Annotated in this window: 52 protein-coding genes and 2 tRNA genes (1 of these 54 running past the window's edge); 27 read left to right on the top strand and 27 right to left on the bottom strand. The window is 69.4% G+C overall.

Translation table 11 applies throughout. The annotated features are described in order from the left end of the window. The first annotated feature begins 98 nt into the window (after positions 1-98). The 3 genes from VT85_RS13430 (at position 99) to VT85_RS13420 (ending at position 2811) form a co-directional block, all read left to right on the top strand. Positions 99-917, top strand: a complete 819-nt coding sequence (locus VT85_RS13430) for an HAD-IIA family hydrolase (RefSeq protein WP_068415927.1) — start codon at positions 99-101, stop codon at positions 915-917. Between the two features lie 97 nt (positions 918-1014). Next, on the top strand, positions 1015-1605 hold the full coding sequence (locus tag VT85_RS13425) for a YceI family protein (protein ID WP_068415923.1): 591 nt from the start codon (positions 1015-1017) through the stop codon (positions 1603-1605). 420 nt (positions 1606-2025) lie between these two features. Then, positions 2026-2811, top strand: coding sequence for a hypothetical protein (locus tag VT85_RS13420; RefSeq protein WP_156512858.1), 786 nt, complete (start codon positions 2026-2028; stop codon positions 2809-2811). Here the strand turns inward: VT85_RS13420 and VT85_RS13415 are convergent. Continuing rightward, on the bottom strand, positions 2808-3875 hold the full coding sequence (locus tag VT85_RS13415; RefSeq protein WP_068415917.1) for a hypothetical protein: 1068 nt from the start codon (positions 3873-3875) through the stop codon (positions 2808-2810). The genes VT85_RS13420 and VT85_RS13415 overlap by 4 nt on opposite strands. 169 nt (positions 3876-4044) lie before the next feature. Continuing rightward, complete coding sequence (locus VT85_RS13410; protein WP_082858585.1) at positions 4045-5931, bottom strand: pyrroloquinoline quinone-dependent dehydrogenase; 1887 nt, start codon at positions 5929-5931, stop codon at positions 4045-4047. Between the two features lie 244 nt (positions 5932-6175). On the opposite strand from VT85_RS13410, the gene rsmD reads away from it, so the two are divergent. The 3 genes from rsmD (at position 6176) to VT85_RS13395 (ending at position 10049) form a co-directional block, all read left to right on the top strand. Beyond that, positions 6176-6829, top strand: a complete 654-nt coding sequence (gene rsmD, locus VT85_RS13405) for a 16S rRNA (guanine(966)-N(2))-methyltransferase RsmD (RefSeq protein WP_068415915.1) — start codon at positions 6176-6178, stop codon at positions 6827-6829. Beyond that, positions 6822-8201, top strand: a complete 1380-nt coding sequence (locus VT85_RS13400) for a CCA tRNA nucleotidyltransferase (protein ID WP_082858584.1) — start codon at positions 6822-6824, stop codon at positions 8199-8201. The genes rsmD and VT85_RS13400 overlap by 8 nt, the downstream gene beginning before the upstream one ends. A gap of 159 nt (positions 8202-8360) precedes the next feature. Continuing rightward, entirely contained in the window at positions 8361-10049 is a 1689-nt protein-coding gene (locus VT85_RS13395; RefSeq protein WP_068415912.1) for a potassium channel family protein, read from the top strand. A gap of 30 nt (positions 10050-10079) precedes the next feature. On the opposite strand, the gene VT85_RS13390 is transcribed toward VT85_RS13395, so the two are convergent. From VT85_RS13390 to VT85_RS13380, 3 genes are all read right to left on the bottom strand, one after another. Then, on the bottom strand, positions 10080-11186 hold the full coding sequence (locus tag VT85_RS13390; protein ID WP_197490671.1) for a type III polyketide synthase: 1107 nt from the start codon (positions 11184-11186) through the stop codon (positions 10080-10082). A gap of 62 nt (positions 11187-11248) precedes the next feature. Next, the gene (locus VT85_RS13385) at positions 11249-12430 is read right to left on the bottom strand and encodes an NAD(P)/FAD-dependent oxidoreductase (RefSeq protein WP_068415906.1); all 1182 of its coding nucleotides are present in this window, start codon (positions 12428-12430) and stop codon (positions 11249-11251) included. Further along, on the bottom strand, positions 12427-13152 hold the full coding sequence (locus tag VT85_RS13380) for a methyltransferase domain-containing protein (protein WP_068415902.1): 726 nt from the start codon (positions 13150-13152) through the stop codon (positions 12427-12429). The genes VT85_RS13385 and VT85_RS13380 overlap by 4 nt, the downstream gene beginning before the upstream one ends. 247 nt (positions 13153-13399) lie before the next feature. Here VT85_RS13380 and VT85_RS13370 point away from each other — a divergent pair, with 247 nt between their 5' ends. Continuing rightward, positions 13400-14077: a 7-cyano-7-deazaguanine synthase gene (locus VT85_RS13370; protein WP_068415897.1), complete on the top strand. Its 678-nt coding sequence runs from the start codon at positions 13400-13402 to the stop codon at positions 14075-14077. 30 nt (positions 14078-14107) lie between these two features. After that, the gene (locus VT85_RS13365) at positions 14108-14515 is read left to right on the top strand and encodes a 6-pyruvoyl trahydropterin synthase family protein (protein WP_068415894.1); all 408 of its coding nucleotides are present in this window, start codon (positions 14108-14110) and stop codon (positions 14513-14515) included. Between the two features lie 43 nt (positions 14516-14558). Here VT85_RS13365 and VT85_RS13360 read toward each other — a convergent pair whose 3' ends face one another. The 3 genes from VT85_RS13360 to VT85_RS13350 form a co-directional block, all read right to left on the bottom strand. After that, entirely contained in the window at positions 14559-15425 is an 867-nt protein-coding gene (locus VT85_RS13360) for a hypothetical protein (protein WP_068415890.1), read from the bottom strand. Positions 15426-15566: 141 nt separating this feature from the next. Next, positions 15567-16091 carry a hypothetical protein gene (locus tag VT85_RS13355; protein WP_068415887.1) on the bottom strand — a complete coding sequence of 175 codons (525 nt, stop codon included), beginning with the start codon at positions 16089-16091 and terminating at the stop codon, positions 15567-15569. A 181-nt stretch (positions 16092-16272) separates the two neighbouring features. Continuing rightward, complete coding sequence (locus VT85_RS13350; RefSeq protein ID WP_068415884.1) at positions 16273-17760, bottom strand: efflux RND transporter periplasmic adaptor subunit; 1488 nt, start codon at positions 17758-17760, stop codon at positions 16273-16275. A 437-nt stretch (positions 17761-18197) separates the two neighbouring features. Between VT85_RS13350 and VT85_RS13345 the strand changes: the two genes are divergently transcribed. Together VT85_RS13345 and cobA are read left to right on the top strand one after the other, a co-directional pair. After that, the gene (locus tag VT85_RS13345; protein ID WP_231871374.1) at positions 18198-20747 is read left to right on the top strand and encodes a DUF3656 domain-containing protein; all 2550 of its coding nucleotides are present in this window, start codon (positions 18198-18200) and stop codon (positions 20745-20747) included. A 29-nt stretch (positions 20748-20776) separates the two neighbouring features. Beyond that, the gene (gene cobA, locus VT85_RS13340; protein WP_068415881.1) at positions 20777-22345 is read left to right on the top strand and encodes a uroporphyrinogen-III C-methyltransferase; all 1569 of its coding nucleotides are present in this window, start codon (positions 20777-20779) and stop codon (positions 22343-22345) included. 31 nt (positions 22346-22376) lie between these two features. Here cobA and VT85_RS13335 read toward each other — a convergent pair whose 3' ends face one another. The 8 genes from VT85_RS13335 to VT85_RS13300 all read right to left on the bottom strand — a co-directional run bounded on the left by VT85_RS13335 (position 22377) and on the right by VT85_RS13300 (position 27768). Continuing rightward, positions 22377-22559, bottom strand: a complete 183-nt coding sequence (locus VT85_RS13335) for a hypothetical protein (protein WP_068415877.1) — start codon at positions 22557-22559, stop codon at positions 22377-22379. Positions 22560-22699: 140 nt separating this feature from the next. After that, positions 22700-23158, bottom strand: a complete 459-nt coding sequence (locus tag VT85_RS13330) for an Hsp20/alpha crystallin family protein (protein WP_068415874.1) — start codon at positions 23156-23158, stop codon at positions 22700-22702. Between the two features lie 31 nt (positions 23159-23189). Further along, a complete protein-coding gene (locus VT85_RS13325) occupies positions 23190-23627 on the bottom strand; it encodes an Hsp20/alpha crystallin family protein (protein ID WP_068415871.1) in 438 nt (145 codons plus the stop codon). Then, complete coding sequence (locus VT85_RS13320; RefSeq protein ID WP_068415867.1) at positions 23624-24112, bottom strand: Hsp20/alpha crystallin family protein; 489 nt, start codon at positions 24110-24112, stop codon at positions 23624-23626. Before VT85_RS13320 ends, VT85_RS13325 begins: the two co-directional genes overlap by 4 nt. 267 nt (positions 24113-24379) lie before the next feature. Beyond that, entirely contained in the window at positions 24380-25915 is a 1536-nt protein-coding gene (locus VT85_RS13315; RefSeq protein ID WP_197490670.1) for a M56 family metallopeptidase, read from the bottom strand. Positions 25916-26132: 217 nt separating this feature from the next. Then, complete coding sequence (locus VT85_RS13310; RefSeq protein WP_197490669.1) at positions 26133-26567, bottom strand: BlaI/MecI/CopY family transcriptional regulator; 435 nt, start codon at positions 26565-26567, stop codon at positions 26133-26135. 152 nt (positions 26568-26719) lie between these two features. Next, complete coding sequence (locus VT85_RS13305; RefSeq protein ID WP_068415861.1) at positions 26720-27391, bottom strand: uracil-DNA glycosylase family protein; 672 nt, start codon at positions 27389-27391, stop codon at positions 26720-26722. Positions 27392-27417: 26 nt separating this feature from the next. After that, positions 27418-27768, bottom strand: a complete 351-nt coding sequence (locus VT85_RS13300; RefSeq protein WP_068415857.1) for a hypothetical protein — start codon at positions 27766-27768, stop codon at positions 27418-27420. A gap of 294 nt (positions 27769-28062) precedes the next feature. Here VT85_RS13300 and VT85_RS13295 point away from each other — a divergent pair, with 294 nt between their 5' ends. Next, positions 28063-29166 carry a hypothetical protein gene (locus tag VT85_RS13295; protein WP_156512857.1) on the top strand — a complete coding sequence of 368 codons (1104 nt, stop codon included), beginning with the start codon at positions 28063-28065 and terminating at the stop codon, positions 29164-29166. Positions 29167-29252: 86 nt separating this feature from the next. Here VT85_RS13295 and VT85_RS13290 read toward each other — a convergent pair whose 3' ends face one another. Continuing rightward, on the bottom strand, positions 29253-30197 hold the full coding sequence (locus VT85_RS13290) for a 2-hydroxyacid dehydrogenase (protein WP_082858582.1): 945 nt from the start codon (positions 30195-30197) through the stop codon (positions 29253-29255). Next, positions 30194-31228, bottom strand: a complete 1035-nt coding sequence (locus tag VT85_RS13285) for a LacI family DNA-binding transcriptional regulator (RefSeq protein ID WP_068415848.1) — start codon at positions 31226-31228, stop codon at positions 30194-30196. Before VT85_RS13285 ends, VT85_RS13290 begins: the two co-directional genes overlap by 4 nt. A gap of 108 nt (positions 31229-31336) precedes the next feature. Here VT85_RS13285 and VT85_RS13280 point away from each other — a divergent pair, with 108 nt between their 5' ends. The 9 genes from VT85_RS13280 (at position 31337) to VT85_RS13240 (ending at position 41598) form a co-directional block, all read left to right on the top strand. Next, a complete protein-coding gene (locus tag VT85_RS13280; protein WP_068421963.1) occupies positions 31337-32101 on the top strand; it encodes an SDR family oxidoreductase in 765 nt (254 codons plus the stop codon). A 309-nt stretch (positions 32102-32410) separates the two neighbouring features. After that, on the top strand, positions 32411-35176 hold the full coding sequence (locus tag VT85_RS13275) for an ATP-binding protein (RefSeq protein ID WP_068415845.1): 2766 nt from the start codon (positions 32411-32413) through the stop codon (positions 35174-35176). Positions 35177-35388: 212 nt separating this feature from the next. Beyond that, a complete protein-coding gene (cimA, locus tag VT85_RS13270; protein WP_068415842.1) occupies positions 35389-36990 on the top strand; it encodes a citramalate synthase in 1602 nt (533 codons plus the stop codon). A gap of 14 nt (positions 36991-37004) precedes the next feature. Continuing rightward, positions 37005-37643: a Uma2 family endonuclease gene (locus VT85_RS13265; RefSeq protein ID WP_068415840.1), complete on the top strand. Its 639-nt coding sequence runs from the start codon at positions 37005-37007 to the stop codon at positions 37641-37643. An 11-nt stretch (positions 37644-37654) separates the two neighbouring features. After that, positions 37655-40465, top strand: a complete 2811-nt coding sequence (locus VT85_RS13260) for a valine--tRNA ligase (RefSeq protein WP_068415837.1) — start codon at positions 37655-37657, stop codon at positions 40463-40465. 133 nt (positions 40466-40598) lie between these two features. Continuing rightward, positions 40599-40994: a bifunctional nuclease family protein gene (locus VT85_RS13255; RefSeq protein WP_197491278.1), complete on the top strand. Its 396-nt coding sequence runs from the start codon at positions 40599-40601 to the stop codon at positions 40992-40994. Between the two features lie 25 nt (positions 40995-41019). Next, a tRNA-Ser gene (locus tag VT85_RS13250) sits at positions 41020-41106 on the top strand. A gap of 28 nt (positions 41107-41134) precedes the next feature. Continuing rightward, positions 41135-41219 (top strand) — tRNA-Leu (locus tag VT85_RS13245). A 97-nt stretch (positions 41220-41316) separates the two neighbouring features. Then, complete coding sequence (locus VT85_RS13240) at positions 41317-41598, top strand: hypothetical protein (RefSeq protein ID WP_068415833.1); 282 nt, start codon at positions 41317-41319, stop codon at positions 41596-41598. 27 nt (positions 41599-41625) lie between these two features. Here VT85_RS13240 and VT85_RS27645 read toward each other — a convergent pair whose 3' ends face one another. Both VT85_RS27645 and VT85_RS13235 read right to left on the bottom strand, forming a co-directional pair. Next, positions 41626-41979: a hypothetical protein gene (locus tag VT85_RS27645; RefSeq protein WP_156512856.1), complete on the bottom strand. Its 354-nt coding sequence runs from the start codon at positions 41977-41979 to the stop codon at positions 41626-41628. A gap of 179 nt (positions 41980-42158) precedes the next feature. Then, positions 42159-42569: a helix-turn-helix domain-containing protein gene (locus tag VT85_RS13235; RefSeq protein WP_082858581.1), complete on the bottom strand. Its 411-nt coding sequence runs from the start codon at positions 42567-42569 to the stop codon at positions 42159-42161. 164 nt (positions 42570-42733) lie between these two features. Here VT85_RS13235 and VT85_RS13230 point away from each other — a divergent pair, with 164 nt between their 5' ends. From VT85_RS13230 to VT85_RS29865, 3 genes are all read left to right on the top strand, one after another. Further along, positions 42734-43240, top strand: a complete 507-nt coding sequence (locus VT85_RS13230) for a hypothetical protein (protein ID WP_068415827.1) — start codon at positions 42734-42736, stop codon at positions 43238-43240. 463 nt (positions 43241-43703) lie between these two features. Beyond that, the gene (locus VT85_RS13225) at positions 43704-44093 is read left to right on the top strand and encodes a hypothetical protein (protein WP_068415824.1); all 390 of its coding nucleotides are present in this window, start codon (positions 43704-43706) and stop codon (positions 44091-44093) included. A gap of 652 nt (positions 44094-44745) precedes the next feature. Continuing rightward, complete coding sequence (locus VT85_RS29865; RefSeq protein ID WP_156512855.1) at positions 44746-44886, top strand: hypothetical protein; 141 nt, start codon at positions 44746-44748, stop codon at positions 44884-44886. Positions 44887-44898: 12 nt separating this feature from the next. Here VT85_RS29865 and VT85_RS13220 read toward each other — a convergent pair whose 3' ends face one another. The 4 genes from VT85_RS13220 to VT85_RS13205 all read right to left on the bottom strand — a co-directional run bounded on the left by VT85_RS13220 (position 44899) and on the right by VT85_RS13205 (position 52482). Next, the gene (locus tag VT85_RS13220; RefSeq protein WP_068415821.1) at positions 44899-45615 is read right to left on the bottom strand and encodes a hypothetical protein; all 717 of its coding nucleotides are present in this window, start codon (positions 45613-45615) and stop codon (positions 44899-44901) included. Between the two features lie 308 nt (positions 45616-45923). After that, a complete protein-coding gene (locus VT85_RS13215) occupies positions 45924-47153 on the bottom strand; it encodes a response regulator (RefSeq protein ID WP_068415818.1) in 1230 nt (409 codons plus the stop codon). Between the two features lie 85 nt (positions 47154-47238). After that, on the bottom strand, positions 47239-48267 hold the full coding sequence (locus tag VT85_RS13210) for a magnesium transporter CorA family protein (RefSeq protein ID WP_082858580.1): 1029 nt from the start codon (positions 48265-48267) through the stop codon (positions 47239-47241). A gap of 57 nt (positions 48268-48324) precedes the next feature. Next, positions 48325-52482, bottom strand: a complete 4158-nt coding sequence (locus VT85_RS13205) for a response regulator (protein ID WP_068415813.1) — start codon at positions 52480-52482, stop codon at positions 48325-48327. Between the two features lie 676 nt (positions 52483-53158). Here VT85_RS13205 and VT85_RS13200 point away from each other — a divergent pair. After that, on the top strand, positions 53159-53488 hold the full coding sequence (locus tag VT85_RS13200) for a hypothetical protein (protein WP_156512854.1): 330 nt from the start codon (positions 53159-53161) through the stop codon (positions 53486-53488). Positions 53489-53554: 66 nt separating this feature from the next. Here the strand turns inward: VT85_RS13200 and VT85_RS13195 are convergent, their stop codons facing one another. Continuing rightward, a complete protein-coding gene (locus VT85_RS13195) occupies positions 53555-54112 on the bottom strand; it encodes an NUDIX hydrolase (protein ID WP_068415805.1) in 558 nt (185 codons plus the stop codon). Between the two features lie 17 nt (positions 54113-54129). Beyond that, positions 54130-54552, bottom strand: a complete 423-nt coding sequence (locus VT85_RS13190) for a hypothetical protein (RefSeq protein ID WP_068415802.1) — start codon at positions 54550-54552, stop codon at positions 54130-54132. A gap of 232 nt (positions 54553-54784) precedes the next feature. Here VT85_RS13190 and VT85_RS13185 point away from each other — a divergent pair, with 232 nt between their 5' ends. Continuing rightward, entirely contained in the window at positions 54785-55354 is a 570-nt protein-coding gene (locus VT85_RS13185; RefSeq protein WP_068415799.1) for a DUF1572 family protein, read from the top strand. 29 nt (positions 55355-55383) lie between these two features. Here the strand turns inward: VT85_RS13185 and VT85_RS13180 are convergent, their stop codons facing one another. Beyond that, on the bottom strand, positions 55384-55719 hold the full coding sequence (locus VT85_RS13180; RefSeq protein ID WP_197490667.1) for a hypothetical protein: 336 nt from the start codon (positions 55717-55719) through the stop codon (positions 55384-55386). 150 nt (positions 55720-55869) lie between these two features. Between VT85_RS13180 and VT85_RS29665 the strand changes: the two genes are divergently transcribed. Next, on the top strand, positions 55870-55992 hold the full coding sequence (locus VT85_RS29665) for a hypothetical protein (protein WP_255376934.1): 123 nt from the start codon (positions 55870-55872) through the stop codon (positions 55990-55992). An 81-nt stretch (positions 55993-56073) separates the two neighbouring features. Beyond that, a protein-coding gene (locus VT85_RS27635; RefSeq protein ID WP_197490665.1) for a hypothetical protein crosses the window boundary here: on the top strand, positions 56074-56201 show its start. The gene runs 172 nt beyond the window's last position; only the first 128 of its 300 coding nucleotides appear in the window; its start codon is at positions 56074-56076; the stop codon falls past the right edge of the window.

The raw sequence follows: 56201 nt of genomic DNA, 5'->3' as shown, positions 1-56201 counted from the left end.
TCCGAGGCGTCGGCCGGTTGGGGGCCGCGTCCCGGCCGTGGTAGACTCGGAGGCTCGGGGACGAGGGACCGACCGGGGACGACGAAAGGAACCGAGCGTTGACGAGCCTGCGCACGATCCGAGGATACGCGTTCGATCTCGACGGCACGATCTGGGCGGGGCCGCGGCTGCTCCCCGGGGCGGCGGAGCTGGTCGCGGACCTCCGCCACGCGGGGCTCGGGGTGGTCTTCGCGTCGAACTCGTCGCGATACGGCTCGGAAGCCCTTGCCCGCGAGCTGACCCGCCTGGGGATCCGGGCCGAGGGCCGCGAGGTGGTCGCCGCGTTCGACCTGACGGCCGCCGAGGTGCTGGAGCGGGTGGGGCCGTCCCCCTTGCTGGCGATCGGCACCGACGACCTGGCGGGCTCGCTGGCGAGGGCCGGGCACGAGCCCCTCCCCCTGGACCGCTGGAGCGAGGCCCGCGCCGTGGTGGTCGGGAACGACCCGCGGTTCGACTTCGACCGGCTCCGCGCCGCGTCCCGCGCCGTGGCCGCCGGCGCGGCCTTCTTCGCGGTGAACCTCGACGCCCGCTATCCCGTGGCCGACGGCTTCGACCCCGGATGCGGCGCGCTGGCCGAGGCGGTCGCGACCGCGTCGCGGACCCGACCGATCGTCGTCGGCAAGCCCCACCCCCGGCTGTTCGAATCGGCCGTGAGCCGCCTGGGCCTCGCGGCCTCGGAGGTCGCGATGATCGGCGACAGCCAGGCGTCGGACATCGTCGGCGGCAAGGCCGTCGGCATGTTCACGGTCTGGGTCGCCCCCCACGACGACATCCCGGCCGTCACCCGGCCCGACCTCGCCGTCGCCGGCCTGCCCGAGCTCCACCGCCTCTGGCTCCGGGCCGGCGGCCGGCCCGAGACGCCCGGCCTTTCCGCCTGACCCGAGCCTCGCGGGGGCTTCCACGGCCCGGTAGAATCCTCCGGGACGGCGTCGCGTCGACGCCCTCCGACCCTCGAAGCCAACCCGGAGCCGAACGATGCGAGCCACTGCGACGAACGCGCGACTGCTGGCGACCGCCCTGACCCTGACCCTGGCCCTCGGGGCGGGCCTCCCCGCGCGGGCGGCCGACGACTACACCGTCGACCCGGCGCACACCACGGTTATCTTCAAGATCGACCACGGCGGCTTCGCCTCGATCTACGGCCGGTTCAACGACGTCTCCGGGTCGTTCACCGTCGACCCGGCCGCCTCCTCGTCGTCGCGGTTCGTAATCGCGATCAAGGCCGACAGCGTCGACACCGGCAACGACAAGCGCGACGGGCACCTCAAGAGCCCCGACTTCTTCAACGTCAAGCAGTTCCCCTCCATCGCCTTCAAGAGCACGGCGGTCGCGAAGGACCCGCAGGGCCTGAAGGTGACCGGCGACCTGACCCTCCACGGCGTCACCAAGCCCGTCTCCTTCGTCCTCACCGGCGGCAAGGTCGGCGAGTTCCCCAAGGGCGTCCAGCGCACTGGCTATTCCGCCGAGATCTCGATCAAGCGCTCCGACTTCGGCATGGACAAGATGATCCCCGCCGCCGGCGACGAGGTCGTCCTCCTCATCGGCTTCGAGGGGACGAAGTCCTGACCTCCCGCCCTGCCCTTCCCCCCTCGCGGGGGGATGCAGCGGTGACGAGCGCGGAAGCTCTCGGAATCCAAGTCGGGACCATCAGGCCCTTCCCCCCTCGCGGGGGAAGGTGGCCCGCAGGGCCGGATGAGGGGGGAGACGAGCACAACGGCCGTCGCTCCCCTGGTTCGCCCGCGATGGCGGCCACCTCATTCAGGCATGAAGGCATAACCGCGCCAGCAGGTCTTCCCTAACAAGGGGAGAGCGGCCGGGCGCGAGACGTCGTGAAAGTTGGGCTTCCCGGAGCTTTCCTCGAGGTCACCCGGAGACCGTCGCCATGCCTGAACCGGTCTTGATGCTCGAAGCGATGGCGGCGGCCTTCATCGCGGCGGCCCTGGCGGCGGCGGTCGGGGGCTGGATCGGGAGGGGTCGGGGCCGGGAGTGGTGCAGGCGGCGGCGGTCGCGATCGGGGCGGCCGTCGGGCTGGCGGTGCTGGGCGTGCGTCCGCGATGGCCTTTGCGCGAGGATCAGGACCGATTCCTGGGCCTCGTCCTGCCGGGCGTCCTGGTGCTGGAGGCCGTTGTCGGCGCGGTCGGGCTCCCGCGATGGGGGGCGGTCGGCCTGCGGCTGGCCGCGTCGATGGCGGTCGCGCCCGCGCTCCTGTACGGGTCGATCTACCTGGCGGACCTGGCCGGTCCCGGTTCGGCCCTGTGGCCGCCGGGCCGACGTTATCCGATCCTCGTCGGCCTGGGCGCGGCGTTGTTCGGCGTCTGGTGGGTCCTGGGATGGGCCGCGAGGAGGTCGGGCTCCGCGGTCCGGGTCCCGCTGGCGCTGGCGACGGCGATCGGCGGGGCGGGCGCGGCGGTGATGCTCTCGGGGTACGCCTCGGGCGGGATGAACGGGCTGCCGCTGGCCGGCGCGGTCGCCGGCGGGGCGGTCGCCGCGACCCTGTTCCGGGGCGACGCCCGCCACGCCCTCCCCGGCTTCGGCGCGGTCGTCCTGTTCGGGCTGCTGGTCGTCGGCTCGTGCTTCGGGGAGTTGCGGCGGGACGTCGCCGCCGTCCTGTTCCTCGCGCCGCTGCTCGCGGCCGTCCCGGAGCACCCCGCCCTGCTCCGGCTCTCTCCCCGGGTGCGGACGGCCCTGGCTCTCGTGCTCGTCGGGACGGCGACGGCCCTGGCGGTGGGCCTGACGTTCCAACGCTTCCAGGCCGGGGCGGTTCGCGATTAGAAGTTCTTGATGAACTGGAAGATCGTCTGCGTCTGGAACGCCAGGGGGCCGACGAGCGGGACTTCCAGCCCTCCCAGGGCGTACCAATCCTTGCCCAGGCCGAACCGGTAGCCCGGGGTGAGTGAGAAGTAGGTGTTGTTCCCTCCGCTCAATTCGGTATGGAGGTTGGCCGCGAGATAGGGCACGAAGTTATTGAAGAGGTGGTCGCCTCCCGGCGTGAGGTATCGCCCGATCGCGAGGCGGGCGTCGAACGACGTGAAGCCTCCCGGGGAGGCGTTGAAGCCCATCCAGGGGTTCGCCGCCAGCAACCGCGAGGAGGTGGGCGTGCTGTTCGTGGGGACGGTCACGCCGAGGCCGCCGCGGACCACCCAGCGTTCCACGGGGTTCGCCCAGAACTCCACGTCGGGCGAGAGGCTCGCGACGCCGTTGCCGTTGCGGGCGTTCCCCGTCGGAAGCCTGACGAACAGGTTCGACGTCACCGTGTAGCGTCGATCTTCCGCCAGGAGGACGCGGGGCGCGATGGTGAGATCGCCGAAATCGGTCCAGTTGGCCCTCCCGGAAGGTTTGAGGGCGTCCGGGGCCGACATCACGAAGGGGACGAACCACCCCAGCTCGAAACGTCGGCTCAGGGGCGTGAACAGGAAGAAGCTGCCGTTGTAGGCGTTGCCTCCCGCGGGGGGCGCGCCCCGAGCGAAGCCGAAGGAGGCCACGTAGAGGCGATAAAAGGCGCCGTCGGCGTTGTTGATCCACGTCTGCCGGGGGGCGTCGCCCGGCGCCGGCGCGTACGGCTCGTCCCAGCCCTCGGAGAAAAGGGTGGAGAGGCCGAGGGGTCGCCATCGTTCAGGGCGCAGGGGGCCGAAGAGCGACTCGCGGATCACCTCGTCCGGGGGGAGCAGGATGCGCGGCGACGCCTCCTCGCCGAGATTCGCCGCCTCCGCGAAGTCGAACGCCGGCGCGGTCGGCGGGTCCTGGCCCCGGACGAGTGGGACGATCCCCGACAGCAGCAACAGCGTCAGGATCGTTCGACCCCGAGCGATCCCGCAACGGTGGTCCGTGCGTCTCATGGGGCCCTCGCGAAGCGATAGAACCTCGGCCTCCGCCGGGGGCCGCCCCCCGTCCTCTCAGGCGGAAACGCCTCCTCGTGGAATAATCGTCATTTCCACGGGTCCTCATCGAGCGTTTCCTCGCTTGAGCCTCGCGGTGCCGGGGTTCGTCGACGGTTGCGATCGAGGATCACTCGGGCAGGCTGAAGGCCACGAAGGCGTCGCCGGCCCTGGTGCGGAGCTTGCCCGCGCCGCCGGCGGCGATCACGACGAACTGCCGCCCCCCGGCGCGATAGGTGGAGGGGGTCGCGTAGCCGCCGGCGGGGAGCTGATGTTCCCAGAGCAGCTTGCCGTCGTCCTTGTCGAAGGCGTGGAACCGCTCGTCCTTGGTCCCGGCGATGAACACCAGGCCGCCGGCGGTCACGATCGACCCGCCGAAGGTCTCGGTGCCGGTCCTGGGAACGCCCCGGGCGGTCAGCTCGGGATGCTCGCCGAGCGGCGTCCGCCAGGCGAAATCGCCCGCGTTCAGGTCGATGGCGTTCAGCACGCCCCAGGGGGGCTTGATGGCGGGGTAGCCCTCGGGGTCGAGGAACTGGTGGTAGCCGGTGAAGCTGTAGGGTCCGTGCTTGAGCACGTCCTCGGCCTTGGATTCGGTCATCGTGAGGATGTTCGGCACGTTGTTCGAGTTGACGAACAGCCGGCCGGTCGCGGGATCGAACGACGCGCCCGACCAGGTCGCCCCGCCGTGATAGCCGGGGATGACGACCGTCCCCTCTCGGCTCGGCGGGAGGAACGGGACGCCGGTCTTGAGCTTGCGAAGCCGCTCCAGCACGACCGCGCGGTTGGCCTCGCCGATGTCGGTGACGTTCGACTCGTCGAGCGTCTGCACGGCGAACGGCGGCGGCTTGACCGGGACGGGCTGCGTCGCCGAGGCCCGCTCGCCGGCGACCTCGGAGGCGGGGACGGGCCGGTCCTCCACGTCGAACAGGGGCTTGCCCGTCTCCCGGTCGAACAGGAAGACGTAGCCGGTCTTCGTCACCTGGGCCACGGCGTCGACCTTCGCGCCGTCGCGCTCGACCGTGACGAGGTTGGGGTAGGTCGGCAGGTCGTGGTCCCAGAGGTCGTGGCGCAGGGTCTGGAAGTGCCAGGCCCGGCGTCCGGTGGCGGCGTCGAGGGCGATCGTGCAGTTGGCGAACAGGTTGTCGCCGTGGCGGTCGCCGCCGTAGAAGTCGAACGCGGCCGATCCGAGCCCGGCGAAGATCAGGCCGCGAGCCACGTCGACGCTCAGGCCGCCCCAGGCGTTCGCTCCGCCTCGGTCCTTCCACGACTCGCCTTCCCAGGTCTCGGCGCCGAACTCGCCGGGCGCCGGCACGGTGCGGAACCGCCAGAGCTGGGCGCCGCTGCGGACGTCGAAGGCCCGGACGTCGCCGGGCGCGGCGATCCCCGGCCCTTCCCCGCACGAGAAGCCCAGGACGACCACGTCCTTCCAGACGACGGGCGCGGAGGTCGGCCCGTAGGCGAGGCTCGCGACCTTCGGGTCCAGCTCCTTGCGGAGGTCGCGCACGCCGCCGTCGCCGAAGCTCGGGTCCAGCTCGCCGGTCGCGGCGTCGAGCGAGAAAAGCCGGCCGTCGGCCGTCCCGTGGAGGATCCGCCGAGCCCCTCCGGGCTTGCCGTCGGACCAGTACGCGCAGCCCCGATTCACCCCGCCCGAGGCCAGCGGGTGCGAGGTCGGATGGTCCTTGAGGGGGTCGAACTTCCAGCGTTCCGCGCCGGTGGCGGCGTCGAGCGCCACGACCTTCAAGTGGGCCGTCGTGACGTACATCACGCCGTCGATCACGATCGGCGTGCACTCGATCGTCTTCCCGACCCCGTCCTTCAGCTCGCCCGTGTGGTACGTCCAGGCCGGCTTGAGCCGCGCGACGTTCGACCGGTCGATCTGGTCGAGCGTCGAGTACCGCATGCAGCCGGGATCGTTGCCCACGCCCGGCCAGTCGTCGGACGGTTCGGGCTGGGCGCCGGCGCGGCCGACGAAGGCGAGGACGAGGAGGCACGCGAGACCGATCGAGCCACGTCGCATCGAAATTCCCCCTGGTACAAACGGCGGGACCGCGCCCGCGAATCTCCGGGAAGTGGCCATCATAAAGGAGGGTGCGGCCTGGCTGTCGAGAATTCCGGCGGGTCGCGGGCCGCCGCCAACTTCCGTCGCCCGGATTGCCCGGACGGCCGGGCGGAACCTATGATGAAGGCTCGGCCCTCGGCCCGGCGTCGTCGCGTGCGGACGACGGGGACGATCGAGGTCGGGCCACGGGAAGCGAGCGGACATGCGGATCATCGCGGGACAGAGGCGCGGCCACAAGATCGAAGGGCCCCGCGCCACGGCGGCCATGAGGCCGACCAGCGACCTCGTGCGCGAGTCGCTGTTCAACATCGTCGGCGCGATGATGCCGGGACGGACGGCGGTCGACCTGTTCGCGGGGACCGGCGCGATCGGCCTGGAGGCGCTCAGCCGGGGGGCCGAATCGGCGATCTTCGTCGAGAAGGACCGCGAGGCCGTCGCCCTGATCCACGCCAACGTCGCCAAGCTCCGCTACCAGGACCGCGCGCAGATCCGCCTGGCCGACGCCTATCGCTGGGTCCGCACCCACGCGGCGGAACTCGTCGGGCCGACGGCCGTCTTCCTCGACCCCCCCTATCGCGAATACGAGATCGGCGTCAAGCGGATCCGGGCCGTGCTCGACCAGCTCGTCGAGCAGCTGCCCGCCGGGTCTCTGATCGTGCTCGAAGCCGGCCGCATCCTCGACGACCAGATCCTCCCGGACTTCGACGCCTGGGACGTACGCCGCTACGGCGACACCCAGGTCGCCGTCTGGCTGCGCGACGAGCCGGACGCGAACGAGGCGGCGGGCGACGAGCCCCGCTCCGAGCCCGAGGCCGAAGGCGGGGAGGAGCCGGGCGAGGAGGTGGGCGATGGCTGAAGCCAGGGCCCGAAGGGAATTCGCCGAGGAGGTCGTCGTCCGGCTTCGCCAGGCCGGCTACCAGGCGCTCTGGGCGGGGGGCTGCGTGCGCGACATCCTGCTGGGCCTCAGCCCGGCGGACTACGACGTCGCCACCGACGCCACCCCCGACCAGGTGATGCTGAGCCTCCCCTACCGCTCGCTGACGATGGGGGCGTCGTTCGGCGTGGTCCGGGTGCGGCACCCCCGGCAGAAGGGGAACGAGGTCGAGATCGCCACGTTCCGCAGCGACCTGGCGTACGTCGACGGCCGGAGGCCCGTGGGGGTCGTCTACAGCTCTCCCCGCGAGGACGCCGAGCGCCGGGACTTCACGATCAACGGCATGTTCATGGACCCGATCGGCGGCGAGGTGGTCGACTACGTCGGCGGCCGGGCCGACCTCGACGCGAGGGTCCTGCGCGCCATCGGCGACCCCGCCTCGCGGTTCGAGGAGGACAAGCTCCGGCTCCTCCGCGCCGTGCGGTTCGCCTGCCGGTTCGACCTCCGGGTCGAGCCCCGGACGGACGAGGCGATCCGGGCGATGGCGAGCGAGGTGACGGTGGTCTCGCCCGAGCGGATCGCCCAGGAGTTGCGGCGGATGCTCGCGCCCAGGAGCCGGGCGCGGGCCATGGACGCCCTGATGCGGCTCGGCCTGATCGCGGCCGTGCTCCCCCCCCTGGTCGAGACCGTTGGGCTTTTCCAGGGCAAGCCGATGCAGCCCGAAGGGGATCTGTGGGACCACCTGCTGCTGACCTTGGAGCTGCTCCCGGGCTCGCCCAGCTTCCCGCTGGCGTTCGCGGCCCTGTTGCACGACGTGGGCAAGCCGGCCACCCGTCGCGCCCATTGCGGCCGGGTCGGCTACCACAACCACGAAGCCGTCGGAGCCCGGACGGCCGACCACCTCTGCCGGCGGCTGAAGCTCTCCAACGTCGAGCGCGAGCGGATCGTCTGGCTGGTGGCCAACCACCAGTATCTCGGCGAGGCCGAGAAGCTCCGCGAGGCCAAGCTCAAGCGGATGCTCGCCCAGCCGGGGATCGACGAGCTGCTGGCCCTGCACCGGGCCGACGCGATGGCGACCCGCGGCCACGCCGGCCACGTCGACTACTGCGAGTCCTACCTGGAACACCAGCCGACCGGCCCGATCAACCCGCCGCCGCTGCTGACCGGCCACGACCTCGTCCGCCACGGCCTGAAGCCGGGCGCGAGCTTCGCCGCGATCCTCGACCGGGTCCGCGAGGCCCAGCTCGAGCGCCGGATCCACAGCAAGCGGGAGGCCCTGGACCTCGTCGACCGCGATCTGACCGGAGGAGACGAGCCCCGGCCCGCCGAGACGAGCCCCGCGACGGCCGACTGACCCGTCGCGGGGGCCGGGAAATCCCGCGCCGCCTGGCGACGCGACTCGTCCGGCGATAGCCTGGACGTCGGCCCCGGTCAGGATCGCGCGCCGCGTCCGGCCGCGACGCGGGGCCGGTCCCATCCTGGAGCAGGCGCGACGACGCCCGGTGCCGCCTTGATGAAATCGATGACCGCCGTGGTGACGCAGCTCTCGAACCGGAAGGGGCGGCGGAACATCCAGGTCCTGCTCCGGCTGACCGGGGTCTTCGTCCTCCTGGTCCTGGCCTTCAGCATCCTCTTCCATTACATCATGGCGCTGGAGGGCCGGTATTACAGCTGGATCACCGGCCTGTACTGGACGATGGTGGTGATGTCGACGCTGGGCTTCGGCGACATCACGTTCATGGGGGACCTGGGGCGGTTCTTCTCGGTGATCGTGCTCCTCTCGGGCACCATCTTCATGCTGATCCTGCTGCCGTTCACGTTCATCCAGTTCTTCTTCCTCCCCTGGATGGACGCCCAGGCGGCGGCGCGGGCGCCGCGCTCGCTGCCGCCCACGGCCCGGGGCCACGTGGTGCTGACGGGCCTGGGGCCGATCGAGACGTCGCTGATCCGCAAGCTGAAGCAGTCGAACGTGCCGTACGTGGTGGTCGTCCCGGAGCTTCCCGACGCGCTGCAGCTCCACGACCAGGGTTACCGCGTGATGCTCGGCCAGCTCGACGACCCGGAGACGTATCGTCAGGTGCGAGTGGACCAGGCCGCGCTGGTGGCGACCACGCTCAGCGACACGGCCAACACGAACGTCGCGTTCACGGTGCGGGAGATCTCCGAGACGGTCCCGATCGTGGCCACCGCGTCGCGGACGCCCTCGGTCGACATCCTGGAGCTGGCCGGCTGCAACCGGGTGATCCAGCTCGCGGAGATGCTCGGGGGGCTGCTGGCCCGCCGGGTCCTGGGCCGCGACGCCAAGAGCCACGTCGTCGGCGAGTTCGACGACCTCCTGATCGCCGAGGCCGTGGCCGCCGGGACCCCGATGGTCGGCCGCACCCTCCGCGAGATCCGGCTCCGCGAGCACGCCAACGCCAGCGTCATCGGCGTCTGGAACCGGGGACGATTCGAGAACGCCGGCCCGGAGACGAAGATCCAGGCCACCACGGTCCTGCTCCTGGCCGGCTCCCGCGCCCAGCTCGACGACTACGACTCGCTCTTCTGCATCTACCGGCAGACCGAGAAGCCGGTGGTCGTCATCGGCGGCGGTCGGGTCGGTCGGTCGGTGGCCCGGGCGCTCAAGGAGCAAGGGATCGATTCCCGGATCGTCGAGCGGAACCCGCAAGAGGTGCGGGACTCGGCGACCTACGTCGTGGGCGACGCGGCCGAGTACGCCGTGCTCCAGCGGGCCGGCCTGGAGGAATCGTCGTCGGTCGTCGTGACCACCAGCGACGACGACATGAACGTCTACCTGACCATCTACTGCCGCCGGCTGCGGCCCGACATCCAGATCCTCGGCCGCGCCACCCAGGAACGGAACATCTCGACGCTCCACCGCGCGGGGGCCGACTTCGTCCTGTCGTACGCGTCGACGGGGGCCAACGTCATCTTCAACCTGCTCCAGCGGATGGACACGCTGATGCTGGCCGAGGGCCTCAACGTCTTCCGGCTCCCCCTGCCTCCCGCGATGGCCGGCCGCTCCCTGGTCGAGCTGGCCATCCGCCAGGAGACCGGCTGCAACGTCATCGCGGTCTCGCGGGACGGCGCGCTGGAGATCAACCCCGACGCGACGCGGCCCCTGCCCGCCGACGGCGACATCTACGTCGTCGGCGACGCCGAATCCGAGGCCCGGTTCCTGCAAGGATACCCCGCCCTCTGACCCGACGCCCCGCCGCCGTCCCGGCCCGACTCAGACGAACAGCGCCCCTTCGGCCGCCAGGCCGGGGCCGAATCCCAGGGCGACGCAGGGGCGGGGGGCGTCGCGGCGGATCAACTCGTCGAGGATGAACAGGACGGTCGCCGACGACATGTTGCCGTGGCTCGCGAGGATCGACCGCGAGACCGAGACGGCGTCGGGGCCCAGGCCGAGCGTCTCCTGCACGCAGCCCAGGACCCGGGGACCGCCGGGATGCACGGCCCACGACGCCACGTCGGCCACGGCCAGGCCGCGACGCCCCAGCCACGCCTCCAGCCAGGGCCCGACGTGCCGCTGGATCAGCCCCGGCACGCGCGGCGAGAGGACCATCTCGAAGCCGTGGTCGCGGACGAACCAGGACATCGCTTCCTCGGAGTCGGGGAACAGCCGGGCGCCGTTGCCGGCCAGCCGCCAGACGTCCCGTTCGGTCGGGACGCCCGCCGCCCCCCGAGGGGGCCCCAGCACCACGGCCGCGGAGCCGTCCGCGAACAGCGCGTTCCCCACCATCCGCTTGGGGTCCCAGCCGTAGGCGAGATGGAGGCTGCACAGCTCGACCGAGCAGAGCAGGACGTGGGCGTCGGGCTCTGCGGAAATCAGGCCTCTCGCCACCCGAAGGCCGTTGAGCGAGCCGTGGCAGCCCATGAAGCCGACGTGAGTCCGCTCCACGTCCGTGGAGAGACCCAGTTGCTTCATGAGCCCCAGGTCGACCCCCGGCGCGGCGAGCCCGGTGCAGGAGACGGTGACCAGGTGGGTGATCGACTTCGGGTCCACCCCCGACCGTTCCAGGGCCATCCCGCTCGACTCCGCGGCCAGCGGCAGGGCCTCGGCCTCGAACCGCTCCATCCGCTCGGCCGTCGAGGGCCCTCGATCGCCGATCCCCTTGGAGACGAACGGGGTGTCGTAGTCCCCCTCGCCGTAGACGATCCGCCGGAACTCGTCCTGCTGGAAGACGACCCGGCGGGTCTCGACCCCCGACTGCCGGTACAGGCCCGCGAGCAGCCCGGCGTGGCCGTCGTCCTCGGCGCAGATCGCGCGGGCGGCGTCGACCGACTGCGCGCGGGTGATGCTGTGCGGGGGCGCCGCCGTTCCGATTCCGAGCACTTCGACTTGCATTATGGCGGCCTCAGGTTTGTCGACGGACGCGAGGGGGGAGAGGGGATGGATCAGGTGGCTTTGTGCATGATCGCTAGAAAAGGCCGTGCCAACGACGGCCCAAGGCCCAGGGCGCGGACCAGTCCCCGCGTCATCCAGGGCGAGCGCAGGACCCGAGAGACGGCGCGGCAGGTGAGCTGCCGACGCGCGATCCGACGTCGGTAGGCGAGGTCCCATCGCCGATCGGGCCGGGTCTCCAGGCCCGCGACCGCGTCCGCGAGGATCGCGGCGAGGGCCTCCCCGCCGGCGACGGCCCAGGCCATGCCCTCGCCCGTGAACGGCTCGACGTAGCCGGCGGAGTCTCCCACCCGGAACACGCCCCGCTCGACCAGCCGGGCCGGCCTTCTCGTCAGGAGCGGGGTCCCCTTCCAGGAGAGTCCGGCTACGCCCGGGACCGGGGGCAGGGACGCCGTCGCGAGGATCGATGCGGCGAGCCGGCCGATCCCGCCGGCGTCGCGCACGGCGTCGGGATCGAGCGCGGCGGCGAGGTCGAGGCGGCCGTCCTCCAGCACGACCAGGCCGACGTAGCCGCCGTCCCCGCACGCCATGTAGATACGTCCGGGCTCATAGCCCGACGGCGCGACGGGCGCGATCGCCCCGGCGCCCAGCTTCGCCCCCGTCGCGGGGGTCGCCCGGTTCTCGACGGGCAGGAGGCCGTCGGTCAGGCCCGTCGCCGAGACGACGAAGCGGCCCCTCACGTCCCACGCCCGATCGCCCCGCTGCAAGCGAACGACGCGAGGCGTGTCGGGGAGTCCGGGACGGAGCGAGGCCGTCGTCCCCGGCAGAAATTCGACCCCCACCGACGCCGCGGCTTCGATCAGGGCGGCGTCGAGGGCGTCTCGGGAGAGAGCGACCCCGAGGGGCCGCTCGATCGAGGCCCGTCGCCCCGCCGTCGCCAGCTCCATCGCGGTCAGGTCCACGGCCCCCAGCCGGGACGCGAGCCCTCCCAGGCCGGTGCGTTCCAGCGTCGCCAGGGCGCGGGGGTTGAGGCAGCAGCCGCAGACCTTCGGCCGGGGGAATTCGGCCCGGTCCACGAGAAGGACCCGGACTCCCCGACGCGCCAGCTCGCCGGCGGTCATCGAGCCTGCCGGTCCCGCGCCGACGACGACGACGTCGTAGGGCTCGCCCTGGCTCTCGCTCCGACCTGCACCGTCGATTCCACCCTCGGGCTCGGCGGTCGCGGCCGAGGTCATCGGTCTTCCCCCACCAGCAGGAAGCGGCAGGGCCAGCGAGGGATCACCTGGGTACGGGTCCAACCGGCTTTCGAGGCCAGCTCGCGCGCCTCGTCGCGGGTGTAGGCGCCTTCCACGGACAGCGGGCCGTCGACGTGGGCCACCGACGACCGCGAGAGGAGCCGGATGCCCGCGTAGGCCAGGACCCAGCCGGCGCGGCTGCGTTCGAGGTCGTCGATCAGGACCAGGTCCCCCGCGGTTCGCATCGCGGCGAGCAGGCCGATCGCCTCGGGCTCGTCGAGGTGGTGGAGGAAAAGCGAGCTGGTCAGGATGTCGAAGCCTTCGGGGAGGGGCTGGGTCAGGACGTCGCGGGCGAAGAAGTTCACTTCGACTCCCGAGCGTCGGGCGTACTGCGTGGCGTGCTCGACGGCGAACTCGCTCATGTCGCAGCCGGAGATTTCCAGGTTCAGCCCTTCGCGGCGGGCCAGCCGCGCGAGCCGGACGGGAAAGTCGCCGCCGCCGGTCGCGACGTCCAGCAGTCGGATCGGCCGCGAGGGGTCGTCGCGCCGATGCTCCCGGTGATACGACCGGATGCGGGGCCAGACGGCCCGAGTCCCGACGCTGAACCAGTTCACGCGGCGGAGGGCGTCCAGCGCGCGGCGGTGTTCGGCCGGATCGAGGCCCGGTTGGTCCATCAGTTCGGGGCTGCGGCGACGTTCCCGGAGGTCTGGCAGGAGTCTCATATGATCGATGCGTTCCCGATGCTCGCCCCATGTGGCCCGAAGATCGCCGAAGCCGCGACCACGCCCCCGGACGCCGATCCCACCATTCTACACGAACGCCTGCGGAATGAGCGAATCGGGTCCGATCGCCGGCCGAATCCCGCGAAGCCGTCCGCGGCCCGCGACGGCCTCCTGGCCTTGGGACGTCGCGTCCCCTAAGATGGACGTGCGGGCTCATCGACCCCTTACTCGGACCCTCGGGCGCGGCATGCGAGAGGACGACACGCGGACGGCCGCCGTCCTGATCAGCGGCGGCATCGAAAGCGCGGTGCTCTGCGCGACGATGCTCGACGAGCATCCCCGGGTGCAGCCGATCTACATCCGCTGCGGCCTGCGCTGGGAGGAAGTCGAACTGGCCTCCGCCCGAGCGTTCCTGGCGGCGGTCGCGCGGCCCGGCCTGGCCCGCCTGGTGGTCCTCGACGAGCCGATCCGGGACGTTTACGGCCCGCACTGGAGCACCGACGGTCCCGAGGTCCCCGGCGCCGAGACCCCCGATGAGGCGGTGTATCTGCCGGGGCGGAACCTGCTCCTGACGGTCAAGTCGGCCCTCTGGTGCCGGCTCCGCGGCGTGGCGACCTTGACCCTGGGTTCCCTGGGGTCGAACCCGTTCCCGGACAGCACCGACGAATTCTTCCGGGATCTGGAATCGGTCGTCGGCCGGGCCCTTTCCGGCTCGCCGAGGCTCATCCGGCCGTTCGCCCGGCTCCACAAGGCCGACGTGATCCGACGCGGGGCGGGCCTGCCGCTCCACCTGACCTTCTCTTGCATCCGGCCGGTCGCCGGCCTGCACTGCGGCCTCTGCAACAAGTGCGCGGAACGCCGCGACGGGTTCCGCGACGCCGAGGTCCCCGACCGGACCCGCTACGCCGAACCTGATCGAGCGTGAACGCCGCCGTTTTTTCGGGAACTTCAAGCCATGTACCGAGTCACGCGCCAGATCGAGTTCTGCTACGGCCACCGGCTCCTGGACTATGACGGCAAGTGCCGCCACCTGCACGGGCATAACGGCCTGGCCGTGGTGACCCTGGAAGGGCCCGACCTCGACGGCCGGGGCATGCTCGTGGACTTCAGCGACATCAAGCGGAAGCTCCAGCGCTGGATCGACGACGAGCTGGACCACAACATGATCCTGCGCCGCGACGACCCGCTGCTCGCCACGCTCCAGGAGCGCGGCGAACGCGTGTTCGTGATGGACGTGAACCCGACTGCGGAGAATATCGCCCGGCTGATCTACGAGCAGGGGAAGACGGCCGGGCTGCCGGTCGTCGAGGTCGTCCTCTGGGAGACGCCGAATTGCTTCGCGACGTACACCGGCGGGCGCTGAGGCCCGCCGGAGACGTCGATGCGAAGGGCGGAGGCGGCCCGCCTCAGTGGGCGTGGCCGTGGCCGTCGTCGACCGCCTTGACGGTCTCGGGCAGGGCGGCGGTCTTCGGGATGTAGGGATACTGGACGTCGTCGACCCACCACTCGTAGGCGCTCTTCCCCTCGGGGACGGTCCCCTTGATGACGGCCATGGCGTGGCCGCTCCGCGGCCCGGTGGGCTCGTCGTGGTCGTGGTCGGCCTCCCCTTCCTTGTGCTCGTGGGGGGGGGCGACGGCCTGGACGTCGAACAGGGCGATGGCGACGACGACGAGATCCTCCCGGCCGAGGTTCTCGATGGCGTTGAACGTGATCGAGCCCTGGGGCGAGCCATGGACGTCCTGGGTGAGCTTGCGGAGGCCGGCGTACTTCATGTCGGTCATGGCCGCCTCCTGCTTCTGCTCCTGCATCTGCTTGAGGTGCTCCTCAGGCGTGACCTGGGTGCGGTTGAGCGGGGGGAGGCCGATCCAGTAGAGATCGGCGAGCGAGCCCCCCTTGACCATCTTGGCGTACTCGCGGGCGAACGCGCCGGCCTCGCGGCGGGCCAGGAACTCCTGGACGCTCGTGATGGTGAAGATGGACAGGCCGAAGACCATTCCCAGGGCGACTCCCGCACGGGCCAGGCCCTGCCCCGTGAGGACGTCCGGGTAGCGCTGGATGGCGCGATCGGCCGACAGGCCCAGGACCACCGCCGCGGCGGCGAACAGGTAGAACGCCGGGTGGGCGAAGCTGAGGGCGGCCATGAAGCCGCAGAGCACCGCGAAGATGGCCCGGGTGCTGACGGCCCGATAGGTCGGGATCTCGTTCTCGATAGCCGACCTGCGGAGCATCTTCAGGTCGGCTTCGCCGGGGTTGGACTCTTGCTCGATGGCCACGAAGAAACTCCTCAAGACGCCCGACCCGGACGGGGGATGAGCCGATGCGACAAGTGCAAATCAACTAAGGGGCGATGAGCCCGGGGCTCGGGCGCGCGTCGTGCCATTGAAGCTAATCGCTGATGCGCCGAGCGTCAAGGATCACCGCAGGGCCAGCCCCGAAGCCAGGCCGGAACCGGGGGCGAGGAACCAGGTCGCGAAGGCCAGGCCGACCCAGAACAGCCCCAGCGCCCAGCCGGTGACGTTCGTCCACGACCAGTCGCGGCCCGCCAGGCCGGAGCGGAGCCCGGCCACCAGCACGGCCAGGATGATCAGGCCCATCGCCCGCGGCCCCAGGGGGGTGGCCCAGTCGATCGAGCGGAGGTCGCCGCTGGCCACGCCGACGAGGTTGAAGATCCAGATCAGGAGCCCTCCGGTCATCCAGACGAGCTCGCCCAGGCTGCCCCCCCCCTTCCCCGACCGGGACAGGATGATCGGGCCGACCAGGGCCAGACAGCCGGCGATGGTCGCCAGGCAGGAGAGGAGCCGGACGGGGGGCCAGGCCATCATCCCCTTGTGGACGAGCAGGCCGATCGCCCAGCCCAGCGCGCCGAGCAGGAGCAAGGTCGTGACGACGGGGTGGGGCGTCGAGCCCGAGGGGGCGGATTGGGTGCGTTTGGGAGCCATGGTGTCGTCGCGTGGGGCTCTCGGGTGAGGAGCGATCGAGGGTCGGGCTCGCGACGGCTGGCGAGCCGGGGGCGACGGGCCTCGATTCGATCCTTCCTTCGACCGGCGACGACGGCCGACGTGAGCCTCGGAGGCCCGCCGGCGGGCCGTTTCGGGGCGTCCGCCGGCGCGGCCGTCGCGATCAGCGCAACGCGGCGATCGGGCCGGTGGGCGCGTCGGCCGGAACCGCGGCCGGGGCGGGCGCGTCGTCGACGTCGTCGGCCATCTCGTCGAGCCGGGGATTGAGGACCACCTGCTCCCCTTCCTCCAGCCCCTCGGCGACCTCCAGCATGTCGTGGGTGGCCTCGCCCAGCGCGATCCGACGCTTCTCCAGGCCGTCCCCCTCTCCCCGGAAGACGTAGCAGTAGTCCTCCCCTTCCTCGTTCGTCACCGCCTCGACCGGCACGGCCAGGACGTTGCTCTTGGGGGGCGTGCTCAGGTCGACCCGGGCCGTCATGCCGGGCATCAGGTCGCGGCGGGTCGCCTCCTCGATCTTCACGATCCCCTCGAAATAGCGGACGTCCGAGCGATGGTCGAAGATCGGCAGCGGCGCGATCGATTGAACCCGTCCGGTCATCATCACGTCGGGCGCGCCTTCCAGGGCGATCCGGGCCTTCATCCCCCGGGTCACGCGGTCGACGATCGACTCGTGGATCAGCGCCACGACCTCCATCCGCTCGAGGTCGGGGAGGTAGAAGAGGTCCTGCTTCTGGCGGACCTCGATCCCGGCCTCGATCACGACGTTGCGGCGAGGGTCGTTGGCGTAGATGATGTAGCCGTCGTGGGGGGCGCGGATGGTGCAGAGCTCGACCTGCTTTTCCAGCTTCGCCAGGCGGTCGAGGTTCCGCTGGAGTCGGATGTCCTGGTACGTGAGCGTCGCCTGGCGTGAGAGCATGACCCCCTCGAGCTGGCGGATCATCTTGGGGGAGGAGTAGCGCTCGAACAGGTCCCGGGCCCCCTGGGCGCGTTCCAGGGCGATCTGGGCCTTGCTGTAGGTCTGCGTCTCGGTCTTCAGGACGCTGGTGGAGACGTAACCCTTGACGTTCATCCGGGTCGCCCAGTCCAGCCGGCCGCGGCTCCGCGTCAGCTCGGATTCGGCCAGGGCGATCAGCCGCTGATGGTCCTTGAGCGTCTCGGCCACGGTGCCGTCCTGGTACTCGGAGATGGCCATCTTGGCCACCTCCAGGTCCAGTTCCGACTGGTGGCGGTCGGCTCGCGACCGCTCGACGGTCATCCGCTGCTGTCGCAGCAGCTCCTCGTACCCCGACGAATCGAGCGTGGCCAGGACGTCGCCGGCCTTCACCCGCGAGCCGTCGGGGACGACGCTCAGGAGCCTCGACGCCCCCCCGGCCGACATCGACCGGCCCATGATCCCGATCGAGATGTTCTCCAGCTCGCACTCGATCACCGTCCGCTTGGAGCTTTCCAGTCGCCCCTGGGTGGTGAGCGAGCCCTCCAGCACGGTCCGGCTCACCGGCGCGAAGTGGTACTTCTCCGCGAGATTCCGACGGCCCCCCCGACCAGGCGAGAGACCCCAGGCGCCCGCGGCGTAGGCCCAGACCGAGGCTCCGGCCGCGATCGCGATCGCGATCATCATCAGCGACGATCGGATTTTCTTGGGAGCGGGCATTGAAGGACTCCTCATCTTCTGGAGAACGGTCCGCGCGCCTTCGGTGGGGAACCGGGGCGGACTCCGTCGGGCGGGTGGGGGACGACGCGTCGGCCAGGTCGGACGGCCCAGGCTCCTCGCACCGCGAGGCCGGACGGGACCGTAGGGGCCGCCGCCATCCCGTGGGAAGGCGGATTGCTTGCAGGCAGACTATCGATTTTATCGGATCGGGAGGCGGATACCAAGAGTCCAATTTCCCGGCCGCCGTCCCCCGTCACGCTACGTCGCCCGAATTGTAGAACATTAATTCGACACAAACAACCCCAGCCTCCCTCCCCCCTCGCAAGCACAAGGGCCGGCGCCGGCCCTTGTGAGATCGGCCGCCGCCGCGATAATAGAGGAAAGCGCGAGGCGTCGAGTCTTGGGCGGAACGGTCGAGGCCCTTGGGAACCCAGGACGTGAGTGGAGCGGCGATCGGCATCGAGACGGGCGTGGACGCGGGCGATGGCGCCGGCGAGGACCGACCGACCGGGGTGAAGCCCGAGCTGCTGGCGCCGGCCGGCGATCGTGACTGCGTCCGCGCGGCCGTCGCCAACGGGGCGGACGCGGTCTACTTCGGCCTCAAGCGGCACAATGCGCGGATCCGCGCGGCCAATTTCGACGGCCTGGACCTGGCCGAGACGATGGCCTTCCTCCATCGTTACGGGGTCAAGGGCTACGTCACGCTCAACACCCTGGTCTTCCCGTCCGAGCTGGAGGACGTCGAGGCGACGATCCGCCAGTTGAGCGACGCCGGGACCGACGCCTTGATCGTCCAGGATCTGGGCCTGACCCGGCTGATCCGCGCCGTGGCGCCGGAGCTGGAGATCCACGGGTCGACCCAGATGTCGATCACCAGCGAGGAAGGAGTCCGCCTGGCCGCCGAGCTGGGATGCTCGCGGGTGATCCTGGCCCGCGAACTGTCGCTGGAGGAAGTCCGCCGAGTGCGGGCCGAGTCGACGATCCCGGTCGAGGTCTTCGTCCACGGGGCGCTCTGCGTGGCGTATTCGGGGCAATGCCTGACCAGCGAGGCGCTCGGGGGCCGCTCGGCCAACCGGGGCGAGTGCGCGCAGGCCTGCCGGATGCCCTACCAGATCGTCTGCGACGGCCGCGACGTGGACCTGGGCCGGACCCAGTACCTCCTCAGCCCGCAAGACCTGGCCGCGTACGACCTGATCCCCGAGCTGATCCGGGCCGGGGTCTCCAGCCTGAAGATCGAAGGCCGGCTCAAAACTCCCGAGTACGTCGCCAACATCACCCGCCACTACCGCCGGGCGATCGACGAGGCCTGGGCCGGGCGGCCGGTGGAATTCTCTCCTCGCGAGGTCGAGGAGATGGAGATGTCCTTCTCCCGAGGCTTCAGCCACGGCTTCCTGGACGGCCCCGACCACAAGATCCTGGTGCGGGGCGACTACGCCAAGAAGCGCGGGGTCCCGCTGGGAGCGGTCGAGGACGTGGGCCGCGCCGGGGTTCGCATGAGGCTCGCCACCGGCGTCAAGCCGGGCGACGGCCTGGTGTTCGACGGCGACGACGAGACCGGCGTCCCCGAGCAGGGAGGCCGGGTCTACGAGGTGATCGCGATCGACGACCGCGATCCGTCCCGCGTCGAGCTTCGGTTCGGCCGCGAGGCGCTCGACCTGTCGCGCATCGTACGCGGCCAGCCGGCCTGGAAGACCGACGACCCCGAGCTGACGGCCAGGCTGAGGCGTTCGTTCGAAGGGCCGCCGACCCGGCTCGTGGGCGTCGACGTCCGCGTCCGCGCGGCGGTCGGCGAACCGCTCCGGGTCGAGGCGAGGTCCGCGACCGGGCACGTCGCGACGGCCGTCGGCGAGGCCCCGCTGGCCCCGGCGCAGACGAAACCGGCCGACGAGGCGCTCTTCCGCGAGCAGCTCGGCCGATTGGGGGGGACGTCGTACCGGCTCGACGCCCTCGCCGCCGAGATCGAGGGGGGGCCGATGGTCCCCAAGAGCGTCTTGAATCAGTGTCGCCGCGACCTGGCCGCCAGGCTCGACGCCGCGGCCGACGCCCCGCCCCTCCGGCCGACCGCCGCCGGGCCCGTCCTGCCGAGCCTCCTGGGACCGCTCCGGGCCGAAGCCCAGCGCCAGGCTCGCGAACGTCGCGAAGGCGAGTCCCCCCGGCTGGCCGTCCTCTGCCGCCGGACCGACCAGATCGAAGCCGCCGCCAACGCCGGCGCCACCACGATCTACGCCGATTACCAGGATATCAAGCAATACAAGGACGCCGTGGCCGAGGCCCGCCGCGTGGGGCTGGCGATCTATCTCGCGAGCCCCCGGATCGAGAAGCCGGCGGAGCGAAACCTCTTCAAGTTCCTGGCCAAGGCCGGGGCCGACGGCCTGCTCGTCCGCAACGCCGGGGGCCTGGCCTTCTGCGCCGAGGAATCCACGCCGTTCGTGGCCGACTTCTCGATGAACGCGGCCAACCCGCTGACCGTGGACCTGTTCCACGAGCGCGGGGCCCGGCGTACGACGGCCTCGTACGACCTGGACGCCGGCCAGCTCTTCGACCTGATCGACGCCGTCCCGGCCGACTGGCTGGAGGTCGTTATTCATCAACAGATCCCGATGTTCCACATGGAGCATTGCGTCTTCTGCGCGTTCCTGTCGCCGGGGACGGACCACACCAACTGCGGCCGTCCGTGCGACGACCACGACGTGAAGCTGAGGGACCGCGTGGGCAAGGAACACCCGCTGAAGGCCGACGTCGGCTGTCGGAACACGCTGTTCAACGCCGTCCCCCAGACGGCGGCCGAATTCCTCCCCCGGCTGATCGCCCGGGGAGTCCGCAACCTTCGCATCGAGTTTCTCGACGACGCCCCGGAGGCCGTCGAGCGAACCGTGACCCTCTACCGCGAGACCGCCGCCGGCCTCCGCGACGGCAAGACCCTCTGGCGGGAGCTCAAGGCCTCGAACCAGTACGGCGTCACTCGCGGCCCGCTGGCCGTCCTCTGATGACGACAACCGCGAGCGACGCCCCGGACATGACCCCACCTCCCCGCCCCCGTCCCGGGATCGGACACGTCTCCCTCGTCGGCGCCGGTCCCGGCGATCCCGGCCTCCTCACCCTTCGAGGGGCCGAGGCGCTCGCCCGGGCCGAGGTGGTCGTCTTCGACCATCTGGCCAACGAGCGGCTGCTGGACCTCGCCCCGGCCGGGGCGCTCCGCGTCCGCGCCGGGAAGTCGGTCGGCCACTGCACGCTGAGCCAGGACCAGATCAACGCGACGCTCGTCGATCACGCCGAGGCCGGCAAGCGGGTCGTCCGGCTCAAGGGGGGGGACCCCCTGGTCTTCGGCCGGGGGTCGGAAGAGGGCGCCTACCTCCGCGAGCGCGGGATCCCGTTCGAGATCGTCCCGGGCGTGACCTCGGGCATCGGGGCGACGGCCTACGCCGGCATCCCCCTGACCAGTCGAGGCGTCGCATCGGCCGTCGCCTTCGTGACCGGGCATCAGGCGCCGAAGTCGTCCCAGGCCGTGAACGCCGCCTCGCGCCTGGACTGGTCGGCGTTGGCGAAGTTCCCGGGGACCCTGGTCTTCTACATGGGCGTGACCCACCTGGCGGACATCACCGGCGCCCTCGTGCGGGAGGGCAAACCGGCCGGGACGCCGGCGGCGATCGTCGAGTCGGGGACGACGCCGGCGCAACGGGTCGTCGCCGGGACGCTCGGGACGATCGCCGAGACGGCGAAGGATCGCGGCGTGCGGCCCCCCGCCCTCCTCGTCGTCGGCGAGGTGGTCGCCCAGCGCGAGGCTCTGGCCTGGTTCGAGTCTCGCCCGCTGTTCGGCCGTCGGATCGTCGTCACGAGGCCGCGCGAGGAGGCCGAGCGCTCCTCCGCCGCGCTGGAGGCGCTCGGGGCCGAAGTCCTGATCGCGCCGACGGTGGAGATCCTCCCCCCCGAGGATCACGGCCCGCTCGACGACGAACTCGACCGGATCGGCGAGTACGACTGGCTCGTCTTCACGTCGGCCAACGGGGTGCGGGGATTCTTCGACCGGCTCTGGGATCGCGGCGGCGACCTCCGCGCGCTGGGGGGCGTCCGCCTGGCGGCGATCGGGCCGAGCACGGCCGAGGCCCTGGCCCGATATCGCCTGCGGGCCGACCTGATCCCGCCGTCGTTCCATTCGGAGTCGCTGGCCGAGTCGCTGGCGGCGGTCGCGGCCGGATCGCGCATCCTGATGGCGCGGGCCGACCGGGGCCGGACCGTGCTCCAGGACGTGCTGGGCAAGTCCGCCGAGGTCCGCCAGGTCGCCGTGTACCGGAACGCCGACGTCGAGGGGCTGCCCCCGGCCCTCCGCTCGCGGATCGAGGAAGGGGGGGTGGATTGGATCACCCTCTCCAGCCCGGCCATCGTCGCCAGGCTGCACGCACTCCTCTCCCCCGAGGGGCGGCGGCGGGTGGGCGTCGAGATCAAGCTGGCGACGATCAGCCCGATCACCACGGCGGCCGCGACCGCGGTGGGCTGGGACGTCGCGGTGGAGGCGCCCGTCGCCACCTGGGACGGACTCGTCGAGGCCCTCGTCGCCCACGTCGCGACGTCGCGGGACGGGTCCTGACCGTCGGCCGCGACGGGGCCTCGTCGTCTCGCTAGCGCAGCTCCATCATCGTCTCGACGCCCTGCCAGAGCAGGAACGCGCCGCCGAGGATGAAGAGGACGTCCATGGCGATGTACTGCCCGAATATCCCGGCCACCAGGTCGAGCGAGAAAATCAGGACGATGATCGCCGCGACGGCGATCGCTGAGTAGGTGATGACCTTCTCGGTCTCCATGACGCAACGCTCCGCTCGAGTAGGAAACGGCCCTCAACGAGTCCAACTTACCACAATTCTCGCTGGGAGCGAGGGCGCGCGGAGACTCCGTTTCGATTCGGGCTCCGGTTCGTGGCCGGACGGCCCCCCCCTGCCCGCAGTCAGCCGGTACGGATCGGGATGGTCCGGGGCTTTCGGGCGGGTGGTCTGGGGAGGCGAATCGCCAGGACGCCGTCGCGGGCCTCGGCGCGGGCGGCGTCGAGGTCGACCTCGCGGTTCAGCGGAATCTGGCGGGCGAACGCGCCGGTTCGGCGTTCGCGGAGGCCGCGCACGGGCTGGGGAGGGCCGTCGACCGGGCGGTCCCCCTTGATGGTCAGGACGTCCCCCTCGGCGGTGATCTCGACGCCCGCCGGGTCGACCCCGGGGAGGTCGACGAGGATGAGGGTCTCCTCGGCCGTCTCGAAGACGTCGACGAGAGGGGCGAAAGGCTCGGCGTCGGCGACCGAGGCCTCGGCCGGCTCGGGGGCCGTCCCGGAGGTCTGAAAGGCATCCTTGATCATGCGAAAGAACTCTCGCTCCAGGGCCTGGAACGGGGTCCCGCCTTCGTGCGGCCGGCTCATCGACTGACTCCTTGGCTCGCGCCGGGGGCGTTCACGACTTGATCTCGATCCGGCGGGCGCGGGCCCGGTCGGCCTTGGGGAGGAAGACCTTGAGGACGCCGTTTTTCAGCTCGGCGGTGATCCGCTCTCGGTCGACGTCGTCGCTGAGGATGAACGAGCGGTGGTAGTCGCCCACCGGATACTCTTCATGGACCGGGCGGGCCCCTTCGGGCGCGGGGGTCTCGATCCGGGCGTCCAGGCTCAGGACGTTGTGCTCGAGTTGAATGATGAGGCTCGACTCGGTCGCGCCCGGGACGTCGGCCTCCAGGGTCAGGCCGTCGGGGCCGTCGTGAATATCGATCGGCGGCGTGATCGTGGGTCTCGGGTAGGACGCGTGGTCCCCCGCCGAGGAATCGCCCGGGGTCGGGATCGGGGTCGGCCCCGAGGACGCCCCCAGAGGCACCCGAATCGAGGACTGGGCATCGCTCATGATCGGTGGCTCCCCTCGTCCTCGACGTTTCTCGGCCGGGCGGCGTCGACCGGGGACGATACGGTGATGTGCCGGGGTCTGGCCCCCTCGGCGCGAGGGAGCCGAACCGTCAAGACGCCGTCCGCGAATTGCGCGGAGACCTTCGCCTCATCGACCCGATCGGGAAGGGTGATCGTTCGGGACCATCGCCCCATGAATCGCTCCTGGCGGCGGTACGAGTCGTCCTTGATCCCTTCCGACCGCCTCCGCTCCCCACGAAGCGTGACGGTCTCGGAGGTCACGGTCAGTTCGACCTCGTCCGGCTTCAGCCCCGGGATTTGCGCGGAGAGGAGAAACTCGTCGCCGGCGACGTACAGGTTGACCGGGGGAAACGCCCGGATGTGCCGCAGTGACTGGAACGGGTCGAACGACTGGAACAGTCGCCCCATCTCGCGCTGGAATTCGTGGAACGGATCCCATCCCCCTCGCCAGTCCGGCCCGGTCATGGTTCGCCCTCGTTGCGGCCAAGATCGCTTTCCAGGTCTCCAATAGGGATAGAGAGCAGCCCTTGTGCCAAAATGGCTGAAAATCCTTGATCCGACGCGATCAGTCAACTTAAATCAATCAGCCAAAGACCTTTACCGATATTCAAACGATTCGCCTACGAGGCCCGCGAACGCGAGACGGCACCGACCGCCGGCGCCATTCTGGCAGCCGCTCTCGTGCTTATGATGGAGCCAGCCTCATTGCGCCGAAATGGCAGTCGGCCGGTTTCACCAGTTGATGAGCAGATCGCGGATCGTGGCGGTCTCATCGAGAGCGGGGGTGATTGTGAGCCAGTGGGCGTCGGCGAGGATCCTGGGGTCGAGGTCGAATTCGCGACCGTCGATGCTGGCCTTGAGGGACCGGTATTCGTGCCGGAGGGTGTAGGCGTGGTTGGTCGGCGGGACGTCGTCCGGGGCGGCATCGGCGAGGAGGGCTTGCGCCTCGGACTCGGGAAGGAGGGGGCATCCCGCGATTCGGATCTGGGCGAGGGCCCTGGGCGTCGCGAGGATCTCGGCTTGCAGGTTGAACGCGGTGGGGAGCGGCAGGGGGAGGACGTAGGCGGGGTTGGGACGACCGTCGTTGGGCCGAGCGGGGACGACGACGAACTCGGGGACCTGGAAGCTGCGGACGACGGGGTCGGCCGCCTGGGCCTCGTGGAGCAGGACCGTCGAATCGACCGGCGCCAGGATGCGGAAGGTGGAGAGCGCCACGGCCGCGAGCATGAAGGCGGTCGGCACGCCCGTGGCGAACCAGCGCGGGGGGCGGTCCTCGACGACGAACGGGCAATACAGGAGCATGGCGATGCGCTGGAGCATCGGGGTGTCGAAGCTGCGACCGATCCAGGACCGAGAAGGGGTCGGGGCGGCGTCGAGCTTTCGGGACGCAAGGGCGCGGCTGGCCCGGCCGCTGGAGAGCCCCACCAGCCATCGGGCGTAGTGGGTCGTCTCGCCGAGCGGCCCCGCCGCCTTGCGGTCGGCCAGGAACTCCTGGTCGATCCGCAGTTGGGCGCGGAGCCACCATAGGTGAGGGAGGAAGAACCAAAAGATCTGCGCGAGGGCCGCCAGCGCGTTGAACCAGGCGTCGCCCCGGTCGGCATGCGCCAGTTCGTGCAGCAGCACCAGGCGAAGGGCGTCGCGGTCGACGTCCACCTCCTCGATCTCGGCCGGGATGACGATGGTGGGCCGGGTCACACCTCCCAGGACCGGGCTTCGCAGCCAGGTCGAGACTCGCAGCTCCGGCTGGGGGGGCGAACGCTCCAGGTCGGCGATCAACTCGTCGAACACCCGTCGAGTCTCCGGGCGGGCTTCGGACGATCGGCCGAGCAGGCGTTGGAAACCCCAGAGTCCCAGGCCGAACCAGGCCAGGCCGACCGAAGCCCCCGCCAGATAGAGCAAGGTCGCCACCCGGACCAGGCGCTCGCCCGAAGGCCACTCAGCCTGGGAGGCGGCGGGGCGGCCCCGAGGGGGAGTGCGGCCCGCCGGTCCCGGCACGACCGGGCCGACGAAATCGAACCGATTCGGCTCGGGCGTCAGCGGGGGCGGGACCACGCCGGTTCGGAGGAGCCAATCGACCGGGTAGACCCGCAGGGAGGGGTTGGAGGCGACCAGGGGGTACATCAGGAGGGCCGCGTAGACTCCGGTCTGCGCCAGGACGACGCGCCGGGCCGGCTGCCGCGTGAAGACGACGACGACCACGATGACGCTCAGCAGGATCGCGTTCGCGATCCCCGCATCGATCAACGTGCGGCTGAAATGATCCAGCACGAGCCACATCGTCGTGTCGGCGACCTCCGGGACGGACTCGATTCGTGCGACCTTGCAAGCTCGAAGAGCGATGTCCGCCCTCGCGCCGGCCGCCGAAAACGGAACGAGCCAGGAAAACTCCGCCGCCTGCGACGGGGCTCCTGGCCCGATGGGACTGCATCGATCTGTGTCGACTCGGCCTCGAACAAAAGCCGGCCTGCGGAGGGCGGCGGGCGGATCAGACGTCTTCTTGAGACGCCGCTTCGGCGGGCTCGCCGGTTCCCGTCGCCGACAGCCGCTGGGCGTCGTCGATCATGGCCCGGAGCCGATCCAGATCCTCCGGCGTGGGAGGCTTGGAATCAAACAACGCCACCATCACCCGGTCGAGCGCGCCGTCGAACACGCGATCCACGAACTTGCGGGTCAGTTCGCGAATCGTCCGCTCCGACGACTTCTTGGGGTGATAGATGAACGTCCGCCCTTCGACGACGTGGCGCACCAGCCCCTTCTTGTCTTCCATGATGTTCAGCAGGGTTTGGACGGTGCTGTAAGCGACCGGGCCCGAGTCGCGATTCAGGTCTTCCTGAACGTCGCGAACGCTCGCCTGGCCCCGAGCCCAGAGGATCTTCATGATCTCGAGCTCGCGATCGGTCACCATCTGGGTCTTTCGCACGAGATCTCCCCCTCGAATGACGGGAAAAATGAAAATGATCGTTCTCGTAACGTACCCACCGCCATCGCACTACGCAAGCCTAAGCAAATCGGAATTGACATGCCTGCAAACAGCACGTTGAAAATTCGACGCCGCCGTCGATTCGCCCCGGTTCAAACGGCCGCTCCGACCTCGGCGAGTCGGCGTTCCAGCATCTCCGGGAACCTCGCGTACCACCGGCGATTCAGCGGCGAAGGGTGCGGCAGGGGCCGGACCAGGACGACCTTGAATCCCTCGGCCGCGTCCCCCGGAATCGGCAGCCGGCATTCATAGGCCGTCTCGAATCGTTCATCGGTCGCCGCCGAGGCCGGGAACTCCCCCCCTTCCGCATAAGGCTCGAACCAGCGGAAGGCCTCGGTCCCCAGGGTCAGGACCTGCGAGCCCGACCAGAACCGGGCCAGAAGCTCCGCCACGAACGGCCGGAACCGGGCGCGGACCGACTCCGCATACGCCTTGTTCCCCGGCGGCTTGAACGGGACCGTGTTGGTCAGGAGCGCGAACCGCAGCGCCTCTTCCAGCCCCCCCGCGCCGTGGGCCTTGACGATCCCGGCCCGGACCAGCTTCCCCCCCGCCCCGATCAGGGGCTGGCCGGCGGCCACCTCGTCGCGGCCCAGGTCGCGCGCGAGCACCGCCACCGGCGCGTCGAGCGCGCCGGCGTAGAGGATCGGCCGGGACGGGTCGCGCTCCGCCTTCTCATAGACCGGCGCGTCCACCGGGAACGGCTCGCGGCGGGCTTCCGCCTCAGCCTCGTCGATCAACTGATCGGTCGTCTTGACGCGGGCCACGGCGAGGCTCCTTCCACCGAGGGGGATCAGGTCCCGACAATCAGGCTCGCCATGAGGAGGACGGCGACCGCTTCCTCATAGTTTATCGCGCGAATCGGGAAAAGCGACGTCACGAGCCGCCCCCAGAACTCCTTGAGGAACGCCGACGAGATCAGCACGACCGCAAGGAACCGGATCGCGTCGAGAAAGCCGGACAGCACGAGCCCCCCGAACGCCGATTCTCGGGCGACCGACGCCACGAGCAGGAAGCGAGCGAAGCCCATCAGTCCCAGGAACGCGAAGAGGGCGACGTTGAAACGCGCAGTGATCCTCCCTTGCGACTTGCCGAACGCATCCTTCGAAACGGGCTCGAAATCAAGGTCGACGGCGCGAGCCATGACGGCGGTCCTCCTGTTGTCGGGGCGAGGAGAGCGGGAACCGGGATGCGCAAGGGCCGATTCGCCCGAACGTCATCGTCGGGTCGAAGGCCGACGGCGTCAACACACGGCATCGGGCATCATCCGCGCGATCTCAGCAAATGGTCCGCGCCGAGAATCAAGAACTCGCTTTTCGGTGGATTCCCTGGAACCCCGGCATTACCCTCCTTGGGCGTCCGGCCGGCCGGCAGTGGGCCGACGTGGCGGCCGAACCCGGCCGGCCCATCCAAGATCCAGGGCGACAGAGGCGACATCATGAGAATCTCCCTTGCCGTTTTCGCTGGCCTGAGCCTCGCCGCGGCGTCCTCCGCCCTGGCGGAAGAGCCGTCGTGGGTCCGCGTGGTCGAGGACGACCGCGCCATCTCGATCGACACCGATCTCATCGAGGCCGTCATTCCCAAACGCGATCCCAAACGATGGATGACGGGCATCGAGAAGGGGACGTTCCGCGACAAGACCACCGGCTTCCATGAGGTCGGCGACGGCCTGATGGTGGTCGACTGGCTCATGGAACCCGGCAGCGACGCCGAGTGGTCCGACCAGGTCATCGCCCCCGACGGCCAGGGCGTCGGCCGTTACACCTGGTATGAGAACGAGGAGGACCCCGGCCGCCGCAAGTACGCGCGAATGGCCCACGGCACCAGCCATCGCAAGCGGATGGTCGAGGGGCCGCAGCTCTGCCACCGGATGAAGCCGGTCCAACCCGAGGTGATCCGGGGCGAGGACTTCGTCGCCGTGAAGACCACCTACAAATTCGAGTACGCCGCTCCCGGCCGGACTCCGGGGTCGACCTGGACCCAATTGATCGTCTTTCCCAGGGGGAAGCGATACTTCCTCCTGATGGACCGCATCGACAGCGTCAACGACTCGCCGGAAATGTTCCTCCGCAACGACACCCCCGGCTGCGTCCGCCACGAACGGGGAGACACCTTCAGCGAGATCTACCTGAGCTACCTCGGCGGGCCGAACGGCGTCCGCATCCCCTCCAGCGAGTTCTTCGAGCCCTTCCCGCCCGACCTGAAATTCGGATATCGCCGGGATCTGAACCGGACGCCGGAACGCTTCATCCGCGCCTACCGCCTCCGAGACCCCAAGACCGGCGGCGACGGCCCCTGGCTCGGCGGCCTGACGCTCGATCCGTCGGTCGTTTATGAAGCCTGGTGCAGCCAGCGTCCCGGCGGCATCATCGTCATGATCGAGGAAGTCCACGGCCGCCCCGTCCGGGCGGGCGACTCCTTCAGCGCCGCCCACATCGTCGGCTTCTTCGATTCCATCGAAGAAATGAACGACGTCTTCGACCAGAACAAGGGCCGCACCGCCCTCTCCGCCGACCCTTCCGGGTGGAAGCTGGCCGAGTGACGCCCCCGCCCTCCATCGGGCCTCGTCTGCCTCGCGAGGCGGACGAGGCCGCGGGAGCGTCAAAGCGGTGAAACGCCCTCACGCCGTCAGCCCAGGTCCACCGGCGTCGGTAGGAGCCGACCGGCGAAGTGGGCTTCCAGGTTCCTGACCACAAGTTCCCCCATCGCCGCGCGAGTCTCGACGGTCCCGCTGCCGTGGTGGGGCTGGAGCACGACGTTGGGCAGGTTTCGGAGCGACTCGGGGACGCGGGGCTCGTCCTCGAAGACGTCCAGTCCGGCGGCGGCCAGGCGGTTCTCGCGAAGGGCCTCGATCAACGCCTCCTGGTCCACGACCGTCCCCCGCGCGACGTTCACCAAGATCCCGTCCGGCCCCAGGGCGTCGATCACGGCGCGGTCCACCAGGCCCCGGCTCCCCTCGCCGCCGGCGGCCGTGACGACCAGGAAGTCGACGTCGCGGGCGAGCGCCTCCAGGTCCGAATAGTAGACGTAGGGCGACTCGATCGGCCGCCGGTTGTGGTAGACGATCTGGATGTCGAGAGCCTCGAGACGACGGGCCACGGCCCGGCCGATCCTCCCCAGTCCCAGAATCCCCGCCCGCTTGCCGTGGACCCGACGCGAGAGCGGCCGGGCCCCCTCCCGCTCCCAGGCCCCGGAACGGACGTGCGCGTCGCCGGCGACGGCCTCGCGGGCGGCCGCCAGGAGGAGCAGGAGCGCCATGTCGGCCACGTCCTCGGTCAGCACGTCGGGGGTGTTCGCGACGACGACTCCGGCCTCCTTCGCATAAGCCAGGTCCACGGCGTCGAGGCCGACCCCGTTCACGGCCACGATCTCCAGGTTCGGCAGCGCCCGCATCAGCTCGGCCGACGCGCCGGCGCCGCCGGTCGTCGCGATCCCCCGGATCGTCGCGCCGATCTCTCGCAGGAAGGCCGATCGGTCCTCCGCCTCCCAGAGCCGGTGCACCGCGAACGATCGCTCCAGGGCCTCGGCCACGTCAGGCGTGGGGGGCTTCATAACCAAGACGTCCGGCTTCAAGTCGGCCCTCCCTTCGGCCCCGTGCTCTCTCGTTCGATGATCCGGAAGCCCATGTCCACCCGGCGCGGGGCGGGCGGCCCCACTTCCTCAAGTGCGTCGAGCAACATGCGGGCCGCCGCCCGGCCCATCTCGCGCCCGGGGATCGCGATCGACGTGATCGCGGGGACGGCGGCCGATGCGATCTCACGGTCGTGGAGCCCCATCAACGCCAGCGAGCCCGGGACCGCGACCCCCCGATTCCGGCACTCCGCAACCGCCCCGGCGGCGAGGTCGGCGTCGTCGAGGAAGACGGCGTCGATCTCGGGGAACCGTCGCAGCGCCTGGGCGAGCAGGCGGGCCCCCGCGGCGAGCGACGGCGGGTCGTCCCCCCGGACGATCAGATGGTCCGGCAGCCCCCGCTCGCGGAGCCCCGCGCGGAAACCTTCGATCCGCCTGTCGGCCTCGCGGCCCATCTCGGTGAGGGCCCCGGCGTAGGCGATCCGCGACCGGCCCCGATCGGCCAGGAATCCCGACGCGGCCTCGCCCACCGCCCGGTGCGAGACGCCGACGTTCAGGCCCCGGGGCTCGTCGGCCAGATCCAGGGCCTCGACCACGGGCGTCCCCGCGCGACGGAGCTTCCGCCGGACCCCGGCCGAGTGGTCGACCCCCGCCAGCACCAGGCCGGCCGGGACCCACCCCAGGAAGGCCGCCACCAGCTCATCCTCCACGTCGACCCGATGCCCGGTCGTCCCCAGCAGGATCTGGAAGCCGGCCCCGGCCAGCTCCTCCCGGACGCCGTCCAGGAATCCGACGGAGAGCGGGTCGGCCAGCGACGACAGGATCACCGGAACGACCCGCGAAGCCCCCGAGGCCAGCCCGCTCGCCGCCCGGTTCGGGATGTAGCCCAGGTCGTCCGCCGCCTCCCGGATCCGCGCCCGGAGCGACTCCGACACGGCCTCGGGCCGTCGCAAGGCGCGCGAGACCGTGATCAGGCTGACCCCGGCCCGGCCGGCGACGTCCCGGATCGTCGTCCCCCCGCCCCGCTTCGCCATGCCCGCCCCTCGCGCCGCTTGTTCGGATTTCCGCCGCATGTTAGCGTTATCATGCGGGCCGAACCGGCCCTTTTCAACAGCTTTCCCCATCCGTCGAGGGATTCGCCGATGACCGCCTCCCCGTTCGACCTTTCCGGGCGTCGCATCCTGATCACCGGTTCCAACGGGGGCCTGGGCCTGGCGATCGCGAGGGGGCTGGCGGCGGCGGGGGCCTCGCCGATCCTGAACGGCCGCGACGAGGAGAAGCTGCGGGGGGCGGCCGACGGGCTGCGGGCCGAGGGCTTCGGCGTCGAGGAGGCCCGGTTCGACGTGGCCGTCGAGGCCGAGGTCGTCGCCGCGATCGACCGCCTGGAGGCCGATCGCCCGATCGACGTCCTGATCAACAACGCCGGCATCCAGCGCCGGGCGCGGCTCGACGAGATCGGCCTGGACGTGTGGGACGAGGTCCTTCGGACGAACCTGACCAGCGCCATGCTCGTCTCCCGTCAGGTCTCCCGGGGGATGATCGTGCGGGGCCGCGGGAAGATCGTCAACATCGGCTCGGTGATGAGCGACCTCGCCCGGACGACCACCGGGGCCTACGCGGCGGCCAAGGGGGGCCTGAAGATGCTGACGAAGGCCATGTGCGCCGACTGGGGCCCGCTGGGCCTCCAGGTCAACGCGATCGGCCCCGGCTACTTCGCCACCGACATGACCCGCCCGCTGATCGAGAATCCCGACTTCAACGCCTGGGTCGTCGGCCGAACCCCCGCCCGACGCTGGGGACGCCCCGAGGAACTCGTCGGCGCCGCCGCCTTCCTCAGCTCCCCGGCCTCCGACTTCGTCAACGGCCAGATCCTTTACGTCGACGGCGGCATGACGGCGGTGATCTGACGGAGCGGCCGCCGATCGCTCGGTACAGGAGGAGGCGCGATCGAGTCGAGCGGGATCCGTCCGAGACGCGCGAGTCGAAGTCCACGGACCAAACTCCTGAAGACGCGCGTCGCTCCGGTCGGAGAGAATGGTCATCTCAGGCTCCGTCTCAACTTTCAGGCCCGCCGCCGCCGGTCCCGGCCTCCGAGATGCATATCCAAATGGGAGTGCCGGGGCGGGCCCCCGAGCTGAGGTCGAGCCGATCTCCACCGCTGCTGTTGGAAGCGTCGTTCCGCACCGATCGTGAGGGGATTCCGGGAGAATTGAAGCGTGCCCGAAGGACAGGCCGAGACCAACCTGACGAACTGTGACCGAGAACCGATCCGCGTCCCCGGGGCCATCCAGCCGCACGGAGGGCTCATCGCGACCTGTTCGACCGATCTCGCAGTCACCCACGCAAGCTTGAACATCGAGCGTTTCTTCGGGATGGGGGCGGCGGAGGCCATTGGGAAGCCGCTTTCGGACTTCTTCGAGCCGTCGGATTTCGCGAAGCTGCAGGAGACGATCTCCCAACTTTCCGAGGACGACGTCCCGGGCTACCTGTTCACGCTCCGCCCGCGGGGGGTCGACGAGGCTTTCGACGCCATCGTCCATCGCGCGGGCGAGTGCTTCATCCTCGAGCTCGAGCCGGCGGTCCGCACGGAAGGCCGGGCGGTGATGGATCTCTATCGGTCGACGCAGAGCTCCATCAAGGCCCTCTCGAAGGCGTCGTCGCTCGCGGACATGTACCAGGCCTGCGCCCGACGAGTCCGCGCGCTCTCCGGGTTCGACCGCGTGATGGTCTACCGCTTCGACGACGAATGGAACGGCGTCGTGGTCGCCGAGGAGAAGCGGACGGACCTGGAGCCCTTCGTGGGGCTTCATTATCCGGCGTCGGACATCCCGAGCCAGGCGCGTGAGCTCTACGTCAAGAACTGGTTGCGATTCATCGCCGACCGGGACTACTCCCCGGTGCCGATCCTGCCCCCTTCCGGCCCCGACTCCCCGGAACCTCTCGACCTCGGGCACGCCGTCCTGAGGAGCGTCTCGCCGATCCACATCGAGTACCTGAGGAACATGGGAGTCGGCGCCTCGATGTCGATCTCGCTCCTGAAGGAGGGGCGGCTCTGGGGTCTCGTCGCCTGCCACCACTATTCGCCCCGCTACGTCCCCTACGACGTGCGCACGGCCTGCGAGATCCTGGGCCAGGTCATGTCGATGCAGTTCGTCTCCCGCGAGCAGGAGGAGGAGAAGAGCTACGACGAGCGGATGCGCGCGGTCAGGCGGTCGCTCGCCGATCGGGCCTCGCGGGCGCAGGACGTGGGGCTCGCCCTGACGGAAATCGCCCCGACGCTGCTCGACTTCATCGAGGCGGGCGGCGCGGCCGTGGTCATCGGGGGGTCGGTGAGCCGGGTGGGCCTGACGCCGGCCGCGGAGGACGTCCTCCACATCCGCGACCGCCTCGGGTCGATGGCCGAGGGGGGAGTCTTCTCCACGGACCGCCTCGGGAGGGCCGTGGGGCTCGACGCCCAAGGCGCGGTCGCCGCCGGCCTCCTGGCCCTGCGGTTGGGGAAGGACGACTGGGTCATGTGGTTCCGTCCCGAGCAGGTTCGGGAGGTGGACTGGGCGGGCGATCCCACGAAGAGCGTCACGAAGGGCGAAGGCGAGGCCCGACTCAGCCCCCGCGGATCGTTCGCCCTCTGGAAAGAGGTGGTCCGGGGCCGCGGCCGGCCGTGGACCCCCAACGAGGCCGTCGCGGCGGCCGACCTCAGGAGGGACCTGGTCGAGGTGCTGCTGACCCGGGCGAGCGACCACTCCAAGGAGAACCGAGAGCTCAGGAGGGGCGACGCGGAGAAGGAGGCGACGATCGCGAGCGAGCGGGCCGCCCGTACGGCGGCCGAGCGCATCAGCCGCCTGAAAGACGAGTTCGTGGCGACGTTGTCCCACGAACTGCGGACGCCCCTGAACGCGATCATCGGCTGGACCCAGATCCTCCGACGCACCCAGGATCCCGAGACCGTCGGCAAGGCCGGCGAGGTCATCGAGCGGAACGCCCGGGCCCAGGCCAACATGATCGAGGACCTCCTGGACGTCTCCCGCATCGTCTCCGGCAAGCTGCGGCTCGACGTCCAGTCCCTCGACCTCGGGAGCGTCCTGGCCGCCGCCGTGGACACCATTTCCCCCGCGGCGCAGGCGAAGGGGGTCCGGCTCGAACGCCTGTTCGACTCCCTCACCGACGTCGCGGTCTCCGGAGACTCGGTCCGCCTCCAGCAGGTCTTCTGGAACCTCCTGTCCAACGCCGTGAAGTTCACCCCGCGCGACGGCCGGATCCAGGTCCTCCTGGAGCGCGTCGACTCGCACGTCGAGGTGAGCGTCTCGGACACGGGCCAGGGGATCGAGCCCGAGTTCCTGCCGCACCTCTTCGATCGGTTCCGGCAGGAGGACGCCACGTCCAATCGCAAGCACGGCGGCCTCGGCCTGGGCCTCTCGATCGTGCGGCACGTCGTCGAGCTTCACGGCGGGACGGTGTACGCGAGGAGCGACGGGGCCGGCCGGGGCGCGGTGTTCGTGGTGTCGCTCCCCTTGCGGGCCGTCTCCCGGGCGTCCCGCCAGGGGTCCGTGCATCCCACCCGCCCGGACGGTCACGACCAGGATCACGGGGACATGCTCGACCTCTCCGGGGTCCGGCTGCTCGTCGTGGACGACGAGGGGGACGCCCGCGACATGATGCAACGCGTCTTCGAGGACTGTCGGGCGAGCGTGACCACCGTCGGCTCGGCGGAAGAGGCGCTCGAGGCCTACGAGGCCGGCGAGTACGACGTGATCGTGAGCGACATCGGGATGCCCGGAGTCGACGGCTTCGAGCTCATGAAGCGGCTCCGCAAGCTGGAGGCGGACTCCGGCCGCGGCCGCACGCCGGCCGTCGCGCTGACGGCGTACGCCCGCCCCGAGGACAGGAGGCGGGTCCTCCTCTCCGGATACCAGATCCACGTGGCGAAGCCCGTCGAACCCGCCGAGATCGTCACGGTCGCGGCCAATCTCGCGGGCAAGATTTAATTCAGCGGCAGGCGTCCAGGTCCGACGTCGGCCCGATCCCCCTGCCCCCGAAAGGCTCCCACGGCCGGGACGCGCGGCCTCACGAACCCGCCCGGCGGCCGTGGCGTCCGTATGTCCAGCCCGGCGGCGGTTGTGCTAGAATGCCGTGCTTGGGCTATGGGAATCCCGGAGGCGGCTCCCGCCGCAGGTCGGAACGAAGCGATGGGACGGCGATGACGCGAATTGCGATCTACGACACGACCTTGCGCGACGGCAGCCAGGGCGAGGGGGTCAATTTCTCGCTCCAGGACAAGTTGCTGATCACGACCAAGCTGGACGAGCTGGGGGTCGACTTCGTCGAGGGGGGCTATCCCCTCTCCAACCCCAAGGACGCCGCCTACTTCCGCGCCGTGCGCGACCTGCCGCTGGAGCACGCCCGGATCGCGGCGTTCGGGATGACCCGCCGGCGCGACATCGCGGCCGAGGACGACACGGGGATGAAGGCCCTGGTCGCGGCCGGGACGCCGGTCGTCACGGTCGTCGGCAAGACGTGGGACCTGCACGCCCGAGCGGTCCTGGGAGTCTCGCTGGAGGAGAACCTCCGGATGATCGGCGACTCCGTCGCGTTCCTGGTCGCGAACGTCCCCGAGGTCGTCTACGACGCCGAGCACTTCTTCGACGGCTATCGCCGGAACCCGGACTACGCCCTGGAGACGATCCGCAAGGCGGCCGACTCCGGCGCGGCCTGGATCACCCTGTGCGACACCAACGGCGGCTCGCTCCCCGAGGAAGTCGCCGAGGCGGTGGCGGCGGTGGCCCGGGAGGTCCGGACGCCGCTGGGCATCCACACCCACAACGACGGCGATCTGGCCGTGGCCAACGCCCTGGCGGCGGTGCGCCGGGGGGCGACCCAGGTTCAGGGGACGATCAACGGCCTGGGCGAGCGTTGCGGCAACGCCGACCTTTGCAGCGTGATCGCCAACCTGTCGCTGAAGTACCCGGAATACTCCGCCCTGTCGGAGGGCAAGCTGGCGAGGCTGACCGAGGTCTCTCGGTACGTCTACGAGACGGCCAACATGAACTTCCGGCCGGGCCAGGCGTTCGTGGGGTCGAGCGCGTTCGCCCACAAGGGGGGGATGCACGTCCACGGCGTCCGCAAGCTGGCGTCGAGCTACGAGCACATCGACCCGGCGACCGTCGGCAACGAGCGCCGGATCCTCGTCAGCGAGCTGTCCGGCAAGTCGAACATCGCCGAGAAGCTGGCCGAGCACGACCTGGACCAGGACCAGGAGCTGCTGGCCCGGGTGCTCGACCGGGTGCAGGACCTGGAGAACGAAGGCTACCAGTTCGAGGCGGCCGAGGCGTCGTTCGTGCTGCTGGTCGAGAAGCTCGCCGATCGGCATCGCGAGGCCTTCCAGAGCCGGGGCTTCCGCGTCAGCGTGGCCGGCGTCGGCGACGGCGCGTCGCTCACCGAGGCGACCGTCAAGCTCCAGGTCGGCGAGGTCCTCGAGCACACCGTCGGCGAGGGGGACGGCCCGGTCGACGCCCTCGACAACGCGCTTCGCAAGGCCCTGGAGCACCACTTCCCCGGCCTGCGGTCGATGCACCTGGTCGACTACAAGGTGCGCGTGATCAACGCCGTCGCCGGGACCGCCGCGAGGGTCCGCGTGGTCATCGAAAGCTCCGACCAGGACGCCGTCTGGGGGACCATCGGCGTCTCCGAGAACGTCATCGAGGCGAGCTGGCTGGCCCTCCTCGACGCCTTCGAATACAAGCTCTCCAAGGACGCCCGCCCGGCCCGGCCCGCCCGGCCCGAAGCGGCGACGGCCCGCTGACGGAGGACGCGACGATGGCGACGGAAACGCAGCCGCAAGTCCCGACGGAGGCCGTCGACGCGGGCCGCCGCCCGTACCGGTTCACGGCCGACCAGGTCTGGCGGATGATCGCGGCCGGGATCATCCCCGACGACGTCGACGTCGAGCTGCTGCGAGGCCGGATCTATCGCATCACCAAGCACGAACCTCATAACTACGCCGTCGCCCGGACGACCAAGCTCCTCCGCGCGATGCTCCCCCCGGGCTTCCACGCCCGAGAGGAGAAATCGATGCGGCACGGCCGGTCGAGCATCCCCGAGCCCGACGTGGCCGTCGTCCCCGGCTCCGAGGACGACTTCCGCCCCGAGCCGCCGGCGACCTCCGAGGCCGCCCTGATCGTGGAAATCTGCGCCAGCTCGCGGACGGCCGACTATCGCGACAAGACGAGTCTGTACGCCTCGGCCGACGTGCCGATCTACTGGGTCCTCGACGTAGACGGCCGCAAGCTCGACGTCTTCTCCGAACCGAAGGGCTCCGGCCGCGACGCCGGCTACGCCCGACATGCGAGCTTCGCCGAGAGCGAGCCGGCCCCCGTGGTGCTGGCCGGTCGCGAGGTCGGCCGGATCGCCGCCAAAGACATGCTCCCCCCGATCGAACCAACTCCCAAACCCTGATTTTCGACCGCATGAACATCAACGACATCCCCAAGCAGTACGATCCCAAGGACGCCCAGGACCGCTGGTACAAGGTCTGGCTGGAGCGGGGGTACTTCCACGCCGACCCGGCGAGCGACAGGCCGCCGTACTGCATCGTCATCCCGCCGCCGAACGTCACCGGGGCGCTCCACCTCGGCCACGCGCTCAACAACACGTTGCAGGACGTCCTGGTCCGCTGGCGGCGGATGCAAGGGTATGACTGCCTCTGGATGCCCGGCACCGACCACGCCGGCATCGCCACCCAGGCGGTCGTCGAGCGAAGGCTGCTGGAAGAGCGCAAGCTCACCCGCCACGACGTCGGCCGCGAGGCCCTCGTCGAGATGATCTGGGCCTGGAAGGACGAGTACGAGCAGCGGATCCTCGGCCAGCTCCGCCTGATGGGCTGCTCGTGCGACTGGGAACGCACCCGGTTCACGCTCGACGAGGTCTGCTCGCGGGCCGTCCGGCGCACCTTCTTCAACCTGTTCAAGGCGGGGAAGATCTTCCGGGGCAAGCGGCTCGTCAACTGGGACGTGCAGCTCCGCACGGCCGTCGCCGACGACGAGATCTACTACGAGGACAAACCCGGCAAGCTCTGGACCATCAAGTACCCGGTCGCCGGCTCGGCCTCGGGCGAGGCGCTCCACGTCGCCACGACCCGGCCCGAGACGATGCTCGGCGACACGGCCGTCGCCGTCCATCCCGAGGACCCGCGCTACAAGCACCTGATCGGCCAGGAGCTGGAACTGCCGCTGACCGGCCGTCGGATCCCGATCGTCGGCGATGCGATCCTCGTCGACCCCAAGTTCGGCACCGGCTGCGTGAAGGTCACCCCCGCGCACGACCCGAACGACTACCAGACGGGCCGTCGCCACGGCCTGCCGATGATCAACCTGCTGAACCCGGACGGCACCTACAACGAGAACGCCGGGCCGAAGTACGCCGGCCTCGATCGCGTCGTGGTGCGCAAGCGGGTCGTCGCCGACCTGGAGGCCGCCGGCCTGCTGGTGAAGGACGAGCCCTACAACGTCCGGCTCAACTTCTCCGACCGCAGCAAGACGCCCATCGAGCCCTACCTGTCCGACCAGTGGTTCGTCCGCATGGCCGACGACCCCGACGGCTCGCCCGGGTTCGCCCAGCAGGCCATCGACGCCGTGACCTCGGCCCAGGTCAGGATCACGCCCGAACGCTACGCCAAGAGCTACATCGACTGGCTCGCCGAGAAGCGCGACTGGTGCATCAGCCGACAGCTCTGGTGGGGACACCGCATCCCCATCTGGCACTGCTCCACCTGCTCCGCCGACGACCTGGAACTCGCCTTCGGCGGCCGTCCCGACGTGGCGTGGGCCGAGGCCGAATCCGGCGGCTGGCTCATCTGCGCCGAGCACGACCTGAACGCCGACGCCCTGGGCGCGGGCCACGAGTTGACGCAGGACCCCGACGTGCTGGACACCTGGTTCAGCTCGGCCCTCTGGCCCCACTCCACCCTGGGATGGCCCGAGCAGACCCCCGAGCTGGGCAAGTTCTACCCGACGAGCGTCCTCTCCACGGCGCGCGACATCATCACGCTCTGGGTCGCCCGGATGGTGATCTTCGGCCAGTTCAACATGCGCCAGGTCCCGTTCCGCGACGTCTACATCCACCCGGTGATCCAGGACGGCCACGGCAAGCGGATGTCCAAGTCGGCCGGCAACGGCGTCGACCCGGTCGACATCATTGAGGCCTACGGGGCCGACGCCCTCCGCTACACCCTGGCCGCCGGCGCGACCGAGACCCAGGACTTGCGGATGCCCGTCGAGAAGCTCAAACTCCCCGACGGCCGCGAGATCAACACCTCGGACCGGTTCGAGCAGGGGCGGAACTTCGGCAACAAAATCTGGAACGTCGCCCGCCTGGTCATGATGAACCTGGAAGGCTACGAGCCCGCACCGGTCGACGTGGCCGCGTTGCCGGTCGAGGACCGCTGGATTCTCGCCGAGCTCGACGCCACCGTCGCCGCGACGACCGCCGACCTCGACTCCTTCCGGTTCGCCGAGGCCGCCAAGCGGCTCCGCGAGTTCTCCTGGGGCGAGTTCTGCGACTGGTACGTCGAGTTCGTCAAGGGCCGGCTCCGCGACCCCGAAACCCGCCCGGTCGCCCAGCGCACCGCCGCGGCGGTCCTGGACTCCCTCTGCCGGCTCCTGCACCCGTTCATGCCGTTCCTGACCGAGCAGATCTGGGCCCCGCTCGGCGAGCTGGCCCCGAGTCGAGGCGTCCCCCTCCCCTCCCCCGCCGAGCCGAACGCCTGCATCGCCGCCTGGCCGGCCCCGAAGGGCCTGGAAGACGCCGAGGCCCGCGCCACGGTCGACCAGTGGAAGGAGAAGATCCAGGCGATTCGCAACCTGAGGGCCGAGCGCAACGTCCCCAAGGACGCCAAGATCGCCCCCCGGATCATCGCCGAAGGGATCACGGCCGACCGCCTTCGCCTCGGTGAAGAGTTCATCAAGGCCCTCACCGGGGCCGGGACGGTCGCCGTCGGCGCCGACGGCGAGCCTCGCCCGGCCGATTCCGCCGTGGTCGTCCTGGCCGACGCCGAAGTCGTCCTGCCGCTGGAAGGGCTGATCGACAAGGAGGCCGAGCGGGCCAAGCTCCGGAAGGGCCTCGCCGACCTCGACAAGCAGATCAACCCGCTGCGCGGCAAGCTCTCCAACGACGGCTTCACCTCCCGGGCCCCGGCCGACGTCGTGGCCGCCTCGCGGGCCAAGCTGGCCGAGCTGGAGGCGCAGCGGGCGTCCGTCGCGGCCCTCCTGGAATCGTCCTGAAACGACCGGCCCGCGGCGCGTTGACGACGCGCCGCGGGCCCGATACCATCAGATCAGCCCGTCGCGGACGTCGTCGCGGGGGGCCGAGGCCGGAACGTCGCGGCGGGCGAGGCGAGAGGAAGGGGTGGGTGCCGTGCCGGTCCAGATGGATCTCATGCGGATCATCATCAATGAGAACAGCGATCAACATATCATCTTCCTCAAGGAAGTCGACGGCGAGCGTATGTTCCCGATCGTGATCGGCATCTTCGAGGCCACGAGCATCGACCGCCGCGTCAAGAACCAGCCGACCGTGCGACCGCTGACGCACGACCTGCTGGCCAGCACGATCGAGTCGCTGGGGGGCGAACTGCAGGACATCTACATCAGCGAGCTCCGCAACCACACGTACTTCGCCAAGCTGAGGATCCGCCAGGAGGGGGAGACGATCGAGGTCGATTCCCGGCCGAGCGACGCCATCGCCCTGGCCGTCGCCGTCGACGTCCCCATCTACGTGGCCGAAGACATCATCGACGAGGCCAGCCAGTAATTGAACCAAGGCGCGCGAGGCGTTCGGAGGGGTGCCAGAGTGGTCGATTGGGACGGTCTTGAAAACCGTAGAAGGGTCACACCTTCCGTGGGTTCGAATCCCACCCCCTCCGCTCCCGAACGATCTTCGCCCCCGCGCCCGCCGGCGTGGCGGAACGGCAGACGCTGGGGACTTAAAATCCTCTGGGCGGGAACGCCCGTGTGGGTTCGACTCCCACCGCCGGCATTGGACTTACAACGATATCCGGGTGCGTCAAGGGGCGGTCTTCGGTGATTCTTCGATAAACCCGGCGGATGCGTTGCGACGGCGTGGGGCGACACCCATGGCGACCATCGAGAAGAAGGGCAACGGCTGGTGCGGCCAGTTCCTCTACCAGGGCAGGCGCCGCTACTTCACCATCGGGAAGGTGACCGAGGCCGAGGCCAGGGCCAAGGCCGACCAGGTGGGCTACCTGGTGATGCGGCTCAACCAGGGGCCGATCCAGCTGCCCCCCGGCGTGGACGTCGTCGACTTCGTGAAGCGCGACGGCGCGGCCCCTACTGAGTCCAGCCTGGACAAAGAAACATACTCTATAAGCGGAGCGGGATCTCGGCATGCCGGATGAAGGAGGCCAGGAGGTCTCCTCGCTTACTCAGTGACGACAGTTCACCCTCCAATCGAGACCGCAACTCCCCCAAGCCCTCCGGGGCGAAGTTGGGCAGCGGATGGTACTTCGTCCAGCCCCATACCCCCTCGTCCGGGTTGGCTCTGGGGCGTAGCCGGGGAACTCCTCGGTGACGATCTCGGGATGCTTCGCCAGGTACTTCTTCACCAGGCCGCAGCGTTGGTGGTTGTTGCTCCGGTCCCAGAGGATCGTCATCGGGCCTTTCAGCCGACGCCGCAATCCGGCCAGGAACGACAACGTGTCCTCGCCGTGGGCGTTGGCGTTATCCGGCAGGAGTCGATATCTCAGCCCGCACCGCTTGCGGGCCGCTCTGACGGTCACGGCGCTGATCGCCGACACCTTGCCTTTGCGGTGGAACGCCTCGACGTCGGCGTCTCGTCCTTGGGGGCATAAGTGCGGCGGACCACCGGGGTCATCTGGAAGCCCGACTCGTCGAGGAAAACCAGGTGGGCCTTCCGTCCCTGAGCCCGTTCGATGATCCCGGGCAGTTCCTTACGCCTTCAGCGGTCGATCTTCTCGACGTTGCGTTGTTTGGCCTTCGCCTGCGGTACCTGGCTGCTCCAGCCGAGCCGGCGTCGGAGGATCTTGCGGACGTGCTCGACGTCGAAGTGGCGGCGGATCATCTCGGCGACCCGTTGGGCCGTCCACAGGGCATTGGGCCAGCCGTCCTGCCGAAGGAGCGTCCCCAACTCCCGGAGTTGCTCGGCGGTGAGCCGGGGCCTGGGTCCGGGATGCGGCCTGGCAGCGAGCCCCTCGGGGGTGGCCCGGGCCATCTTCTTCCATCGGTACAGCGAGCGGCGGCGAACCCCCAGGATACGAGCGATGACGGTGGGGGACTCGCCCTGCTTCATCAACTCGACGGCCCGGGTGCGGCGACGTTCCAGTTCCGGAGCAGTTCCTGTCGGCCTCATACCTGTACTACGATGTCAACCGCCCGATGGTTTCTTTGGCCAGGCTGTAGTCAGCGGTTACAACTGTAGTACCAGAGGCCCTGGCCGAGGCCGCCGCGACGGCCGGTGAGCGGTCGGCCCGCCACGCCCTCGACTGCATCCTTCTGAGAGGCTCGACGTCCGAGGTGCTCGCCACCGACGGCCGGCAGATGCTCGTCCAGGGCGGCTTCGGCCCGCCCTGGGAAGACGACCTCCTCGTGCGGACCGTCCCGCTGTTCGCGTGCAAGGGCCTGCCGCGCGACGCCCCCGTCGCGATCGGCCGGACCGAAACCCACGTCACGCTGCGGGCCGGGGCCTGGACGCTGCATCCGTCCATCGAGGCCGACGCCCGCTTCCCCCGCGTCGAGCACGCCGTGCCCGACGCGGGCTCGGCCTCGACGCGGCTGGCAATCGACCCGGCGGACGCCGCGTTCCTGGCCGGGGCGATCGACAGCCTCCCCAGCGGCGACGAGCCCCACGCCCCCGCGACCCTCGACTGCAACGGCCGCGTCGCCGTGCAGGCCCGCACGTCCCGCCGACCGAGCTGGTGCTGGCCCGCTCACGCTACACGGGCGAGCCGGTCCGGCTGCACACGGACCGCGAGCACCTGGCGAGGGCGGTCCGCCTCGGCTCTGGCGAGGTCCGCCTCTTAGGCCCGGAGGCCCGGCCTCTCTGCCGCGACGGCCTCCGGTCGTTCGCCTGGCAACCCCTGTCGAAGGAGTCGGCGGTCGGCCCGTCCGAGGACGCCGTGGTCGTCAAGCCCGCCCGCGCCGGCCCGCTGGTCGAGACGATCGCGACGAAGAAGACCTCGCCCCTCGTCGGCGGCCTCACCCCGAAGGCCTTGCCGGGGCCTGTTCTGGAGGGGACGGCCGGCGGCGTCGCGTCCGCACTCGAAGAGTGCCGAGACTCTCCACCAAGCCCTGGCCGACGCCAGGATGCGGACGGGCCGCCTGGTCGCGGCCCTGCGTCGCGACCGGAGGCGGTCCAGGCTCGTCGCCTCGCCCCTACGCTCGATCCCGGGGCTGCGGCTCCAGGAAGTCGCCCCGGGACAGCTCCGACCTGGAGGTCCGACCCGGCCACTGACCTCGATCCATCACCCGGAGGACCTCGACGCCCATGAAGATCGCGGTCGGATACAGCAAGAAGGTCGGCCTGCCGGACGACGGGTCGCTCGGCGCGACCTGCGGGCTGGAGGTCGAGCTGCCCGAGCCCGACCCGCACGCCGAGGCCGGGGCGTTCGAGCGGAGGGCCCGCGCCGCCTTCGCCGCGTGCGCCCGCGCGGTGCAGGACGAGCTGGACCGACACCGGGTCGACGGCGCCCGGGGCGACGACGCCGCACGTCCCGACGACCGCCGCGGGCGACGCCGCCGAGCGGTTCGGCGTCGACGGCCCCGAGGCCCTCTCCGTCGTCGAGGCCGCCGCGCTGCGGACGCCGGCCGAGGCGCCGGGATGGAATTCGTCCTCCGCCCGCCGACGAGGCCCCAGACGGGAGGCGGCCGCGCTTGAACTCGAACGCGAGGAACAAGCGGAACCCGGCCTACTTCAACGGCTGCCTCCTCGTGGCCGCCATCCTCGCCGACGGCGACATCCGCGTCCGGACGCGGGGGCGGTGAACTGAGTGCGGGTGCCCAGCCGCGGCCGGGCTGCCCCCGTTTTTTCCCGTGGCCCCTGGTCGGTTCGGCGGCCGAGACTGAGGATCCTCAACGAACAGGCCGATCAACGAATAAAGTCGGGGGAAGTGCAGAGATTCCGCGGCGGCTTGACCTGGCCGAACCTCTACGCGTGTCGAAGCACTGTTCGAATCGCCAGAACTTCCGACCGCCCAACGTCGGCGGCGACGGCCGGGCGGCCGGCCCGTACCTCGGGCGTCACCGCACGTCCAGGCGCGACGCCTACGGAGGATTCGACCGCCTCACGCGATCGGATGTATGACGCCCGGAGCGCCCCGTGACTCGTCTCTCAACACTTCATTCCTTGGGTCCGGACTGCCGAGATCGGGCGATTCAATCCTAATTTCCGTAGGTGCGGGGATTCGACGGGCCGCTCCTCTCAAGTGCTCGACCTGCATGGCGCATCGAGCCCCTCCATCCGTGCCCCGTTGGCTCTAGAGCGGTTTCTCGTCGGGTGTATCGCTTGACCGCTGGGCGTGAGATCCGCGATGGCGGAACCAGCCCAGGACGTCGGCAGGGCGTCGCCCACCGCCCCGATCAGGCCGTCGACCGTCCGCGCCTTCGCCGACCGCAGCCAGGCCTTGAGCATGGAGAACATCCGCTCAATCGGGTTGAAGACGTGCTTCTGAGCGGAGTTTGAGCTATGGCCTCCCTGGCGGGGATGTCGCTGGCCACCTGACCGCGATCTCCGCGCAGGCCGCCTCGATCTCCCGCTCCCGGCGTACGGTCGCTTCCGGCGAGTGATGGACTTCCCCGACGCGTACGTCGCAAATGATGCACTGCCTGTTCTGGACGGTCGCCCGGTCCGGCAGGTTTGCCTCGCAGTATCGTTGGAGCAGTAACGCGCCATAGGACGCGGCAGGGCTGGTCAGCGGGTGGCCTTTCGAGAAGTAGAACTTCACGGCGCCCCCGCGCATCTCGCCGTCGATTACGCCCTCCAACAGGATCTCCGGTTGGATGACCAGTTCGACTCCGGCGATGACCAGGCTCATCTGTGGTCCCGGAGAGGTTGAAGGGGAGAGCCCGCCGAAACTGAGCTTGGGACGTCGGTCGCGGAAAGCCTCGACCACCTCGACGTTCGCGCGGATGTTGTGCGGGCCTTTATCCTCCGTCGATGCGGCCCTGATCGCGGCGATCCCCTCGTCCAAGATCGCATCATCGCCCATGCCCGAGTCGATGTAACGCCTGAGGACGTCCGACGCAGCGTCGTAGTAGACCGCCTGGTAAGCGCTGGGGTACTTCTGCTGCAACGTGATCGCTTCGCGGCCGGATGCGTTCGCCGACAGATAGCGCATGAACGCGTTGATCGTGAATTTCGGCTCGTTGATCCCGTCCTCCGGCGGTTCCTCGAATGGCATTGGACTCCCCGCTGCAACTTCTGTATCCAACAACTCAATCCTCGTCCTGATGGCCCTCGGCCGCGACCTAATTCCTTGCAAGACGAGGCGAAGCAAACTTTGGACACCCCGCAAATCTGCTGCCGTCGGAACCGGGTTCCGGGCGAACATCCTCAAGTGTCATCAGTGGACCGGGTGCCCCAATCGATCGCGTGCACCGTGTGCGGATTCATCTTTGCACAAAGTATTCTGTCTATTGCCTGTGGGTCTTCGTGAGCTCACCACCCTGCCATCTTATCGTCATCCTAGGATCGGCTCGCCGGACTGGCTCATTGCACGGTCATCGACCCCGAGCCGGCGTCTGCCTGCGGAGGATGGAGAGGGAGCCGGACGCGGAAGAGGCTGCCACGGCCTACGTCGCTCTCGACTTCGATCGTACCGCCCTGGTCCTTGACGATTCCGTAGCTGACTGAGAGCCCCAGGCCAGTGCCGGCGCCCACCGGCTTCGTGGTGAAGAAGGGCTCGAAGATGTGCGGCAGGTCCTCGGGGCGGATCCCAGTGCCGTGGTCTTCGATCTCCACCAGCACGGCAGCCCCCCCGTCGGGCCGGGTACGGACCTCGACCAGCCCCTCGCGCTCGGAGGCCTGAATGGCGTTGAGCAGAATATTCAAGAATGTCTGATTGATCTTGCCGGCGTGGCACAACATCGGCTGCAACTCTTGAAAGGCGGTTTCCACGCGGACCGCTTTCTTGTAGATCTCGTGACGGAGGGCTTCCAGGGTGGATCGGAGGGCGGCGTTCACGTCGACTTGCTTGAATTCCGCCTCATCCAGGCGGGCGAAGTCGCGCAGATTCTGAACGATCGCGCGGACGCGTCTCAGGCCCTCGGCTGAACTCTCGAAGAGTTGGGGGAGATTCCCCTGGAGGTAAGGCAGATCGATCTCCTCCTCCAGGCGGGCCGCCTCGGCGGCGAGTTCCGGCTCCGCCCGCGCCAGGGAGCTTTGCCATTCCCGGTATTTATCCAGCACACGCATGGCGTCCAGGACGTCGCGGCGGAGGACCGCCAGGTTGTTGACGACGAAGGCGAGCGGGTTGTTCATCTCGTGGGCCACCCCCGCCGCGAGGCGGCCTAGGCTCGCGAGTTTTTCCGTCTCTATCAACGCCACCTTGGCTTCACGCACGTCTTCCTCCAGGCGGATGATCCTTTCTCCGGCACGCAACCGGACCCGGAGCTCGTCCCGATCGAACGGCTTGGTCAGGAAGTCGTCGGCTCCGGCTTCCATGCCTTCGACCAGGTCTTCCTTCTCGGATTTCGCAGTGACGAGCATCGTGTACACATAGCTGGGCCGATCGGCCGATCGGACTCGTCGGATTAGCGCCGCCCCGTCCAGTTCCGGCATCATCCAGTCGGTGATGATCATCGGGTAGTTGCCGCCGACGAAGAGGTTCCACGCCTCGGCCCCGTCCTTCGCCGCCGTCACCTCGTATCCCCATTTCTGCAGATAGCTCTGCAACAGCCGCCTCGAGACGGGGTCATCATCCGCGATTAGGACATGCATGAAAGTCCCCTCTCAGGATGTAAAAATGGCCCTGCAGGGTGCCTGCCCGGCCCTTTACGCGGCCATGGCTCCGCGACCTCATCGCTCACCACCACCTCCGCCACCACCCGATCAGCAAGGGCGTCGTGACCAGGACGATGGTACCCGCGGCGACGAACCAGAAGCCCCACGGCGCCCTGGCGAGGGGCATCTCCTCGAAATTCATCCCGTAGGCGCCGAACACCGAGCCGATGACCGCCATCGCCACGGTGATGAGCGACAGCGACTTCATCGTCTTGTTCAGGCGGTGGGAGCCGATGGCCAGCGTTGCGTCCATCGCGGCGTCCGCCCTCTCGCGGCCGGCCTCCAGCACGTCGAGCATCCGTAGAAGGTGGTCGTAGACGTCCCGGAGATACACCTCCGCCCCCTCCGGGAAGAACGGATGATCGCGACGGAGCAAGACCTCGAAGATCGTCCGGAGAGACTGGAGTTCGTGTCGCAACGCGGCGAGGTTCCGCTTGAGCTGGAGCAGGGTCCTCACGCTCTCCTCGTCCGACCGGGTGAATACGGCGATCTCCATCTCTTCGACGTCCTCTTCGATGCCGGCCAGGAATGAGGCGAAGGAAGCGACCAGGGCGTCCATCACCGCGAATACAAGAAAGCCCACCCCCTCGCGCAGCCTCGGTCCGCCGTGCATCCAGCGGGCCATCGCCTCCTCCAGGGCGGGGACGCGGCCACGGTGGATGGAGACCACGAAATTCCGGCCGAGACACAGGTCCAGTTCGGTGGTCCGAAGTACCTTGGGATCGTCCCCAGGCACGGCCACGCAGGTGATCAGCAGTGCGTATCCTTTGAACTCGTCCACCTTCGGACGTCGTCGGCCCAGGGACTCGGCCTCCAGCCCAACAGGGTGGAGGCCGAACTCGTCGATCAGCATGGCCAATTCCGACGGCCCCGGGTCCTTCACGTCCAACCAGACGACGTTGTCGGGCTCCTTGATGTAATCGTGGATCTCAGCGATCGGGACGCCGCGCTCGAGGCTCACGCCGCCGAGGCACGCCACGGCCCAGAGCCCCGGCATGCCCGGCGGAACCCCCGCCATCCCGTCCCGGATTACTCGAAAGTCCCGTGCCATCGCCCCTCCTCTCAACGGACGGGAGACCGAGCGGGCCGCGTGTCGACGACTTCGCCGTTAAGTAAGGCCCGCCCGGCCGAGATCGGCGAGGGCCGGCGTCAATCTCTCGATGGCCTGTTCCAGGGCGGCCCAGGCCGGCCCGACGTCGGCCCACCCCTGGTCACGCGCCGCGGCCTCCAGGCGATGCGCGGCTTCGGTGGCCTCCGGGGCCCCAAAGTTGGCTACCGACCCCCTCAGGGTATGGGCCGCATTCTTGAGGCCTGTTGCGTCGCGATGGAGAATCGCTTCATGGATTTCCGTCATCCGCCGAGGGCATTCGTCAAGGAAGAGCCCGGCCAGTTCCCTCATCAACTCCACGTCCCCGTCCAGGCGGCCGAGGGCCGCGGCGAGGTCGAAAGCCGGTGGTGGGGGAGCAGACTCGACGGCCGCGGATTCGGCTGCGGCTGCGGCTGCGAGGTTCAGGTGTTCCAGGACCTCGAACAGCTCCTGAGGCCGTAACGGTTTGGCGACGTAAGCGTCCATGCCCTCCGCGAGGCAACGCTCGCGGTCCCCTTTCATGGCGTGGGCGGTCATGGCGATTATCGGGGTGTGGCCCCCGCTCGCCGACTCGCGGGAGCGGATCGCGGCGGTCGCCTCGAACCCGTCCATCTCCGGCATCTGAACGTCCATCAAGACGGCGTCGAACGATTGACCCTCGAGGGCCGCAAGCGCCTCGCGACCGTTGCCGACCACTCGAACCTGGTGGCCCCGCTTCTCCAGGAGGCTGACCGCCAGCCTCTGATTGACCACATTATCCTCGGCCAGGAGGAGCCGAAGCGATTGCGAGCTTTTCCCGGGTGAAGGCCGAGACGCCGAGGGGGTGCGACCTTCGAGTTTCAGCGACGGGCCGAGGGAGGTCATGATGGCGTCCAGGAGGGTCGATTGTCGGATGGGCTTCGTCAGATAGGAGGCCACATGCAGCTCCTTGCACCGCGCCGCATCTTCGCGGCGATTGGCCGACGAGAGCATCATCAAGGTCGCGCCGACCAGCCCCGGATCCTCGCGGATCCGCTCGGCGAGGGCGAACCCGTCCATCTCCGGCATCATGCCGTCCAGCAGGACCAACGAGAACGGCGAACCGGACCGACGCGCCTCATCAAGCGCAGCCAGCGCCTGCCGGCCGTCTTCGACGACCCTGGGCTTCATGCCCCATCGGGCGAGCATCTCTCGGAGAATGAGCCGGTTCGTGGCGTTGTCGTCCACGACGAGGACTGGCAGGCCGTGAACCTGGGCCGGCTCCGCCCGCGTCGCCCGCTTGACCGGCCCCCGCGCCCGGCCGAAGCAAACCGTGAAATGGAAGGTGCTCCCACGGCCGACCGCGCTGTCCAGCTCGATGGTCCCGCCCATCATCTCCACGAGCCTGGATGAGATCGCCAGGCCCAGCCCGGTGCCGCCGTATTTGCGGGTGGTCGAGGTGTCGGCCTGCGCGAAGGCCCGGAAGAGCCTCTGCCGCTGGTCGGGCGCGATCCCGATGCCGGTGTCGATGACGGCGAAGCGCAGGTGCACATCCTCCTCGGTCTGCGACTGGACCTCGACGCGGAGCACCACCTCCCCCTGCTCGGTGAACTTGATCGCGTTGCCAAGCAGGTTGACGATCACCTGGCGCAGGCGGTGGGAGTCGCCCACCAGCGCGTCCGGCACGTCGGTCGCGACGTAATCGGCGAGTTCCAGCCCTTTCTTGTGGGCACGCAGCGCGAGCGTCGCCACGGTGTCGTCGAGGGTGTCGCGAAGGTTGAACTCGACGAGTTCCAGGTCGAGCTTGCCGGCCTCGATCTTGGAGAAGTCGAGGATGTCGTTGATGACGTTCAGCAGGTGATCGGCCGAGAGTTTCACCATCTCGAGGTACTCCCGCTGCTCGGCCGACAACTCCGTGTCGAGGGCCAGCTCCGTCATGCCGACGATGCCGTTCAGGGGCGTCCGGATCTCGTGGCTCATGTTGGCCAGGAACTCGCTCTTCGCCCGGGTCGCCGCCTGGGCCGCCTGATTCGCCCGCATCAACTCCCGCTCGACTCGTTTCCGCTCCGTGATGTCCGTGAAGTTGACGACCGCGCCTTTGATCTCACCATCGACCCCGCGGATCGGGAACGAGGCGTACTCGGCTGGGAAATTAACCCCGTCCCGTCGCCACAGGACCTCGTCATCCACCCGGCACCCCTTCCCGACCCTGAAGCTTCGATAGATCGGGCAGTCTTCCACCGCGTAAGGAGAGCCGTCGGGCCGGGTGTGGTGGAAGAGCTCGTGCGCGTTACGGCCGATCACCTCCTCGGTCGAGTAGCCGAGCATCTCCGCCGCCGCCCGGTTCATGAAGGTGCAAAGGCCCTGCATGTCGATCCCGTAGATGCCCTCGCCCGAGGATTCGAGCAGCAGACGAGCCCGCTCTTCAGCCTCCCGTAGCGCGGCCTCGGCCCGCTTCTCGGCGTCGATGTCGATGTGGACCCCGACCCATTCCCGGACGTCGCCCCGTTCGTCGAGGATCGGAACGGACCGGACGAGCATGTGAAGATAGACGCCGTCGCGCCGTCGCAGCCGGTGTTCCATCTGAAAGAGCGAGCGGGTGCCCATGGCCGCCGACCATGCCCGGGCGGTCTCCGCTCGGTCGTCGGGATGGACGGCCTCGAGCCAGCCCGTGCCCTTCAGTTGGTCGAACGTCTGGCCGGTGTACTCGGTCCAGCTCGGCTGTTCCGCGTCGACCTGTCCGGACGGCCGGGTGTGCCAGACGATCGCCGACGTGGCCTCGATCAGGGACCGGAATCGTTCCTCCCCCCGCCGCAGGGCCTCTTCCGCCTCCTTGCGCTTGATGAGCAGGCCGACCTGGCCGCCGATGGCCGTCAAAATCTGAAGGAGCTCGTCGTCGGGCTGCTGGATCTCTCCGCTGAAGATCTCGACGACGCCCAGGACGTCGCGGCCGACGATGACCGGGAAGCCGAAGGCGCCATGCAACCCCTCGCGGGCGGCCGCCTGCGCCCTCGGAAAATTCGGGTCCTTGACGACGTCCGGAATCCAGGCCGGTCGACCGCTCGCCCAGACGCGCCCCGGCAATCCGACCCCTCGGGCGAACGCCGTGCGGCGGGTGAGCGCCGCGAATTCCTCGGGCTGGAATGACGGGGAGTGCCAGAGGGCGGTGCAGCGGAGCACGTCGGCCTGCGGGTCGATGCGCCAGAGCCCCCCCTCCAACCAGCCCAGGCGCTCGCCGATCGCCCGCAGGAGGTCGAACATGGCGTCGTCCAGCCGAGGCGACCCCGTCAGGGCGAGCGACGCCGTGTACTGGAGTTTCAGGCGCCGCTCCGCCCGCGCACGCTCGCGATCCATATGCTCGAGGGACGCCGCGTTCCACCAGATCAAGCTCGTGAAGAGGACGATGTTGCCCAGCACGAACAGGGACATTCCCGCCACCTGATCCCAGATCGCGCGCTGCTGGAGGTGCCAACTCGTCCAGCCCACGATCGCGGGGATCAGGATCGCCGCGGGCAACAACCGCCTCGCCATGATCCCGCCGGCGCCGGCGCTTGTGACGACCCGCATCATCCCAGCCTCCGGACGGGCGTGGAGAATGCCGATGCTCAGGATCGCGAACGCGATGGCGGTGTTCAGCGCCATCGGGATGAACTGCCTGACGCCCATCAAAGAGGTGGCGCTGTAAACATAGCCGATCAACGCCAGCAGCGCGATCATGCCCACCGCGAGCGCCAGGAGTTGGGCGGGGCGGACATCGCGGCGACGGGTTTTTACGTCGAGCAGGGACAACGCCAGCCCAACGGCCACGAACGCCGAGGCCGTGTTCGGCGACATCCGATTGGGTAGGCCGACGCGGTAGGCCTCCCGATCCAGGGCCGCGCGGAAGAGCAGTTGATCGGGCCCCCCGTCCCAACCGGCCAGGTAGCCCCCCAGGCGAGCCAGGCCGATTAGCAGGACGCCAGCCGCGCACGCGACTCCGAGGGCGCGTCGTCGGTGCGTCGCGCCGGCCGGGGCCTGAGCCCGCAGCGAGACGCCGGACAGGATGAAGGCCAGAGCGGTCCCGCCTGGGTTCATGGCCGTGAGATCGGGGCTGAGGCTCTTGAGCAGAGCGACGTCAAACGTCCACCCCATCAGCACCAATCCGCCGATCAGGATCACGGCGGCGCCCGCCCCGCTCGCGACGAATCGAAGATCCCCGATACTATGTGGATGGTCGGTCATTTTCGTGTCCCGCGTCGGCCCTCGGCACGGCCGGTCCGCCCCCTCGTACGACCCGCGTCCATCGCCCGAGGCCGGACCACTGGGCATCCGTGATGGTCGTTCGACCTTGAGATCTCCTCGCGCAGTCATCTCCCAACAGGCCCAGCCGACACCCCCTCTCATCGTACTGAATCCTGCATCCGCATCACGGATGGAATATTCCCGAATCTTAGAGGCGGGCCGCCACGACCGGAGACCTGAAGACTTCCGAACTCGGCCTATACGTCCGCCCCGGCCCGGAGCGATGGCCCGTCCATTGCCGCGGCTTGCGCAAGCAGTGAGTGGGTTGTTTGGCTTGCACGCAGCCATAACTTCGATTCCTCGACCGCCGGAGAGGCTGACGAGTGCAGGCCCCGGAGCCGCCCAAGCGGCACCACTCTCCCTGACGTCGTCGCCGTTCCGACCGCTTGCCGCCCCAGCCGAAGGGGAGGGCCTCATTTCAACGTCTCGAGACCTCCCCGAACCAGGCGCGTGAGGTCCGGTGCCGAACGGCCACGCCAAGGCGATCAGCCCTCGAAGGTCGTCGCCATCCATGGACTCGGATGGAGGGGATGGGAAGGGGCTCCCATTCTGTAGCAGGTCGGCCAGGTCGCAACCCCGCCTCGCCGTCTTCCTCGCCGGCGGGTAGAATGCCGCCATGGCTTACGACGTAATCCTCGAATCGGTGTCGCCGGGGTTCCATGGTCCGGTGGTCGCAGCCCTGCTCACCGTCCGCATCCCGAGCCGGACGAAGTGGACGGAGGTCGCGGGCTTCCGCAACGCCGCCACGGTCGGCCTGAGACTGGACCCCGCGGAGGCCGAGCGGCTGGCCACCTCAGCACCGGCCGCCGTGGCGAAGGGCGTGACCGCCGAGGACGCCGAGCACATCAAGGCCTACCTCGAGGCGGGCCACTTTCCCGAGAAGAAGGAATGGCCGCGCCCGGAGCCGGGGCAGGGCTGTTGCATGGTGAGCGTCCGGGCCTCCTAGCGATGGACCCTCACGTCTCGAGACCTGCCGGGCGGATCCTCGTCTCCCGCCTGGCGGAAAGCACGATCAGTGGGCGGACGTAGACTCCACAAATGCTCTCGCCTTCAGTAGGAGCACGCAAGTCGGGGCGTGCATTATCGTACCGTCTTCGATCATTCGGATGGCCTCGGCGTACGAGGCCTTGACCGGCTCTATCTCCTCGGTTCCTTCCTGCTCCGTCTCCGTCCAACTCAGTTCTCGGGCCATGAACAAGGACACGGGGGAGCGGACGATCGACGTGTCCAGATCGATTCGTCCCAGATCGTCCCAGCGCTCAGCCTGGATTCCCAACTCTTCTTTGGCTTCGCGACGTGCGGCCGCGAGCGGCTCTTCACCCTCATCCACGCCGCCGCTCACAACCTCGACGCTGTCCCGTCCGAGGGCGTAGCGAAACTGCCGCGTGAGGACGACCGTGCCGTCCTCGTCCACGACGAGCACCGCAACGCCGGGTTTCATCGTCACGGTGGCGTAAGCGCCAAGTTGCCCGTCGGGGCGACGGACGTCATCACGCACGACCTCGATGAAATCGTCTTTATACTCTTCTTCGGAATCCAGGATCGTCCAGGGACCATTGTGTCGTTCCAATGCGTTCCGTCCTTTCGTCACCTCGGCGCCGCCGCCCGCTCCTTGAACGTCTCGCCGCTGATCTTCGCTCCCCACAACCGGGGGATTTGGATCAGGCGTTTCACCTCATCGTAGGACAACCCCGCCACGGCCAACTTCTTCAGCGCGGGCAGGAACGTTTCCTCGAAGTACGGCCCCATCTTGTCGGCCACCTGCCTGTCGAACGACGCCGCGGTGATGGTCGACTTTTTCTTCTTCTCGGCGGCCGACTTGTCGTCGTGGTAGTCCTTCGCGGTGCCGCCCGGCCTGCCGAGCTTGGCCTTCGCGCCCATGACGGCCGCGACCATACCCCGCTCGCGGGCTTCCTTGTCGTCCAGGCCGTCGAGCAGGCCCTTGGCGTAGGTGTACGTCGCCAGGATGTCGAACTTGCCGATCGAGACGTCACCGGTCTTCTTCGCCATGGCTTGCTCCCCTGTGTTCGTCAGAGAGCGAAGCAATTCCGGTTCCCTTCCGCTTCTTCTTCCTCGCCGTTGGTCCCCCTGCTGATCGTGCTCGCGTCGCCCACTGGCCCGGGATCGAATCCGGAAACAGATGGTGCGAACATATGGAGGCGGCGAGGAATCCTCAATCGAACACAGGCGGTCAGGTCCGATCGCGAAGCCGGTAGTCAAGCGACGTCAGGAGGGAGGGGGCATGGGATCCGTCGAGTCGAATGATCTGGCGCAGATCCTCGTCGAGGGCGCGCTGTCCGCCTTTCGGGCCAACAAGGGCTGGGCCGAGAAGGCCGTCTCTCAGCTGAGGGACGAGAAGCTGCACCGTCCACTGGACCCGAACACCAACTCTATCGCCGTGATCATGAAGCACGTGGCCGGCAACCTCCTGTCGCGATGGACCGACTTCTTGACGACGGACGGCGAGAAGTCCTGGCGCAACCGGGACGACGAGTTCGTGGATACGTTCGCCTCGCGGGACGAGTTGCTCGCCTACTGGGAGTCCGGCTGGAATGCGCTGTTTGACTCGCTGGAGTCCCTGACGGCTGAAGACGTCAGCAAAACCATCACCATTCGGGGCGAGCCGCACAGCGTCCCATTGGCGATCCAGCGGTCGCTGGCCCACTGCGGCTACCACGTCGGCCAGATCATCCTCATCGCCCGCGTCCTGGCCGGCGACGATTGGGAGACGATCACGATACCCCGGGGAGGATCGGGAGGCTTCAACCGTCAGGTCTGGGGCCGAGGACACTTTCGAGCGCCGGAGTCCTGAGCGGCGACGCTCGCGTCGGGCCCTGACGCTCAGATCACCTGGTCGATCAGCACCGGCATCCGCTCGGCCCGAGTCATGACCCGGTAATAGTGCGTCGCCTCGTCGATGACCATGTGGCAGACCGCGAGGCCGCGCTCGTCGGGCACGAGGATGCCCCGCATCCCCACCTCGATAGCGTACCACACGCCCCGCCGCTCCAGCCTGAACATCGCCGGTATCTCGACCGGCACCGCCCCGGCGTTCAGCCACAGGCCGGACTCGACGCTCTTCTTCCAGGTCCGGCCGGTGCGGGGGGGCGTGCAGCTCCGCCGCCCGCCGTCGCCCCAGCGCACGATCTGCAGCCGCCTGTCGCGGCGGATGGGCATAGGAGACTCTCCGAGTGGTACAGGAACCGGTATTCCGGCAGCCCGTTCCGAACGTGCAGGACTGCGTCCATCCGGTGACACCCGATCAACTCCCTGGGCGACTCGCTGCCTATCAGCGCGATTCCGAGACACACAATCCTGAAGAAAGCCGTGAACGAGAAGCACGGCCGGTTCGCCATGATGAGCGGGGCGACGCTGCCGCTGGCGGGCATCTACGCCGACGAAGCCCGCTCCTACGACATCTGCGACGTGCGCGGAAAGCCATGCTTCTGACCCAGATTTCTTGTTGCGTGATTTGATGCACTTGGTAAGCTCTTGTTGTTCCGCTTGATGATGGTGCCGGAGGCCGTTGCGATGCCGCACGAACCGAGACCCAGACTCACGATGGTCGATACCGCGGTAGGTGCCGACGGCGAGCCGCGATCGCTGATCACCCGCATCTGGTCACGGCGGGCCGCATCGACATGCTCGCTCTGCCCCGG

Origin of the sequence: Planctomyces sp. SH-PL62 (assembly GCF_001610895.1) — a bacterium.
Lineage (GTDB): Bacteria > Planctomycetota > Planctomycetia > Isosphaerales > Isosphaeraceae > Paludisphaera.
Note: the sequence above shows the minus strand (reverse complement) of the source record. Positions and strands in the feature narration are given on the sequence as shown.

What these genes read in the sequence shown, in the direction of transcription:
- VT85_RS13320 (WP_068415867.1), bottom strand. Translation starts at nt 24,112, where the DNA reads ATGACCGGGCCGGACTGGCGAGGGGGATGGGATCCGTTCCACGAATTC.
- VT85_RS13395 (WP_068415912.1), top strand. Translation starts at nt 8,361, where the DNA reads ATGAAATCGATGACCGCCGTGGTGACGCAGCTCTCGAACCGGAAGGGG.
- VT85_RS13335 (WP_068415877.1), bottom strand. Translation starts at nt 22,559, where the DNA reads ATGGAGACCGAGAAGGTCATCACCTACTCAGCGATCGCCGTCGCGGCG.
- VT85_RS13370 (WP_068415897.1), top strand. Translation starts at nt 13,400, where the DNA reads ATGCGAGAGGACGACACGCGGACGGCCGCCGTCCTGATCAGCGGCGGC.
- VT85_RS29865 (WP_156512855.1), top strand. Translation starts at nt 44,746, where the DNA reads ATGGCGGAACCAGCCCAGGACGTCGGCAGGGCGTCGCCCACCGCCCCG.
- VT85_RS13365 (WP_068415894.1), top strand. Translation starts at nt 14,108, where the DNA reads ATGTACCGAGTCACGCGCCAGATCGAGTTCTGCTACGGCCACCGGCTC.
- VT85_RS13210 (WP_082858580.1), bottom strand. Translation starts at nt 48,267, where the DNA reads ATGGCACGGGACTTTCGAGTAATCCGGGACGGGATGGCGGGGGTTCCG.
- VT85_RS13350 (WP_068415884.1), bottom strand. Translation starts at nt 17,760, where the DNA reads ATGCCCGCTCCCAAGAAAATCCGATCGTCGCTGATGATGATCGCGATC.
- VT85_RS13190 (WP_068415802.1), bottom strand. Translation starts at nt 54,552, where the DNA reads ATGGCGAAGAAGACCGGTGACGTCTCGATCGGCAAGTTCGACATCCTG.
- VT85_RS13240 (WP_068415833.1), top strand. Translation starts at nt 41,317, where the DNA reads ATGGCGACCATCGAGAAGAAGGGCAACGGCTGGTGCGGCCAGTTCCTC.
- VT85_RS13180 (WP_197490667.1), bottom strand. Translation starts at nt 55,719, where the DNA reads ATGCCCATCCGCCGCGACAGGCGGCTGCAGATCGTGCGCTGGGGCGAC.
- VT85_RS13400 (WP_082858584.1), top strand. Translation starts at nt 6,822, where the DNA reads ATGGCTGAAGCCAGGGCCCGAAGGGAATTCGCCGAGGAGGTCGTCGTC.
- VT85_RS13225 (WP_068415824.1), top strand. Translation starts at nt 43,704, where the DNA reads ATGAAGATCGCGGTCGGATACAGCAAGAAGGTCGGCCTGCCGGACGAC.
- VT85_RS13355 (WP_068415887.1), bottom strand. Translation starts at nt 16,091, where the DNA reads ATGGCTCCCAAACGCACCCAATCCGCCCCCTCGGGCTCGACGCCCCAC.
- cobA (WP_068415881.1), top strand. Translation starts at nt 20,777, where the DNA reads ATGACCCCACCTCCCCGCCCCCGTCCCGGGATCGGACACGTCTCCCTC.
- cimA (WP_068415842.1), top strand. Translation starts at nt 35,389, where the DNA reads ATGACGCGAATTGCGATCTACGACACGACCTTGCGCGACGGCAGCCAG.
- VT85_RS13185 (WP_068415799.1), top strand. Translation starts at nt 54,785, where the DNA reads ATGGGATCCGTCGAGTCGAATGATCTGGCGCAGATCCTCGTCGAGGGC.
- VT85_RS13425 (WP_068415923.1), top strand. Translation starts at nt 1,015, where the DNA reads ATGCGAGCCACTGCGACGAACGCGCGACTGCTGGCGACCGCCCTGACC.
- VT85_RS13280 (WP_068421963.1), top strand. Translation starts at nt 31,337, where the DNA reads ATGACCGCCTCCCCGTTCGACCTTTCCGGGCGTCGCATCCTGATCACC.
- VT85_RS13285 (WP_068415848.1), bottom strand. Translation starts at nt 31,228, where the DNA reads ATGGCGAAGCGGGGCGGGGGGACGACGATCCGGGACGTCGCCGGCCGG.
- VT85_RS13235 (WP_082858581.1), bottom strand. Translation starts at nt 42,569, where the DNA reads ATGAGGCCGACAGGAACTGCTCCGGAACTGGAACGTCGCCGCACCCGG.
- VT85_RS13415 (WP_068415917.1), bottom strand. Translation starts at nt 3,875, where the DNA reads ATGAGACGCACGGACCACCGTTGCGGGATCGCTCGGGGTCGAACGATC.
- rsmD (WP_068415915.1), top strand. Translation starts at nt 6,176, where the DNA reads ATGCGGATCATCGCGGGACAGAGGCGCGGCCACAAGATCGAAGGGCCC.
- VT85_RS13200 (WP_156512854.1), top strand. Translation starts at nt 53,159, where the DNA reads ATGGCTTACGACGTAATCCTCGAATCGGTGTCGCCGGGGTTCCATGGT.
- VT85_RS13220 (WP_068415821.1), bottom strand. Translation starts at nt 45,615, where the DNA reads ATGCCATTCGAGGAACCGCCGGAGGACGGGATCAACGAGCCGAAATTC.
- VT85_RS13300 (WP_068415857.1), bottom strand. Translation starts at nt 27,768, where the DNA reads ATGGCTCGCGCCGTCGACCTTGATTTCGAGCCCGTTTCGAAGGATGCG.
- VT85_RS13380 (WP_068415902.1), bottom strand. Translation starts at nt 13,152, where the DNA reads ATGAGACTCCTGCCAGACCTCCGGGAACGTCGCCGCAGCCCCGAACTG.
- VT85_RS13295 (WP_156512857.1), top strand. Translation starts at nt 28,063, where the DNA reads ATGAGAATCTCCCTTGCCGTTTTCGCTGGCCTGAGCCTCGCCGCGGCG.
- VT85_RS13330 (WP_068415874.1), bottom strand. Translation starts at nt 23,158, where the DNA reads ATGAGCCGGCCGCACGAAGGCGGGACCCCGTTCCAGGCCCTGGAGCGA.
- VT85_RS13385 (WP_068415906.1), bottom strand. Translation starts at nt 12,430, where the DNA reads ATGACCTCGGCCGCGACCGCCGAGCCCGAGGGTGGAATCGACGGTGCA.
- VT85_RS13215 (WP_068415818.1), bottom strand. Translation starts at nt 47,153, where the DNA reads ATGCATGTCCTAATCGCGGATGATGACCCCGTCTCGAGGCGGCTGTTG.
- VT85_RS13260 (WP_068415837.1), top strand. Translation starts at nt 37,655, where the DNA reads ATGAACATCAACGACATCCCCAAGCAGTACGATCCCAAGGACGCCCAG.
- VT85_RS13205 (WP_068415813.1), bottom strand. Translation starts at nt 52,482, where the DNA reads ATGACCGACCATCCACATAGTATCGGGGATCTTCGATTCGTCGCGAGC.
- VT85_RS13325 (WP_068415871.1), bottom strand. Translation starts at nt 23,627, where the DNA reads ATGAGCGATGCCCAGTCCTCGATTCGGGTGCCTCTGGGGGCGTCCTCG.
- VT85_RS13265 (WP_068415840.1), top strand. Translation starts at nt 37,005, where the DNA reads ATGGCGACGGAAACGCAGCCGCAAGTCCCGACGGAGGCCGTCGACGCG.
- VT85_RS13410 (WP_082858585.1), bottom strand. Translation starts at nt 5,931, where the DNA reads ATGCGACGTGGCTCGATCGGTCTCGCGTGCCTCCTCGTCCTCGCCTTC.